Source organism: Asaia bogorensis NBRC 16594 (genome assembly GCF_001547995.1).
GTDB lineage: Bacteria > Pseudomonadota > Alphaproteobacteria > Acetobacterales > Acetobacteraceae > Asaia > Asaia bogorensis.
In genome coordinates this window covers 2,902,501-2,959,625 of the sequence record NZ_AP014690.1, presented here as the reverse complement: position 1 = coordinate 2,959,625, position 57,125 = coordinate 2,902,501, and the positions used below count along the sequence as shown (strand labels likewise).

Genomic DNA, 57,125 nt, shown 5'->3' with positions numbered 1-57,125 from the left:
AAGGTTTCGCTGCGCTTCAAGGGTCGCGAAATGGCCCATCAGGAACTCGGCATCAAGATGCTTGAGCGCATTCGCACCGAAATGGAAGACAAGGCCAAGGTTGAGCAGATGCCCAAGCTTGAGAACCGTCAGATGATCATGGTGCTCGCACCACGCTGACACTCGCCCTGTCGGTCATCGCCTATGGAAAAGCCCCGGTTCTCACCGGGGCTTTTTTTTGTCTCGCATACGGAGTCGCCATGACTGGTGCTGCCATTACAGGTCATGGCTGACGGGGAGACTCTCTGAATGCAGAGGGCGCGCGGTATTCCTGTGGGCAGGCGTCGTGTCTAGTCGGGCAGATCATGCCATGATCCTTGCGGCGGGGGCGATGACGCCGGCACCCTGAGCGCCCTCGCAAGGCCGTCCTTGCCATTTGACGGTGCCAAACGATCCGGAGACCATCAGAGGATCGCTGGTCATAGTGGAAAATGGGCCGTTTCAGTCACTCAAATCAGTACAGAAATCGGTGAGTGTAGCATTACGGTCGGAAGGGATACTCCGGTGGATGCTCATATATTGGGTGTATTGATCACCGATAACGTCTGTAGAGACGGCCCTTAACGAAGTTTGACATCTGTTACAGCTTTATGTCAGCGATTATGGCGATCTTCATATTTTTTAGGCTGGTTCCATCGAACTATATCGATGATTATGATTTTCTACAAAGTAAATCCCAAGAACAGATCGGTATCATTCTATGTTCGTGATGTATTTTAAGATCACGTTTGAGTGAGAATTTTGTCTGGAAATTAAGACAATTTAAATGCTCAGGGTGCAGACTAGTCAACATACAGAGCATAAAGTCTCTTTTAACGAAGAAAGAGGGTCGGATTAACGATGAATACGAATAGCACTGGCTCATTGACCAATATCTACACCGACCCTAGTGTGAGTGGGCCCAACCTGCCCATGAATACCCAGCAGGTTGTGAACGGGCAGATCGTCTATAACGCGTCGTCGTCCCAGCTCGGTGGTGGCCAGTCACCTGACTGGGCCATCATCCAGTGGAATCAGGCGACAGCGTTCGATCCGACCACTGGCGACGATACCCGCGTATGGGACCCCAATTTCGGCTATTCCGTCGGGCACTGGACGCAGGGCTCCGCAACATCGGCAGCGGGAAAAACAAGCTATAATGTATTCAAGGACCCGGATAATGGCCATTACATCTACCAGATGGCCGCGCAGGGCGGGAACCTGCTCGACGTACAGCTTGCCGCCGTCAAGGCAGTAGACGGGCAATATTCATTTAATCATCAGATCACAGCGTCGTTCAATCAGGGAATCAGCAATTATTCCGGAACGACCGGCGTATATCAGGCCGGCATCAACTTCACGATCAATTTCCACAGCCCGACCATGAGTTTTGGTCTGTTCTTGCAGTTTGAGACCGTCGACTACAAGGGCGTGCCAGAGACCTATATTTCCCTACCGAAATCTCTCGGTGGATCCATTTATAACTTCACCGGTATTCAGGCGGATTACATCAACCCCAAAGTCGCTTCGAATAACGGGGTCATGTATCAGACCACGGTTGATGTGAATCAGGGGCTGATGGCCGCGATCAAGGCCATTGTCGGGCTTTACCCCAACCTCGCCAGCGAGGTCGAGAATCTGAGCAACTGGTATCTGAGCGGTTGCTATATCGGTGTCGAGACGATCGGTACGGGTCAGGCGACCGACGTGACCGGTAATTACAATGTCGAAGACCCGACCATTACCTACGACACCAGCAAGACCCTGAGTTATGCCGACCGTTCGACTACGGCCAAGGTCGTGTCCATGACACCTGAAAACAGCGTAACAACAACGACAACCAGCGAGGTTTCCATGCCCAATCTTATCGTCAAGGGTGTCAACAACACCGTCAATGTGGCGTATACCTCCGGCGATACGGCCGGCATGATGGCGAAGTCCTATGCTTCGAGCATTCAGACGCTGCTGGCTGCAGGAACACTCGATAACAGCATTCTCTCGACTGGCTCGAACACCTTCGTGTCTTCCCAGAAGGCATCCCAGGCCATTGTGGATACCGCCGGCACGTATGGCGTATCAGGTAATTACACCAATATCGTCGTCGCCTCGACCGATACCAGCACGCTCAATGGCGCCACCACGCTTGATACCACACAGAATACTGCCAATTACCTGAATATCGTCTCGAGCAACCAGTATGGCTCGACGGTCAAGGTCGGGAATAATTCCGGCAGTTTCGCTGCCACCCAGGGCAATAACGTGTTCAACGCTGCTGGCTCAACCGGCAAATGGAATATTGCAACGGGCGCAGGCAATGACACCATTTACGGTGCCCAGGGTACGAACACCATCACCGGTGGCACGGGGAACAACCTTATCTATCTCGGGGGGTCGAACAACTTCGTGAATTCGGTCGGGCAGGACACGATTTATGGCGCTGCTGGAGCCATCGATACTGTGTCATTGCAGGGTGGCAATACAACGGCCTCGCTCAAGACCAATGCGGCCGTAATGGATTTCTCCAGCAACAACACGATTACCGTAGGGGACAACAGCACGGTGTACGGAGGCACGTCCTCGGTGGTCAATGTGAGCTCGGGCTCCGCCACGGTGACCGGCACCCAGGGCGATACGATTTCGGCAACGGGAAATCTTCAGGTCGTGCACGGCAGCAATCAGTCGATCAGTGTGAGCGGTGCCCTGAATTTCATCTCCGGCACCGGCAATACGGCCATCTCTGCCGGAAGCGGTACGATCTTCGGTGCTGACGGACTGACTGCGACGCTGAGCTCCTCCTCTCGCCTTCTGTTTACGGCCAACCAGCCCTACACCACAGGGGCACAGACCATTGACGGCCGCAACGTTGCGGGCGGTCTGTCGGCCTGGACCGGTGCTGGCCAGCAGACGGTTATTGGCGGCACGGCCTCCGACCAGTTCTACTTTGGCACGGCTTTTACCGGTACGTCTGACAGTGCGGCATCGGCAACGGTGACGGGCGGCTCCGGCGCAGGCAATCTGTTCGGTATGCTGAGCAACCACACCGCAGGCAGCTTTACGATCACCGATTTCCGGGCGGCCGATAACAAGTTCTTCCTTTATAACTACAAGCCGACCTCCTCGGATGCCGCAGCTCAAACCATCCTAAGCACCGCAACGGTGTCGGGCGGCAATACTTCCGTCATGATCGACGGGAATGCCAAGATCACGTTCATTGGCGTCACTGACCTCAAGACAAGCGATTTTACCATCAGCTGATGACCCATTCCCGCAATGTCCGCCTTCCTCCCGACACTACGGGATAAGGGCAGGCAGGGCTTCAACCGGCCACACGAGGGGATCGCCTGATTCTCCCGTGTGGCCGTATTCACGCCGGGCAACTGAATAAGTGTCCGAGAGCGCCAGTTCTGTGCAAGCGCCGAATACAGGACACGACCCATCCGTATGGGGCCATAATGTCATGTGTCCGGAGAGCTGGTTTTTCTGATGGGGGGTGGCGGAGAGAGTGGGATTCGAACCCACGGTACGCTATTAACGTACACACGCTTTCCAAGCGTGCGCCTTAAGCCGCTCGGCCATCTCTCCAGCGCGGGCGGACCATATCAGTTTTTATGGGGTGCGCAAGGGCTGCGATACGGAGTGCGGGCGTTTTTGACGAAGTTTCGTATCAGCGAGGCTGATTTCTGGCCGGGCGCGGTCTCGACGCCGGATGAGACATCCACGAAGCGTGCGCCACTCTCGGCAATTGCCTGGCCGACATTGTCAGGAGTAAGGCCGCCAGCCAGCATCCACGGGGAAGGCGCGAGCCAGTCACGAAAAACGTTCCAGTCCAGACGCAATCCATTCCCGCCAGGATTGGCTGCCGAGGCTGGGGCGCGTGGTTCGATCACGAGCGCGTCCACGTCATTGGCACGAGGAAGATCATCCTTCGTCGTAACCGGGCATGAAAGCCAGACCGGCCGTCCGAATTTCTCTCTTATGGCAGAGGCACGCTCTGGCGTGTCGTAAATTTGCAGGACATCGAGCGCGCACGCATCAAGGGCCGCCTCGATAGCTCTGTCATCCGGTTTGACGAATAATCCGACAAGATCGGGCGTGGCACCCTGATGTCGCGCCAGGAGGTTTTGTGCCGATGCGGGCGTGATATGGCGTGGTGAGCGGTCATAAAATACGAGGCCAATCCAGTCAGCCTGCGTCGCGCAGGCGGCCTGAAGGGCGAGTTCGGTTGTGATCCCGCAGATCTTCACGCCCACTGGCGCCTTACCGTCAGGAGCGCCCTGTTCAGCCCGACCGGGCTTCATGCCGTGGCCAGCTCGGCCTGGATCGCAGCCGCAGCAGCTGCGGGATCGGCTGCCTGGGTAATGGGGCGGCCAACAACAATCCAGTCTGCCCCTGCCTGCGCGGCCTGACGGGGTGTCATGATGCGTTTCTGGTCATTGGCCTCTGTCCCCGCAGGGCGGATGCCGGGCACGACCAGAACGGGCGCGTCACCCAGCGCATCACGCAGGGGGGCAATTTCCTCGGCCGAGCACACGAGGCCGTCCGCCCCTGCCGTCATGGCCAGACGCCCAAGACGTACTACCTGCTCACGGGGTGTGGCGGGCACGCCGATTTCCCGCAGGGCGGCCTCATCGATGCTGGTCAGTACGGTCACGGCAAGCAGTACCGGCCGGTGGAGCGGTGGGTAACTCGCATCGATTGCCTGCCGCGCTGCCGCGATCATGGCGGTGCCACCGCTGGCATGGATTGTCAGCAGCGACGCCCCGATCGGGGCGAGGCTGCTCAGGCCCTTGGCAACTGTATTCGGGATGTCATGCAGTTTGAGATCGAGGAAAAGCGGATTGCGGCCTGCGACCTCACGCAGGGCGGAAAAGCCCTGGGCATAGGTGAATTCCATACCAAGCTTGATCGCATCGACATGACCATCGAGCGCGCTCGCCCAGTGACGCGCCTGGTCCAGGCTCTGGGTGTCGAGGGCGGCGATCAGGCGGGTACGTTTCATGAAACTGTCTCGATACAGGGGCTTGGAACGGGGCAGGCCGCCCGGATGGGGAGGCCTGGTCAAATCAGGGGGCAGGCGGAACGGTGCTGGTCTGGGTTTCGTAGGGCGCGCGGCTTGGGTCAGTTGCGATTGTCAGGCGGTCAATACGCTGATGAAGGTCAAGCACCTGCGTTTCAAGGGCACGCACCTGTTGTTCGGCCTTGCGGGCTCGTGAGCGCTGCTTGATCTCGCCGATGAACATCACGAAACCGCCAATAAGGAAGCTGGCAACGCCTACGCCCAGAACCAGCATCCCGACCGAGAATTGCCAGCCATAGGAAACAATCCATAGAGGCTGTGCATCGGGGTTGCTCAAAGCAAAAGTGATGAGAATGACAAGAAAAACGACGATAACGAGCAGGCGAACCATCACAAAGACCCCTTATTTCCGGGTTATCGGCGCAAGAATTTCGTGCCGCGCATTCATCGTATCGCCTTAGCCCGGGTTCCTGTCAGCGGCAAGGTTTGTTGCTTTTTCTTGACCCCAAGGCAGATGGCGTGGTGGCGTGGCAGGCCGCTCATGGTCCTGAGGGAGGCTTAACCCCATCATGTCCCAGCTTATCATGTTCCGACCGCCTCTGCCGAATACGGATCGGTTATGGGCCGTCATGGCCTGGCAGGGGCGGCGCAGTCGTATCGCCAATGTGCATGCCACGCGTGAGGCCGCCCAGGCCGATTGTGAGTGGCGCAGCCGTCAGGTCCACGAATACCGGCATTTTCTGGCTTCTGAGCAAAAGGCACCGCTGCGTTACGATGTCAGGCAAATTGGTCGTGCTGAACTGCCTCGAAGCTGGTCGCCGCTGCCGGCTCTTGGCTTCCTGCGCAATCAGTCCTTTTGACAAGAGCGGATCAGCCTGTTCGTGGGCGGGAGCGTGCAGGGGCGTTAGCCGGATCTGTTTTAAAATATGAACAGAGCCGTGGTTTGGTCTGGTTCATCTGGTCTTGATCGCCAAGTCATGACAGAAGCACTGGCGCGCTATGCTTGTTATTGGCAAGCATAGTCATAGAAAGACATCAAAGGAACGAGACGTCATGTCAAAAAGTGAGAACAAGGAGCAGTCTGGACGTGCAGATCAGGCTGCCTTGGAGACATTGCTCGTCTCTGGAATGCAGTATCTGAAATCTTCCACGATTGCTTCTGTCGGGGCCCCCGAAGTATTTTTCAATCTGCCTGCCAGACCGCATATTGGCCTGCGCATTGATGTGAATGCCCGCCAGCTTGCCGAAGATCAGCCGAATTTCGAAGTCAGCCTGGCACTCCAGGGGCTTGGCTATCGCACGGCCCCCACGCCCGAAACGCCTGAGCCCGAGACGCTGTACAAGATCGAACTGGTGTATTCTGGTATTTTCACCGTGCAGAATGCCAGCCCCGACATGCTGGAGGAACTGCTTCTGGTCGAAGCGCCGCGTCGGCTTTTCCCCTCTGCACGCCATGTGCTGCTGAGCCTGATCCGTGAGGCGGGTTTCCCGGTGGCCAATATCCAGCCTGTCGATTTTCATGCTCTCATGCTGAGCCGCCGCGCCCAGTCCTGAGAAACGTGCGCCCTGATAAGCCCGGACCGGAACGATGACACAGACCCCCGATATCCTCTCTGCGTACGGCCCTGGCGACGAGCCGCGCGCCCATGTCCCGCTCTGGGCCGTTTTCGATCCTGACTGGTATCGGGAGCGCTACCGGGATGCAGTGATCGGCATGGTGGGCAACATGCCGGATGACCGGGGACTTTATGAATTCTGGCTACGTGACGGGGCTCGTTATGCTCATTCGCCCAACCGGTATTTCGATGAAATCTGGTATCGCAGGGCGCATTTCGATGTTGAGAACGGCATCAGGATGGGGGTGTTTGACTCCGGGTTCCAGCATTATTGCGAGACGGGTCATCGCGGCCGCTCCTGCCACTGGCTGTTTTCAGAAGGGGGATATTTCAGCCTCAACCCCGATCTGACCCCGTCGCTGGTGCGTGAATTGGGCTTTGCCAATGGCTATGACCATTATCTGGCGATCGGGCAGGTGGAGCGGCGTGCCAGTTCCGCGTTCTTTGTCCCCGATCTGCTGCGTGCAGGGATCTTCCAGTATCGCTTGCCGTTCGATCCGGCTGCGGGTGAATTCTCCCGTCTGCTGACAAGCACAGATCTCGGGGCTCTGCGTACGTCCTGGTATTTCGATCCGGTCTGGTATCTCGACCAGTACCCCGAGGTCTCGGCGCAGATCGCAAGCGGGGAATATGCTTCGCCCCTGCATCATTATCTCTCCAACGAGACGCCTACGGCCTACTCCCCCACCCCGTATTTCGATGAGACTTTCTATCTCGCGCGCTACGAGGATGTGGGCAGGCAGGTCGCCGCGCGTGCGCTTCGGAACGGCTATGAGCATTTCGTGCGTTTTGGTGTGTTCGAGGGACGTCATGCGACCGAGGAGATCGCTTTCCCTCCCTTCTCCTGTGACGGTGACATGCCGGACTGGAAGGCGATCTGCGACAACCCGTACACGGCCTTTGTAAAGCGCGACGGCGAAGCAGACGAAGCGGACATTCCGGAGCTTCCCTCACTGCGCGCGCTGGCATCCCTGCAGGCCTTGCGCGGTGAGAGTCTGTTGCCGCTTCTCGCCCGGACACCGCTCGATTTTCGCTATGTAGGCCAGCCTGCCCTTAGCGTGATCATCAATGCCCCTGAAACATTCCTCGATCTGATCCAGACGCTTGCGTCGCTGCACGATGTCAGTTGCGGGGCAATGCAGGTCATTCTGCTCAGTGGTCATGCGCGGGATGAAACAGCTAATGTCGCGCGCTACGCCTATGGTCTTGAGGTGATTTCCTCCGAACAGGGCAATCTGCAGGGGGGCTGGCGACGGGCTGGCGCTGCAATCGCAGCACCTCAGGTTCTTCTGATCGACCCGGGTACCACGCTATTTGCCGGGGCGCTGAACACCGCTATCGCCCGTCTCGCGCAGCCGGGCGTCATTGCTGTCGCACCGCAGATACTGGGACTGGATCTGCGGGTCGTCGAGGCCGGTGTGAGTGTTGCACGTGATGGAAGCTGCACGGCTCATGGTGCGGGTGAGGACGCTTTTGCTCCGATCGTGAACTTCGTGCGTACTTGTGACGGTGTCGGGGGCGGCGCCCTGCTGTGTCGTACCACTATACTACGTGCCATACCCGCAATCGATGATGGGCTTGGCGCGCTGCGTATCGCCGCGCACTCATGGGCTGGCCTGTGCCTGACCCTGCGCCAGATCATGCGTTCCGGTCGTATAGTTTACGATCCTAATTTTCTGATTCGTGTGCCTGAACGCGAGATAGCTGGCGAGGCGCTTGTGGCGCAGGAGGCGTTGATACTGCGTCGCCATTTTGCAGAAGTGCTTCGTGGCAATCAGCCGCATCGCCCTGGCAGTGCGATCATGTTGCACAAGCCGGTTCGCTGGGGGCAGCGCATCCTTCTTGTCAAAAGGGCAATTTCAAGCGCTCAGCCTATGCAGCGCGAGCGCCTGCAATCCCTGTGCCGCGCTTTCGTGGCGCTCGGTCTGCAGTCTACGGTTTTTGCCCTGGATGAGCAGCGCCCGCATACAGAGGCGATAAGCGCCGCTCTGCCTGACGAAATTGAACACCTGCAAGGGGGTATTGAGTGTCTGGGGCAACTGATCGAGCAGCGCCCGCGCGGCTTCGATCAGATATGGATCATGGGCGGCCATACGCTCAATGCCGTGTTCCAGCTCTTCAATGACAAGGCGGCCCTTCTGCCTGAGGAGGGTGTGATTCTGGATTTGCGGTCGCTGGATGCTGTCCAGGCCCGGTTTGACGCCCGCAAGGTGCAGGCGGTTCGCGACAGGATTGACGAGGCCGATTTCGATCAGGCACTGGCGGATGAAGTGGCCAATGCCTGGTTCTGCCAGGATATCGTGGTTGCCGATGTGGCTCAGGAGCAGGTGCTTGGCAAGGTTGGTGTCACCGGCGTGACAATTCTCGGGGATGATCTGCCCCTGCATGACAGTCCGGACTTCGATAAAAGACACGGCTTGCTTTTTGCCGCTCAGCCCGCGACGGCGCCGGGTTACAGCGCGACCTTTCTCAAATGGTTCGTGCGCAACGTCATGATGCGCCTCAACGGGCGTCTGGCCGAACCGGTCAGACTGGTTCTGGTCTGCGAAACCACCCAGTCGCATGATCTCTCAATGATCACGCATCATCAGAATGTCGCGCCATTGCGTGATGGTCAGGCAGATTTCGCGACACTCGCTGCGCAATGCCGCCTGTTGATTACACCCGATCAGGTTGAGGGCCATGTGGCATTCGACCGTCTTGCCGCCGGAGCTTGCGGACTGCCTGCCGTCACGGGCGGCGAGGCAGCATTGCAAGGCGCCGTGTCAGCGCCGCTCGATCCGACAGCGTTTGCAGAGGCGATCATCACCCTTTATCAGGATCGGGAGACGTGGCAGCGTCTGTCCGATGAGGCGAGGCAGCAGGCACGAGCGATGACGACCGTCTATCGCGACACGCTTGCCTCCTTGTTGCGACAGAGCTTGGTAAAGGAAGAGATGCGTGACTGACAGCACGGCAGCGGTATTGCAGCAGGTCGACCGGGATCTGGAAAAAAGTCTGGATCGTCTTTTTGCCTTCCTGCGCATACCGAGTGTTTCGGCTCAGCCGAAACATGCTGCCGATTGCAGGGCCGCCGCCGAATGGCTGCGTGAGGAGCTCTCAGCCCTCGGGTTTGATGCCAGCGTGCGTGAAACAGCCGGGCACCCGATGGTTGTGGGTCATGAGCAGACAGCGTCATCCGGCCTGCATGTGCTGTTTTATGGCCATTATGACGTTCAGCCCACGGACCCGCTCAATCTGTGGAAGAGCGATCCCTTCGACCCCGCGATTGTGACGGAGGCCGATGGCCGAAAGATCATCGTGGCGCGTGGTGCATCGGACGATAAGGGACAGTTGCTCACCTTCATCGAAGCCTGCCGTGCCTGGAAAGCGATCAAGGGCGATCTGCCGTTGAAGATCTCGATCCTGATCGAGGGTGAGGAAGAAAGCGGCGGGGCCAATCTGATGCCGTTCCTCAAGGCCAATGCCGCAGAGCTCAAGGCCGATGTGGCGCTGATTTGCGACACCGGTATGCCCGATCGGCGCACACCGGCGATCACGACGGGGCTGCGTGGGCTGGTTGGTGAGGAGGTGGTGATCGACTGTGCCACGCATGACCTTCATTCAGGCATGTTCGGTAATGCAGCGCGCAACCCCATCGAACTGCTCTGCAAGGCGCTTGGCAGTGTGCGTGACGACAAGGGCCGTGTGACGCTTCCCGGGTTCTATGATGGGGTGGTTGCACCATCCGACACGGTTCGCGCTCAGTGGCGGGCCATCTTCCCGGATGATGCAGCGACACTTGGCCCGGTGGGGCTGTCGAGCGCTGCCGGTGAGGATGGCTTTACGGCCATCGAGCAGATCTGGGCCCGGCCAAGCTACGAGATCAACGGGATTTCAGGTGGGTATGAGGGCGATGGTTTCAAGACCGTGCTCCCTGCCCGTGCAATGGCCAAGGTTTCGTTCCGCCTGGTACCGGGGCAGAACCCGGAACGCGTGCGTGAGGCGTTCCGCGCCCATATCCGATCGGTCCTGCCGGTGGATGCCAAGGTCAGCTTTGCCGAGCATGGTGCATCGAGCGGCTTTGCCGTGCCGGAAGAAGGGCCGTTTCTGAAAACGGCTCTGGCCGCGCTGGGCGAGGAATGGGGCGTTCCTGCCGTATCGATCGGTTGCGGTGGATCCATTCCTGTCGTTGCCGAGGTCAAGGAAGCCCTCGACATGGACTCGCTTCTTGTCGGGTTCGCTCAGGATGACGATCGTATCCACTCGCCCAACGAGCAATATGGCGTCGAATCCTTTCATAAGGGAATTCGCTCCTGGGTTCGTATTCTGGATGCCTTTTCCACCAAGTGACCCTTGAGGGGGCATGATGCTGCCTGCACTCACGATGGGCGATCCCGCCGGGATTGGCCCTGAACTGACCGTCAAGGCCTGGGAGCAGCTCAGGACCCAGGGCGAAGGGTTTGTGTGGATCGGTGATCCGGCTCTGATCGAGGGGATCCCCACGCAGATCGTGAACGAACCCGAGCAGGCAGGAGCGGTATTCGCCCATGCCCTGCCTGTTCTGCCCGTGTACCTTCCCGGCCCTGTTGTGCCGGGTCAGCCCGATTCCGCAATGGCAGGTCAGGTGATCGCCTCGATCGAGCGCGCGACCCGGCTGGCGCTTGAGGGGCGTGTCAGTGCCGTCGTGACCAACCCGATCAGCAAGGCGGTGCTGAAAGCTGCCGGTTTTGGCTTTCCGGGGCATACCGAATTCCTGGCCTCGCTCTGCGGCGTGCCGGGTGAGGAAATCATGATGCTGGCCTCGCCACAGCTGCGTGTGGTGCCGGTAACGGTGCATGTCAGCCTGCGCGAGGCGCTGGACAGTCTGACGACGGATAAAATCGTGCAGGTTGGCAAGGCACTTGCCCAGGCTTTGCGCCGTGACTTCGGGTTTGAGGCGCCACGTATTGCCGTGGCTGGCCTGAACCCTCATGCGGGCGAGGGCGGGGTGATGGGCCTGGAAGAACAGGTCATGATCGAGCCGGCCATCAGGATTCTGCGCGAAGCTGGCATTGATGCGAGCGGCCCGTATCCGCCCGATACGCTTTTCACGGATCTTGCGCGGCCACTCTATGACGCGGCTTTGTGCATGTATCACGATCAGGCGCTGATACCGCTCAAGACGCTCGACATGGCCAGCGGTGTGAATGTGACACTGGGCTTGCCCATTGTCAGGACATCGCCCGACCACGGGACAGCCTTTGCAATTGCAGGTAAAAACAGGGCCGATCCGACGAGCCTGCTTTCAGCCTTGCGTCTTGCGCGCGACCTTGGCGTGAGACGTGCCTCAGGCAAGGAAAAAAGACCATGATCCGACTTGGCGTGAATATCGATCACGTGGCGACCGTCCGTAATGCACGCGGTGGCACGCATCCCGATCCGGTCGGGGCAGCCCTGCTGGCAGCCATGCATGGCGCTGACGGTATTACGGCCCATCTGCGCGAGGACCGGCGCCACATACGTGATGAAGATATGCAGAGGCTACGTCGTGAACTGACTGTGCCGCTCAATTTCGAGATGGGCGCGACGGAAGAAATGGTTGGTATGGCCTGCGCCTTGCGCCCTCATGCCTGTTGTCTTGTGCCCGAGCGACGCGAGGAAGTGACGACCGAAGGCGGGCTCGACGTGGCAGGCCAGATGAATGATCTACGCGGCAAGGTGGCGAGGCTCAAAGACGCCGGTATCCGTGTCTCGCTTTTCGTGGACCCTGACCCTGCCCAGATCGAGGCTGCCGCCGCAATTGGTGGACAGGTGGTGGAACTCCATACCGGCGCTTATGCCCATGACGACGGCGAGGCGGAGTTCCGGAGGCTTTTTGCAGGTGCGCAGGCCGCCACGGCAAACGGGCTGGAGCTTCATGCCGGTCATGGGCTCACTTACGCCAATGTGGGACGGGTAGCGGGTCTGCCCGGGCTGAAGGAGCTCAACATCGGACATTTCCTGATTGGCGAGGCAATCTTCAGCGGCTTGCCCGCCGCAATTGCCCGCATGAAGCAGGAAATCGCGACAGGAGCGCTGTTCAGGGCCGTGGTACGATAACCGGCTTTGATTTGTCGGTGTAGTTCGGCACGGTCTCGCCGGACTGCTTGTTGTAGGTCGCAGTCGTGCTCTGATTAGGCGCCGCAGGGGAGTGGAAGGCGGAAACCGGCCCGAATGGACCACCGCTGACCTTGCGCATGCTGGCCTCGGGCTGTCTGGCGCACCCACGGGTGATGATCGAACAGATACCGTCGGATCCGATGATCTCGTCATCATCACCCGCGTAATGGACCTCGGAGACCCGGTCATGGTCGAGGCGGATGATCGCCTTGCAGGTCGTGCCTGCCCCGCCGAGGGTGACCTGGGTCATGTTCAAGAGTTGTTGAACCGGGATGATGGTTGAATCGCTTGCCGTGGGCAGGTTCATGGTCGCAGTATACTGATAGATCTGCGTGGTGTCGTTCAGGGTCTTGGTTGATGCCGGAATGCCGGCACAGGCCTGAAGGTCGTTCGATGTCATGCCAATCATGGCAAGCTGTGCCCTGTGGGCTTCGCGAGAGTCGAAATAGCCGCAGCCAGTGAGGCCCACGAGCGGTAGAACGCCGAGGGCGAGACGCAGGGTGGAAGTCAAAGATTTTCCTCGATGCGAAAAGGGAGCAGGGAACCCGGAAGGGTTTCGTTATGACAACAGAACTTGAGGGAAGAAGTTCTGTGTGCCTGCTCACGCCACGCGATTCAACGCCTGGAATGTAACCTTAACGCATTTAAACATGCCTCGCGTTGCAACGCATAGACAATGTCGTGCGTCGCCATGACCATGGGCGCAACCTGATGCTTCCAGCGTGCTTCGCCGGCACCGCATATGGCGCGGCCTGAGTAAGGGCTGCGCGAAACCGGCGACAGCACTGCAAGCCCTGACAGCGCATCATTCTGGAGTCTTGCCCGCAGGGCGTGCTGCATGGCGGATCGCTCGAACCGGGGGGTATAATCGAGCAATGCGCGCAGCGTGGCCGAGCTCAGCGCCGGGTCATTTGCTGCGATATTCTGTTCCACCTTGGCCCAGTCATGACTGAGCGTAAGCGACCATGCCACGGCACGGGGGCCGTCGCTTGAAATCTGTTGCGAGAGCGCTGATCCGAAATGGGGCGGCACGGCAGCAGCGAGGCTCGACCCGGTCGAGGCAAGCGCGAGAAGCGCAAAGGCAAAGAGGATGCGGCGCATGGTTCTCCCTGTCTTGAAAGTGCCGGTTCAATGACGAAGGCGTGAACCGTGCCGATCAATCATGGCAGCATCGTGGCCCAATCCGGAATTTTCGACATGCGTTAAAGGTGGTTTCACAGGGGGGCGGGATGTTCTACAGATCGCACAACCTGCCAAATTCCAGGAGTTATCATGGCTGCTATTTCTGCTTCGGAGCTGTCCCGTCTGCAAACGACCCTGCGTCGTCTGCTCGGTTCCCAGCAACTGACGATCAATGCCCCGGCACGCGCTGGCCACACGGTTGAGCTGGCCGTCAATGGCGAAGTGATTGGCACAGTGCACAGGGATGATGATGAAGGCGAGGTCTCCTATGCCATCCACATCACCGTTCTCGAAGAAGACCTTCCTCCGGCCTGATTGGGGGCGTTATCGGGGACGTGATGCCGGGCATCGGCTTTTCTTTCCGCAAGGTCGCGCAAGAAAGGCAGGCCGTGCCCGTCCTCAACGAGTCCTGACCTCACAGGCAGGCGCGGGGTCACTCCCTTTCCGACAGATACCGGATTACCCCGGAGCGTATGAGGGCGATGCCGAGAGGGCGGTGACGGCCGGCATTTCCCTGCCTCAGTTTGGCCTCTGTCCCCACTCACATTATGCGCAATGTCTGAATCATCAGGGCAGGGTTCCCGGCAAGGGCGGCGCCTGCGCGGTCTGTACGTATGAAAAAGGCAGGTCGGGATAGCGCATGTGCAAGCAGGGTGCGAAGCCGGGTACTATGCCGCCATGTGCTTGCGTAGCAATGCACGGGCCTGGAAAGTAAGGATTGTTTGTCCATGGCCGATGCAAGGCTGAATTCTGTCGCCGTTATCATCCCTTTCTACAATGGCTCGAAATATATCGAGCGGGCGATACAAAGCGTCCTGTCGCAGACTGTTCCCGCCGACGAGTTCCTGATCATTGATGATGGATCGAGCGAGGCGGAGCGCACCGCCCTGGCTGAAATCGCTGCGAGATCCGGTGTCACGGTGCATCGCAAGGAGAATGGCGGGCAGGGAAGCGCACGCAATCTAGGCGTATCGCTTACTCAATCGGCCTATATCTGTTTTCTCGATCAGGACGACTTCTTCCTGAAGAACCATATCGAATTGCTGCTCGAACAGGTCAGGACGAAAGACCCCCATTTCGGCTGGGCCTATGGTGAATTGATGGAGGCCGATGAGGAGGGGCATATTGTCGCTACCTCCATCGCTGCGCGTTACAGCAAGCACCCCAAGATCTCGATAGAGGATCTGCTTGAGCGTGACATGCATGTCCTGCCTTCAGCCTCGATCATCAGCCGGACAGCGTTCGAGGCCGTGGGCGGCTTTGATCCTCAGTTCATGGGTTATGAGGATGACGATCTTTTCCTGCGGATTTTCCGCAAGGGCTATACAAACTACTTCTTCCCGCAAGCTGTAACCGTCTGGTGCATCAACAAGAACAGCACCTCGTACAGCATCCGCATGAGCCGCAGCCGTATGCGCTATATCAGCAAGCTTTGCGGCATGTTCGACTCGGATCCTGAGCGACGTAGCGTGTATGTGCGTGATCTGATCTTTCCGCGCTTTTGCAATCTGATTGCCGGGGAGGCTTTCAAGTCGATCTATTTTTCGCGCTACGAGCACGAAAAACGCATGGCGCAGCATAGCGACGAACTGGTGGGGATGCTTGATACCTTCGCATCTCTGGTGGCGGCTAATACGCGGTTACGCCTTGAGGACCGTCTCAAGCTGCGGCTCTATCAGCTGTGCCTGAGACAAAGGTCACGCCGTATGCTGGTCGTGCCCTATACGATTGCCCGTATTCTGCGCCGTCTCGGTTTGGGTTTTCGCGCCAGGCGGTGATCCCGCCGACGTATGGGAAGTCACCGTCTTGGGTTTGGTGGCGTGCCGAGCGCGATAAGACGGTCAGTTGGAGGTGTTAGGCACAGCGCACCCTTACCTGCCGCCGGTAAAACCGCGGCAGCGCAGAGGACGTCAGGCTGCCTTGGGTAGATCGAGCTGGGTGATCTTCCAGTGCCACTGCTCGAATTTCATATGCACGATGGCTGGTTTCTGACCAGGTGTCGTGATGAGCCCGGCCTCGAAGCGCAGCGGCGAGACGAAATGAGCCGAGAGCCTGCTGTAGAGTTGGCTCATGCTCAGGGAAGCCGCAGGCTGGTGTCCTGTGACCATCTGGGAGGCGAAGGTCATCAGCAGCTCAGGCGTCAGGCGGGTATCGATCGCATGTGAGACGGCGCTGGTCGCGAAGGATGAGCCGAAATCCGGCAGATCGTCAGAAGCTGGCGGTGGTCCGATCAGGGCGTCGATCGCCTCGGTCTTCAGGCTGGTCGTCAGCGCACTCCAGTCGATATGCTGGGCAAGGGTCGTCGTGTCATGCGTGCGCAGGGCAGAGGAAAGCGACCAAAGCGCCAGATAAGGCGAGAGCGCATAGATGCAGACAAGGGCAACCATCAGGGCGCCAGCAATATGAGGCAGCTTCCTGCTGGATGGCCATGACAGCCTGTCCGGGAACGTTGCGAGTTCTACGGGCATTCCTGCCGGGGGCAATCCTGCGGGGTCTCTCATTTCTTTTCTCTGCAACTGGCGAAAGGGACGTGAACACGCAGCCTATGCGTGCCTTTATCGATCAAGCCGGTAACAAGCCTGGTTCCGAATGGCAGATGCCTCTGTTTTCTTCACTGAACATCACTATGCTATGGGATCACGCAGGCTTTTGTCATCTAAATCCTGAAAGCCGATGAAGTTTTCTTTCCAGCCTGGATTCCCTCTTCGCAATGTCGTCCATCTTGTCTGATCTGACCTTCACCGACGAGGAACTGCACCGCTATTCACGCCATATCCTGCTGCCCGAAGTGGGCGCATCGGGGCAGGCAAAGCTGCGCGACTCGTCAGTGCTCGTGATCGGTGCAGGAGGGCTTGGCAGCCCGTTGTCTCTTTATCTCGCCGCGGCGGGTGTCGGTCGCATTGGGCTGGTGGATGATGACAGGGTGGAGCTGAGCAATCTGCAACGGCAGATCCTGTTTTCCACGCAGGATATCGGGGGCGGGAAGGCCGAGCAGGCAGCTGGAAGGCTCGGCGGACTCAATCCGGGTATTGAGGTCGTACCGCATGGCCTGCGCGTGGATGCCGATAATCTGCCCTCACTTGTCAGCCAGTACGACCTTGTTTGTGACGGCAGTGACAACTTCACAACCCGATACGCGGTGGCTGATTGCTGTCATGCCTTGGGCAAAACGCTCGTTTCGGGCGCTGTGCAGCGCTTTGAGGGGAGCCTCTCCACCTTTGCTCCCCATCGTGGTGGCCCCTGCTATCGCTGCCTTTATCCCGATGCCGATGAAAACGCGGCGCTGAGCTGCGGTCAGGCGGGCATTTTCGGCGCGGTTACGGGGGTGATTGGTACGCTGATGGCGACTGAGGCCCTGAAGGAAATCCTGAGTCTTGGGCGCAGCATGAGCGGTCGTGTTCTCATCTGGCAGGCGCTGGAGGCGAGTTTCCGCAGTTTCGATCTCCCAGCCGACCCCGACTGTCCGTGCTGTGGCCGAGGGGCAGGGTCCGGGAGCGGGAGTGAGGGCGTATGATGCGTGTCATGGGCATTACGCTTGCGGATCGCTCGTTCGAACGGGCCCATCACGCTTTTGTGCTCGCAGCTGGGGCTCTGGCTCTGGGGCGTGAAGTTGTCCTCTTTAGTGGGGGGCTGAGTGTTGCGGCGGTGTGCCGGGACTGGTCCTCGCTCGACGACGTGGGGCTCGATCAGATGTTTCAGTCGCGCGGGGTTGCTGGCTTCGAAACGCTGCGTTCCGCCATTTTCGAGCTGGGTGGTGAGGTGCTGGCCTGCGAGGCCGGTATGAAAGCGTCAGGTCTGACGCAGGCCGATCTGTGCCCCGGTGTGCGTATCTGTGGGGTGACGACGTTTCTGGAACGCACGGTCGATGCCCAGATTCTGAGCCTGTGAAGCGGCCCCCCTCTTGCCCCGAACGCCACAACTTGGCACCCATGCACCCATGAAGACATTCCGCATCGTCTACGGCATCGGGCTGGCGATTCTGCTGCCGCTTGGCGCACAGGCAGAAGCCGCGCCCCAGACGACCAAACACGCGACTCACCATCACAAACATGGCGCGGCGCCAGCTTCCGCCAGTGGCAAGAGCTCAGCACACGGTGCTTCTGCCCATCACGGTAAAACGAAAGCGACCGCGGCAAAGGCGACAGACGGAACGACCGCGGGTAGCCGCAAAAAGCGCAAGGCCGCACGTGCGGCGGAGGAAGCCCGGGCGGCTCATGCGCATCATGCGGGCAAGCATCATGTGCGCACGGCCGCAGGTGTCGCTGCCGGTGCCGCTGTAGCGGGTGCGGCGACAGCTGCCGCCCAGCCTGCCACGCCACCTGCCAGTGACGATGCGGCCGCAGCGGCTGCCGCCGCACCTGATGCACCGCCGCAGGACAAGGGAACCAATACGGGTCTGCCCTTGCCGCGCTTCGCCGCAATGCGTGCGGACAAGGTGTTCATGCGCAAGGGGCCAGGTCAGCGCTATCCGATCGAATGGGTCTATCATCGCCGTGGTCTGCCGGTTGAGGTCGAGCGTGAGTTCGACGTCTGGCGTCTGATCGAGGATTCGGACGGTATGAAGGGCTGGGTCCATCAGGCGACGCTCGTCGGACAGCGCACTTTCGTGATTCCGGGGCAACCACCCGAGGGTCATGCCGCTGCGGTGGGTGAGGCCTCGGCCAAATCAGGCGACGTGATTGGCAAGGCCGATGCCCGCGTGCTGGGCTATGTGCCGAACGAGACTGAGGCACGCCAGCGTCAGGGCGATACGCTACTCTACAGCCAGTCGGATGAAAACAGCGCTGTCGTGGCGGTGTTGCAACCCGGGACAGTGGGCACGCTCAAGCTGTGCCCCCAGGGGTCGACATGGTGCAAGGTGGTGGTCAAGGGCTATACGGGATGGCTTCCCAGACGTGTGTTCTGGGGGCTGTTGCCAGGAGAGACGCTTCAGCCTAGCTGAAGCTATGATATGCAACGTGCAGCAAATGGATCGGAGATCAGTATGACGTCCTCACCTCAAGCAGCTTCGGCTCAGGGTACGGGAGTGAAGAAAGAGGCCGAACAGCGCCGCACGAAGATCGTTGCGACCCTCGGCCCGGCCTCCTCCACGCATGAGATGATCCGTACCCTGGCGCTGGCCGGGGCTGACGTGTTTCGCCTGAACTTCTCGCATGGTTCGCATGAAGACCATGCCAAGCGTCACGCCACCATCCGTGATGTTGAAGCCGAACTTGGTCGCCCGCTGGCCATTCTGGCCGACATGCAGGGCCCCAAGCTGCGCGTTGGCACCTTCGCCGATGGCAAGGTGGAACTGATTGAAGGCGCACGCTTCCGTCTGGATCTGGATCGTACGCCGGGTGATGCCCGTCGCGCCTGTCTGCCGCACCCCGAGATCATGCGCGCCGCCGAGCCCGGCAGCCGCCTGCTGCTCGATGACGGCAAGATGCGTCTGCGTGTGATCTCCTGCGATGAAACGCATATGGAGACCGAAGTCGAAGTCGGTGGCTGGCTGTCAGAGCGCAAAGGCGTGAACGTGCCTGACGTTGTGCTGCCCATCCCGGCCCTGACCGAGAAGGACCACAAGGACTTCACCTTCGCGCTCGACCTTGGTGTCGAATACGTGGCCCTTTCTTTCGTGCAGCGCCCCGAGGACGTGCAGGAAGCCAAGGATATTGCCAAGGGTCGCGCCTGGATCATGACCAAGCTCGAAAAGCCGCAGGCCATGGAGCGTCTGAGCGACATCATCGCGCTTTCTGACGCTGTGATGGTGGCGCGTGGCGACCTTGGTGTCGAACTCCCTGCCGAGGAAGTGCCGATTGAGCAGAAGCGTGCCATTCGTGAAGCGCGCTTCCAGGGCAAGCCGGTGATCGTGGCCACACAGATGCTGGAAAGCATGATCACCTCGCCCACCCCGACGCGCGCTGAGGTATCTGACGTCTCGAACGCCGTGTTCGACGGCACCGATGCCGTGATGCTTTCGGCCGAGAGCGCTGCGGGCAAGTATCCTCGCGAAGCCGTCGAGGTGATGGCCCGGGTGACGCGTCGCGTCGAGAATGATCTCGAATGGCGCATGCAGGAAGAGGCCCTTCGCCCTGACAGCGACGGCACGACCGGCGGTGCTATTGCTGAAGCCGCCTGGCATGTTGCCCAGTCGGTCTCGGCTGCTGTGATCGTGGTTTATACGCAGAGCGGCCGTGGCGCCCTGCAGATTGCCCGTGAGCGCGCCGATTGCCCGGTTCTGGCGCTGACGCCGGATGATGAAACCGCACGTCGTCTGAACATGGTCTGGGGCGTACGCGCCATGTCCGTGGGTCAGGAAACGCCGGTTTACGGTGTTGAAGGCGTGGTCGATCAGGCGGTCGGTCTGGCCGTTTCCGAGGGCTATGCCGAGAAGGGTGACAAGCTGGTTCTGCTCGTCGGCCTTCCCTTCGGACAGCAGGGTTCGACCAACACCCTGCGTGTTGTCACGATCTGATCAGGGTCAGGTGCGGGGCTCTGCCCCGCGCCCGGGACAGGGCGCAATCCCTGTATCCCGATTGGTACAGGTAGCCTCCCGAAGGATGAGTGTCCTTCCGTGGCGTGTGGGGCAAAGCCCCACGACTGCCAAATGTACGAGCTCAACATTCCTGCAGTGGCATCGCCCCACATTCCAATGAGCGACGCTTCCCTCAGGACCTGATCCATTCAGACAGGTTTCCAAAGGACGACTGTCCTTTGGTGGGGTATGGGGCAACGCCCCATGACTACGAGCCACCATTTCCTACAGTTGCCAGCAGGCAGAGGCTCAGGCCTGACGATTTTCGAGCAGGGAACGGCGGATGCGTCGACCGCGCGAAATCGTATCGACAATGGTTTTCTCGTCGCCCTCGCGAATGGCCTTGGCCATGGCGGCGGCGTCCTGGCTGAAACGGTCCAGAACGCTCAGCAGGGCGTCGCTGTTGTTCAGGAAGATGTCACGCCACATGGTCGGGTCTGAGGCGGCGATACGGGTGAAATCGCGAAAGCCTGAGGCGGCGAAGTCCAGCACTTCGGCACGCATGTCTTCTGCAAGCGTATCGGCAGTGCCGCAGATGGTGAAGGCGATCAGATGAGGCAGGTGGCTGACCATCGCGCAGATCGTGTCGTGATGATCGACATCCATGATCCGGATACGGGCCCCCATTTCACGCCAGAAAGCCGCAAGACGGTCGATGTCGGTCTGCGGGGCGTGAGGGTCCGGCGTCAGGAGGCACCAACGATCCTCGAACAGGCTGGCAAAGCCGGCATCCGGGCCTGAATGTTCGGTACCGGCCATGGGGTGGGCCGGGATATAGGCAATATCGTCGCGCAGATGGGGTGTGAGGGCGTCAACCACGCTGCGGCGCGTCGAGCCGACATCGGTCAGGATCGCGCCCGCCTTGAAGTGGGGCATGATGGCCTCGGCCACCGGGGCGATAGCCCCGACGGGTACGCAGAGCATGACGCAATCGGCATCGGCGACAGCCTTGGCGAGATCGGCTGTGATCTCGTCGCCCAGATCGAGGGCGCGCACCCGATCGAGCACTGCGGGGTCACGATCGGCGACGACGAGGCGGTTGACCAGACCGGGACGCTCGCGTAGCCGGCGCAGGACGGAGGAGCCGATCAGACCGGGACCAATGACGCAGAGCGTCTCGAACAAGGGCGTGGTCATGAGGCTTCGCTCCGTGAGGATGTGTCAGCGTAATCAAGGGTCGCGTCGGCGGATGTCGGGCGCTTGGGCTGACGCAGGCGGCGCATTTCGGAAAGCTGCCACAGGGCCATGACGGGGATACCGATGGCGATGTCACGGCCACGACGCAGCAGCGACAGACCCAGCGAGATTTCAGCGTCCACGCCGAAAAAATAGCCGAGTGCGACATAAGCGGCTTCCTGAACGCCCAGAGCGGCTGGCACAAGGAACGAGGCGGACATGAGGCCGCAAACGACACCCTCAATGGCGATGGCGCCGACAATACCGATATGGGCGCCCAGCAATTCGAGTGAGAGCCAGGTGATGGCAGCCCCGCCGAGCCAGCAAAGAAGGTGGATGGTGGCACCCAGAGCGATGCGACCGGGGCGTGACCAGAGCTGATCGAGTTCAGCCTGGAAATTGTCCATGTTGTCGATCAGCGAGGTGCGCCAGCCATCTGCAATATGGCGGCCCAGAAAACGGGCGGCATAATGGATGGCAGCCCCGCCACGCTGCTGTGTCCAGATGAAACCGGCGATGCCGAGCGCCAGAAGCGCCATGCCACCCAGAACAGGCCAGGTGAACTTATTGGTACCCGCATGGTCGAACAGGCAGGCGAGGGCGATGATGACGAACACGATCTGACCCAGCACTTCGGTCGTGATATCCACAATATTGGTGGCGACAGCGGCAGGCCATTGGAGCGGGCCGAGTTTGCGGGTGAGGGTAGGGATGCTGCATGTGGCGCGTATGCCAATCACCATGCCGCCAAGCTGGGAGAAGGGCAGGCAGTTCCCGGCAGCGTCACGCACGGCGCGTGAGGCAATGGCCCGAAAGAGCCCAAGTTCGGGACAGGCACTGAACCAGGCAATGCCGAGACCGATATCAACCAGCGCCTGACCACCGACGATGGACGCAAAGCCCCCGATGCCGATACGCTGCATGGCGCTGAAAACATGACCGATGCCAAGCCAGGCCATGATTCCCGTAAGAAGGGCAAGGCCCATGAGGGCGAGAACAAGGGTGAGTGTTTTCAAGGCCAGTCGGTTCCGAACGTCGCAGGGTTGCGGAGGCGCATTGTCTGGCCAGGAACAGGCCCGGCAATGCGGGAGGTTGGACAAAGCTCCTGCGGCAATTTGCGAGTATGTGCGCTGTCGAGTGCTCGCGGCTGTCTACACCAGACAGTCAGTTTTCGCTACTGCGCGGCTCAATATGACGAAAAAGCCATCAGGCGCAGGTTGCTTGTCCTTGCGCGAGCGGTATGGTGCGGTATCGATTTGCAATAAATGAGAGCATCAGGGCCTATCATGGGTGAATACACGCTGATTACCGGCGCGACCGGCTTTGTTGGCTCGGCAGTGGCGCGTATTCTCAAGCAACGGGGCCATCGCATCAGATTGATGGTCCGTGCCGGGGCCGATCTTTCCAACCTTGAGGGGCTCGATGCCGATCTGGTGATTGGCGACCTGACGGCCCCCGAGAGCTTCGGACCGGCGCTGGAAAACTGCCGCTATCTCTTTCATGTAGCGGCGGATTATCGCCTTTGGGTACCGGATCCGGCTGTGATGATGCGGGCCAATGTCGAGGGCACAAGGCGGCTCATGATGGCGGCACTCGATGCCGGGATCGAGCGGGTGGTCTATTGCTCATCCGTGGCGGCGCTGGGGCTGACGAAAGATGGCAGCCCGGCCAATGAGCTGACGCCGGTGACCGAGCACGATGTGATTGGCGTGTACAAGCTCTCCAAATATCGCGCCGAGCAGGAAGTGCTGAAGCTTGTGCGCGAGCGCGGTCTGCCTGCCGTGATCGTGAACCCTTCCACCCCGGTTGGACCGCGTGACATCAAGCCCACGCCCACCGGACAGATGATCGTGGATGTCGCTTCGGGCAACATGCCGGCCTATGTCGATAGTGGCCTGAATATCGTGCACGTGGATGACGTGGCGGAGGGTCATGCGCTGGCGCTCGAAAAGGGCGTGATCGGCGAGAAATATATCCTCGGCGGCGAAAACTACATGCTGGGCGATCTTTTCGCTCTGATTGGCGAGGTCGCCTGTGTCAAACCGCCCCGGATCAAGCTCAAGCAGTCATGGCTGCAGCCGGTTGCTGTCGTATCCGAATGGATGGCGCGAGGTTTCGGTATCGAACCCCGTGTGACGCGAGAGACCCTGGCCATGTCAAGGAAGATGATGTTCTTCACCTCGCTCAAGGCCCAGGAAACCCTTGGCTATGCGCCACGTCCGGCACGTGAGGCGGTGGCTGACGCAGTCACCTGGTTTCGTGAACACGGACGGATTGCCACGAAATGATCAGACATTTCATGGCAGCCTCGGCTCTGGCGGCATGGGGTAAACTGCTTTTCGGGCATGGGCGTTTCTGGCGTACCGGCGAGCGTCTTGCGCCGGGGACCGGAACGACGGGACTGAAATCCGGTGAGAAAATCTGGCCGGATGTGGCCATTGTCGTGCCTGCCCGAGATGAGGCTGAGTCGATCCAGGCCTGTGTGGCGACGCTGGTGCAGCAGGATTACCGCGGCAAGCTGAGCGTGATTGTCGTGGATGACGGCAGTACCGATGGCACGGGCGATCTGGCGCATCGGGTCGCTGATCCTCATGAACGTCTTACCGTACTTACAGGCAAGGCACGTCCTGAGGGATGGAGCGGCAAGCTTTGGGCCGTGCATCAGGGGGAATGTCTGGCGCGAGAAAAACTCGATGCCAATGGGTTCGTGCTGCTGACCGACGCCGATATCCTTCATTCTGCCCTTCATCTTGAGACGCTGGTGGAAAAGGCAGAGCGTGACGGCCTCGACATGGTGTCTGAAATGGTCGTGCTGAACTGTGAAAGCGCAGCAGAACGCCTGCTTGTGCCAGCCTTCGTCTATTTCTTTGCGATGCTCTACCCTTTCGAGAAGGTGAACGACCCGGCCTCGCCGGTGGCGGGAGCTGCAGGCGGGACGATACTCGTCCGTCGGTCCATGCTTGAGCGCATTGGAGGAGTCGAGTCGGTGCGGGGCGCACTGATCGATGACTGCTCACTGGCTGCCGATATCAAGAAGGCGGGTGGCAAGCTGTATCTGGGTCACAGCATGCTGGCATGGTCGATCCGCCCCTATCGGGGGGCTGGTGACATCTGGCGCATGATTGCGCGCACGGCCTATGTGCAGCTGCGCTATTCCCCGATCATTCTGCTTTGCACTGTGCTGGGGATGACGCTGGTCTGGCTGGCGCCTGTTTATTTTGCCCTGTTTGGTCGCGGGCGAGTCAGGGTCATGGGGGGCGCGTCGCTGTTGCTGGCCGTGATCTCCTTCCTGCCCACATTGTCGCGCTTCAAGCTCTCGCCGGTCCGTGCACTGGCCTTGCCGGTCGTTGCTGCCTTTTACATGGCCGCGACCCTTGGATCGGCCGTCGACCATCACCGTGGTCGGGGCGTGCAATGGAAAAGTCGTTTCTATACCGAGGAGACACATGCCTGATGAATGCGATCGGCAAACAGGTTGATCCCGTCTGGGGTGAAGCCGATGTGACTTCGGCCAAGGGCGCGGCTGACGAGAATTTTCCTGTCGGGTCGTTGCTGTTTGCCAAGGGCAACAGGGCGCATGTCACGGCCTACTATAATTTCGCACGGGTTATCGACGATATGGTCGATAACGAGCAGCTCTCTTCCGAAGCCAAGATCGCCCGTTTGCGTGGCATGGAAGAGGTGGTCCGTGGTGAGCGTGAGGCGCCCCAGCGGGCAGATGCCCAGACGGCCGTTATTCTGCGCCGTCATCTGCTTCAGACAGATGTGCCGCTGGAGACAGCCACAGACCTGATCACGGCATTCTGTCAGGATGCTGTGAAGAACCGCTATCAGAGCTGGGACGAGCTGCTCGGTTACTGCCGGTTCTCGGCCAATCCGGTGGGGCGCTTTCTGTTGCTGCTGCATGGTGAGCGCGCAGAAACGCTACCTTTGTCCGATGCGCTGTGCAGCGCCCTTCAGGTGATCAATCATCTGCAGGATGTCACGGCGGATCTGAAGACGCTTGATCGCTCCTATCTGCCGCAGGACATGCTGACGGCGGAGGGCGCCAAGGTGGAGGATGTTCTGCTGGCGCGCAGCAAGCCTGGGCTGCGTCGTGTGTTCGATCATCTGCTGGACGAGGTCGATCATCTCAATCGACAGGCAGCGGCTCTGCCGGGTCTGGTGCGCGATCGTCGCATGCGAGCTTATTGCGCTGTAGTGGTCACGCTCTCGCATCGTCTCGCCGCACGTCTGCGCCGGGAAGATCCGGTCGCAGGGCGCGTCAAGCTGGGCCGTATTGATGCTCTGCAGGCGCTTTTGCGTGGGGTGCTGGGCCTGATTCGTTAGACGGTATCCTGCCGGTCCGGCTTGTTGGAAAGTAAGTCGTTCTGGCCTTGCCAGGCAGCGTTGCACATGACGCCTGTCCTTCAAAGGGGACAGGGGTGCAGCTTATGAGGAGGAAGCCTCTTCTGCGGTGAGGCGGGGCTTTGCCCCGCTTCCCGGAAGGGGACTTGCCCCTGTATCCCGGTCTTTCGACCGGGCGCTTCTGGGGCATAATTCCCTAAACGCTTATGGGGCAAGGCCCGATGAGGAAACGGGTCAGGCCAGAATCTGGTCGAGCGCGGCGCAGAACGCTTCCATGTCCTTCATGGAACCGACACTGACGCGCGACATGGTGGGCCAGATGTCCCAGTTACGGCCGATTTCGACCTTCCTGGCGGCGAAGGCCGTCTTCATCTGCGAAGCGGGCTTCTTCCAGTCCACGAGGAACATGTTGGCCTGGCTGCCGGGCACGATACGGATATTGCGCTTGGCCAGATGATCGAAGGTCATGCTGCGGGCAGCGATCATTTCATCGCGTCGTGCCTTGATTGCGTCGGCCTGGGTCAGGCTGACAGCGCCAGCGGCAAGGGCCACGATGTTCAACATGGAGATCATGTTCGGGCCGTCATAGCGCATCATGCGCTTGTGCAGGTCCGGACGGGCGAAGGAGAGACCCAGACGCAGGCCAGCCATGGCGAACATCTTGGAGAAGGTGCGCAGAACGATCACGTCCTTGCCCTGCTTCACCAGAGAAATCGCGCTCGGCGCACCCGAGAAATGGATATAGGCCTCGTCGACAATGATAACGGAGCCAGCAGGCTTGTTATCGGCCAGCCAGGCAATGTCTTCCAGCGGGGTGACAGTGCCGGTCGGGTTGTTGGGCGAGCAGATGTAATAGGCGCCCGCATTGGGGTCAGCCTTGAGCATGGCGCGGACATCGGTGGCGTAGCCGTTATGGGCCGAGAGCGGCACGCGCGTCAGCTTGATCTTCATCCAATCGGCGGTACGCCAGGCTGCTTCATAGGTCGGGTTGGCCGTGACCAGTCCGCGTTCGGGTGAGCAGAAGGTCACGACCGATCGACAGAGCGGATCGCTTGACCCGGGCCAGGGCAGGATGTGCTCTTCGGAAATGTTCTCCACGGAGGAGGCGGTACGCAGCAGGGTTGAGCGCAGGTGATCGGGCTCATAGCGGTTGCCGAAAGGCACCTGGGCCTGACCGGCGGTGACGGCGCTCGGGAACGGGCCGGTCCAGCACTCATTGCTGCCGATGCGGATCATGTCAGGGTGGCCCACGAACGGGTCATCACCCGGTGCCTTGATGGCGGCGAAGGCGGATGAGCCGAACTGGGTCAGGGCGGCGCTCATGCCGAGCAGGCTTGTCAGGCGGCCAAAATGACGACGTGAATATCCACGTTCGAGCAAATCTTCCTTGGCTTCCTGGGTGAGGGGCGCGGTCATGAGCGTGTCTCCGGTGGCTTTGATACCGGCAAGGTGACGGCTATTCGTTTCGCTTGTCAAATCATTTTCGACACGGAATTGCGACCTGCCGGTCAGTATTCGTTCTTTTCCCCCTTCAGGGGGATGGAAGTCGGAAGATTATTGCCGCCTGCGTAGGTAAGGATCAAGATTGTTGTTGTGTCGCCCGAGACTCCGCGATGGGCATCGTTCACGCTTTCTGCAAAAGCCTCGCCCTGATGGAACACATGGCTGGTGCCACTGGCCTTGTCCTGAATCGTGAGCTGACCTTGCAACACATAGCCTGCATTGGGCACCGGATGGGTGTGCCAGGGCAGAGCCGTGTGGGGCGGTATGGTCAGGCGTATCATGCTCAGCGTCGGCGCACCGGGGGGATAGGCCGTATAGGGCTTGCCGTTCCATGAGCGGTCGGCCTTGAGCAGGTGATCGGCGTGGGCCGAGGCTGTTTCCTGTGCATGGGACTGTCCTGTCACGAACAGCAAGGTCGAGATGACAAGGGTGAACCCGAGCAGGGCGCGTGCACGTCGGCGGATGGGTGGTCTGGCGATGGAGAAGGACATGGGGCAGGGCTCCGGAGGATGGGATAAGGGATGCGAACTGAACGTCTCCCGGGCCGCACGGATTTTGCTGTTTGACCTTTTGCAGGTAAAAGGCGCTGTACTTGGATGATACAGGGATGAAGCGGTGAGCGGGTTTCAACAGGAAGCGGTGCTGGGCTGTTCCACGGCCGATCTTGAGCACGTCCGTGCCATTGTAACCCGGGCTGGCACATCTTTTGCCAAGGGCATGAAGATCCTGCCTGCCGAGAGGCGTTTTGGCATGTTCACGGTCTATGCCTTCTGCCGCGAGGTTGATGACATTGCCGATGGCGATGTGCAGGTGCCCGATCGCGCGCTGGCCCTGAAGGAATGGCATGCCCGTATCGATCGCCTTTATGAGGGCGAGACTCGCGATGCCCTGGACAGGGCCATGGTTGCGACAATCACCCGCTTTGGTCTGCGCAAGGAAGATTTTGCTGCGGTAATCGATGGCATGGCCATGGATGCTTCAGGCCCGATCGTCGCCCCCGATGAGGCAACGCTTGATCTTTACTGCGATCGAGTTGCCTCTGCCGTCGGGCGCTTGTCCGTTCGGGTCTTTGGTGATTCATCGCCTGAGGCGGATCGCGTGGCGCATCATCTGGGGCGTGCCCTGCAGCTGACGAATATCCTGCGTGATATTCAGGAAGATGCCGATCGCGGCCGCCTTTACCTGCCGCGCGAACTGCTCGTGCGTTACAACGTGCCGACCGACCCGCAGGAAGCGGTGTATGCCGTCGGGCTCGACCCGCTGGCCCGTATCCTGGCCGTGCGCGCCAAGGATCATTTCCGCGAAGCAACACGCGCGATGAAGCGATGTGATGGTGTCGCCATGCGCCCCGCGCGCATCATGGCAGCCTCCTATCGCCCCATTCTGACAGCCCTGCTGCGTCGCGGGTGGCGTCATCCGGACCAGCCCGTGAAAATCAGCAAGGCAGCCCGTATCCTGCGCTCCCTCATTGCCTATTATCGCTGACCCATGACGCATGTGCATATCATCGGAGGCGGGCTTGCCGGTCTCTCTGCCGCAGTCGATGTGATCGGTCGTGCCGGCGTGACGGTATACGAGGGGGGGCCAGCCTGTGGCGGGCGGGCGCGTTCTTATTTTGACAAGGCCCTCGATGCGCGGATCGACAATGGCAATCATCTGCTGCTGTCCGCCAACAAGGCGAGTTTCCGTTATCTCGGGCTGATCGGGGCGGAAAAGACCCTTACCGGACCCGGATCCCCGATATTCCCGTGGTTCGATCTCGAGGCGGGTCTTGGCTGGACGCTGCGCCTGTCGCGTGGCCGGTTTCCGTTCTGGGCGCTGTCCAGGGCGCGTCGGGTGCCGGGCATGAAGCTTAGCGAACTGTCCATGCTGGCCCGTATTCTCAAGGCGGGTCCGGATGAGACGGTCAGTGCCTTCATGGGCACGGGTATGCTGACCCATCGGCTTGTCGAGCCCTTCGCCATTTCGGCCCTGAACACACCTCTGGAGACCGCCAGCGCATCGCTGCTGGCCGCGATCGTGCGCGAAACGCTCGCTCTTGGTGGCGAGGCCTGTTGCCCCTGGTATCCGGCCGAGGGGCTTTCGGAGAGTTTTGTTGATCCTGCCATCGCCCATCTGACCCGCCTGCAGGGCGAGGTTCGGTGTGGTACGCGTGTTTCTGGCCTCGACGTGGCACAGGGCCGTGTCACCGCGCTGCGTATTGGTAGCGAGACGGTAGCACTCGGGCCGGAAGACAAGGTGGTCTTTGCGGCCCCTTCACCCGTCGCACGCACCCTGCTCGGGCCGCATCTGCCCGGTTTCGCAGCGCCCGATGCCTATGAAAGCATCATCAACGTGCATTACCGTCTGCCCGCGCCTGTTCAGGCACGAGGGATGCTGGGCAAGGTCGGTTTCGTCGGGCTGGTGGGTGGTGTTGCGGAGTGGATCTATCTCAAGGGCGAGATACTTTCCGTCACCGTAAGTGCTGCGAATCGCTATGCGACCCATGATAATGAGGCGCTGATTGCGACAATCTGGTCGGAGATCCGCCAGTCTGTCGGGCCGGTTGTGGCGGGTGGACTCCCCGAGGCCGTGCCGCCTGTGCGGCTGGTCTGTGAGAAGCGGGCGACCTTTGCCGCAACACCGGCGCAGGACCGCATGCGGCCAGTTGCTCGTACTGCACTGGACAATCTGGCTCTGGCCGGAGACTGGACACAGACAGGGTTCCCTTCGACCATTGAAGGGGCGATCCGTTCAGGCGTCGAGGCAATCAGGGTTCTGGATCTCTGATAACCTGTATGCAGACAATGCTGTCTGTTGCGCGGAAAACTGTGATACGGGCATCTGTCATATCAACGACACATTCAAGCTGGGAAAAGGACAAGGGCGGACAATGTTGATCTATTCCGACGTTCTGGAGCGTCACGAAGCCGAAATTCCGGCCGAGGCGGATATGGGCCAGGTGCGTCAGGCTATCGATTCAGCCCATGCCGCCCTGTCGAACCGGCAGAATGATGATGGCCACTGGGTGTTCGAGCTGGAAGCCGATGCCACAATCCCGGCTGAATATGTGCTGCTCGAGCATTATCTCGATCGTATCGATGATGTGAAGCAGGCCCGTATCGGCAATTATCTACGGCGCACCCAGGGCTCACATGGTGGCTGGGCGCTTTATCACGATGGCGGATTTGACCTCTCTGCTTCCGTGAAAGCCTATTTTGCCCTAAAGGCGGTTGGTGATGATATCGAGGCGCCGCACATGACGCGCGCCCGCGAAGCCATTCTCGACCGGGGAGGCGCTGCGCGCGCCAACGTGTTTACCCGTATCCAGATGGCGCTGTTCGGTGAAGTGCCCTGGCGCGCCACGCCGGTCATGCCGGTCGAGCTGATGCTGATGCCCAAGGCGGCACTCTTCTCGATGTGGAACATGTCGTACTGGTCACGCAGCGTGGTGGCGCCCATGCTCGTTCTGCGCACGCTCGAGCCGCGTGCGATCAACCCGCGCAATATCCACATCCAGGAGCTTTTCATCACCCCGCCCGAAGAGGTGAAGGACTGGATCCGTGGGCCTTACCGCTCGATCTGGGGGCATGTGTTCAAGAAAGTGGACACCATGCTTCGACCGATCGAGCCCCGTTTTCCTGCGGCCTTGCGCAAGAAGGCCATCAAGGTTGCACTCGACTTTATCGAGCCCCGCCTCGGTGAGGGTGGTCTGGGCGCGATCTACCCGGCCATGGCCAATGTGGTGATGATGTATCGCGGCATGGGCGTGCCCGATAACGATCCGCGCGTGGAACTGGCCTGGAAGGGTATCCAGGAATTGCTGGTCAGTAATGGTGATGAGACCTATTGCCAGCCCTGCGTCTCTCCTGTGTGGGATACAGGGCTTTCGGGTCTTGCGCTGGCCGAAGCATCATCAGGTCCCGATGCGACACGCCCCAAGGAAACGCGTGAAGCGCTCAGGCGCAGCATGGACTGGCTTCGCAAGCGCCAGATTCTGAACGTCAAGGGTGACTGGGCCATCAACTGCCCGGATGTGCGCCCCGGCGGCTGGGCGTTTCAGTACGAAAACGACTATTATCCCGATGTGGATGACACAGCCGTTGTCGGCATGCTGCTGAACCGCGAGGACCCCGAGGGAAACCAGGAGGCCATCGCACGCGCCCGCGAGTGGATCGTGGGTATGCAGAGCACCAATGGGGGATGGGGTGCATTCGATATCGACAATGATCTCGATGCGCTCAACCATATTCCCTTCGCCGATCACGGGGCTCTGCTCGACCCCCCGACAGCGGATGTCTCGGCACGATGCGTTTCATTCCTCTGTGAACTGGGTTTCCCGGAAGACCGGCCCGTGATCGAGCGGGGTCTGGCCTATCTGCGTCGCGAGCAGGAACCGGAGGGTTGCTGGTTTGGCCGCTGGGGCACGAATTACATCTACGGCACATGGTCGACCCTGTGTGCGTTCAATATTGCAGGCGTGCCGCATGACGACCCTGCGGTCGAACGTGCTGTAGCGTGGCTTGAGAGCGTGCAGCGTGAGGATGGCGGCTGGGGTGAGGATTGCGCCTCATACGAGGGTGCGACACCGGGAGAGTATGACAAGAGCCTGCCGACCCAGACAGCCTGGGCCATTCTGGGGCTCATGGCCGTCGGACGTCGTGAGACACCGGCGGTAAAGCGCGGGATTTCCTATCTTGTTGCCCAGCAGAACGGTCAGGGTGAGTGGGAAGAGCAGCCCTATAATGCGGTTGGTTTCCCCAAGGTGTTCTATCTGCGTTACCACGGGTACAAGCAGTTCTTCCCGCTCATGGCGCTTTCGCGTTTCCGTAATCTCGGTCTGAGCAATTCAGGCCGCGTCGAGCACGGTTTCTGAAATGCTGGGTGTGTTGGCCGGGCTGGAGGCTGAAGCACGCCTGATCAGGCCCCATGTGCCGCAGTCACCCGTTGCGCTCAGCGGGGCAACGCGTGACGGCGCTCTGCGCGGGATCGAGCGGCTGCTGGCCGCAGGGGCGACGGAACTGCTATCTTTCGGTTGCGCGGCGGGTTTGGCGCCCGATCTGATGCCGGGAGCGATTATCATCCCGCAATGGGTGATGGTCGACGGGCAGCGCCTCAAGACCGATTCCGGGCTTTCACGGCAATTTGGCGTAGGGCGAGACGGGGTGCTGCATGGCGGTATCCTGCACAGCGACACGATTGTTGCGATGGCGACCGAGAAAAACAGCTACCATGCCCAGACAGGCTGCCTGGCTGTCGACATGGAGAGTGGCCTCGTGGCGCGCACCGGCTTGCCTTTTGCCGTGCTGCGCGTGATCTGCGATGACTCCCGGCGTGATCTGCCGCCTGCAGCGCTGGATGTGCTTGATAAAGGGCGTATCTCTCCCTTGCGACTGCTTGCCAGTCTGGGCCGACAGCCCGGGCAGATACCGGCCTTGATGGCGCTTGGACGTGATGCGGCCAAAGCGCGGCGGGCCATGGCAGGATTTCTATCCGGCCTGTCCTGAGCAGATCTCGTCGCCAGACAGTGCGATCTGCATGGAACATTGGATCACTCGCTATGAGTTATCAGGGCCCAAGGTATGGGATCCGTCCACACAGTAAATAATTGTATAGTTTCCGAGTGTGAAATAATTGGAAACAAACGTTAAGGGTGGCGATACCGGGGAAGTTTTGCATCACGCTCCCGGTATCGCCACCCTTATGAACGATAATACTATGGCCGAAAATAGGCACTGATTTGTAAAGGTATCTTTTTCCAGGTTTTTTGGTGCCGTTTCATTGGCGCGCTTTATCTTGGAGAAATTCAGGATGTGATAATGTCGGTCAGAAAACAGCGCTCAAAGTATCGCTGCCTCTGTATCGTCTCTTCCTGCTGCTTAGGGGAAGCTCGAAGGCGCTTCTTGCGCGCTAGCGTTAGCAAGCCACACTGATGGTGTCTCTCGGTTCACTTGCTGCATTCTCGACGTCCACCAGGTCTCGTTATGAGAGGGGATGTTATAGATAACAAAACTATGAGATATGGCTGTTTCTTCTGGCCCCTTGTTTGTTACCTGTGTCACGGTCCTCTCGTGAAGGGATGATCCGGCGTTCGTTCTGGACGTGATCGGATTACCCCACGGCTGATGTAACGTCACAGGCCATCCGGGTCTTTGACCGAACATGCCGATGAAAGTTGGGCAATGTCATGTCCCTGTATGTCGGGTAAGGCCGATTGCTTCTCGGGAGGGCTGTAAAGCTCGTCATGCAGAACAGTCGGGACAGTTCAGGGCCGCTTTCAAAAAGGGAGAGATTCCTGATGAATATGCCTGCATTCTGCTTTCAAACCGTACCGACAATCAGGATGGAATGGGGAGGGATCTCTGGCCTCGGGCAGGATCTCAAAGGCAGGTTTTCTGTGGCCTCTGTGCTTCTGGTGACGGATCGCGGTCTGGCCCGTTCAGGCTTGCTGGAGCCTGTTGTCGCGTCTCTGTCTGCCGCCGGTCTGAAGATCACGCTGTTTGATGGCGTCGTTGCTGATCCTCCCGAGGCCGTATTGCTGGAATGTGTGGCCGTCGGTCGGGAGGCTGCAGTGGAACTGGTGCTGGGGTTGGGCGGCGGGTCATCGCTCGACGTTGCCAAAATGGCGGCGGTGCTGCTTGGCACGACGCATCAGCCTCTTGCAGACATGTACGGTGTGGATCGTGTCGAGGGCAGGCGGCTGCCTCTCGTCCAGGTGCCCACCACTTCCGGGACGGGGTCAGAGGTGACGAACGTGGCAGTCATCACCCTTGATGGAACGAGAAAGAGCGGTGTGGTCGCCTCGCAGCTTTTTGCCGATTATGTGCTGCTCGATGCGGAACTGACACGCGGTCTACCGCCTCTCCAGACGGCGGCGACCGGACTGGATGCGATGGTCCATGCCATAGAGGCCTATACAGGCAAACGACGCAAGAATCCTGTGTCGGACCATCTCGCCCGATCGGCCCTGCGCTTGCTGGGCAGGAATCTGGTTACAGCATGCCGGGAACCCGAGAATCGCCCTGCGCGCGAGGCGATGTTGCTCGGCGCCATGCTGGCCGGGCAGGCCTTTTCCAATTCACCGGTTGGTCTCGTTCACGGCATGGCTTATCCGCTTGGCGGGTATTTCCATGTGCCGCATGGTTTGTCCAACGCACTGATGCTTGCTCATGTGCTCCGGTTCAACATGCGTGAAGCGGCCGGGCTCTACGCTGAACTTGGCGATGATCTCGGCGTGACGCAGGGCGGTACGCCCGCCGAAAAGGCAGAGACATTCATTCGCTTCATGGAAAATCTGATGGACGAAAGTGGTCTGCCGCGTCGTCTGCGCGATGTCGGGGTCACCGAGGACTCGCTGCCCTCTCTGGTAGCGGATGCGATAACCCAGACCCGTGTTCTCGTGAACAACCCTGTCCTGATCACCGAGAATGAGATGATCGGGCTGTATCGTCAGGCGTTCTGAAAACCGCAGAAATCTCGCTTTGTGCCTCAGGCGGCCGGAGCGAGATAACGTTCCACGAGGCCGATGAAAAGTGCTGCGCCGGGGAGGATGTTGTCGTCGTTGAAATCGAACCCGCCATTATGGAGCGGGGTGCCGTTGCAGCCCTCGGTACCATTGCCGATGAACCAGTAGCAGCCATTGGGATGCGCCTGCAGCATGAAGGCAAAATCCTCGCTCCCCATGAAGGGCGGGCTGTCATGGCAATGATCTGCTCCGAACAACGCGGCGGCGGTGCTGCGGGCAAAGTCGATGGCCTTGCCGTCATTGACCAGCACAGGGCTGCCATTCAGATGCTCGACCACGGCCGCGCAGTCATGGGCGGCTGCCGTGTTGGTGGCAATGTCGCTGACGCGTTTGAGAACCAGCTGGCGGATTTCATCGGTCATGGTGCGGATGCTCAGAAGCAGCTCGGCCTTGTCAGGGATGACATTGGCCGCACTGCCGGAATTGAGCGCACCAATCGTCACCACGGCAGGCGCAAAGGGATCGACATTGCGCGAGACGATGCTTTGCAGGGCCAGCACCAGCTGGGCAGAAGCGACGACCGGATCATGTGACTTCTGGGGGAAGGCACCATGACCGCCCGTACCCTTGAGCGTGATGCGCACGGTATCCGACGACGCCATGCTCGCATTTTTGTGGAAATAGAAATTACCGCTGGGGAAGCCGGGCATGTTGTGCTGGGCAAACAGGATATCGCAGGGGTATTTCTTGAACAGCCCGTCATCGATCATGCGGCTTCCGCCACACAGGAGTTCCTCGGCAGGCTGGAATATCAGATGCAGAATACCATCGAAGGGCTTTTTCTCGGCAAGATAGCGTGCGGCGCAAAGCAGCATCGTGGTGTGGCCATCATGGCCGCACATATGGGAAACGCCTGACTGGGCGCTCTGCCAGGGCAGACCGGTCTTTTCGAGAATGGGAAGCGCATCCATCTCGGCACGCAGCCCGATAACCTTGTTGCTGGTTCCATTGCGCAGCGTGGCGACAAGACCGGTACCGGCAAAGCCGCGTTCGATCGTGTAGCCCCATGACTGGAGCTTTTCAGCGACCATATCGCTGGTGCGTTTTTCATCAAAACCGAGCTCGGGATGAGTATGCAGATCATGCCTCAGGGCAACGAACTCATCCTTGAACGACGCAAGATCCTTGAGAAGGGTAGACACTGTGGCAGCCTCTTTCATTCATGCGGGCCTCTGGCAATGGGGCCCTGCTTGACTGAGTCAACGATTATCGAGGCGGAGTGGTTGGCGCTGACGGGGTATCACAAGATGACGATCCGCAAGTCTGCGCCGGTTTGCCGTGGCGACGGGGAGGCGAGGGCAAGGCAAACACAGCACATCCTGTGGATGGGCTGTGTGATGGCTGAAGGCCAATGGCTTATCGGGTCTGGTTATTCAGCCCTGACCGAGCCCCGTTCGGCTGATCAGGATGAGATAGAACAGGAATACGGCATCGAGCCCGAGCACCATTGGGGTGAGGCGGACAAACTGCCGCGTGACGACGAGCATGAGGGAGTAGAACAGCAGCCCGAGCGCAAGGCTGATCATGAAATTACCGGTGAGCACGGCAATGAGCAGCATGAAGGCCGGTGTCAGCAAGGCCTCTTGCGAATGGTTGGCGGCCTGCCCCAGAGCAGAAAGCATCGAGAGGCCGACGAGGATGAGCACCGGTGCGGTTGCCTCGGGGGGAATCATGACGATGAGCGGCCAAAGCACAGAAGAGGCAGCAAAAAGCAGCGCCACGACCAGCGCTGTCAGCCCCGTCCGACCGCCAGCCTCGACCCCCACAAGGCTTTCCACATAGGCCGAGACCGTGCTGGTGCCGAGCGCTGAACCGATGATGCTGGCAGACCCGTCAGCCGCAAAAGCGGCGCGCCCGAGCAGGGTGGTGCCATCAGGTTTTGTCAGGCGTGCCCTGTTGGCGACACTGTACATGGTGCCTGTCGCATCGAAGAAATCGCTGATCAGAAAATAGAGCGTGATGGGCAGCAGCAATTCGAGATGGGAGAAGAAATCTCCGAAGTTGAACGGGAAAAGCAGGTGGGTGGGATAATGCGGCCATTCGACCACCTGGCTTGGCAGGCTTGCCATAGGATGGCCGTTCTTGTGCACGAACAGGCTGACAAGTGTGACGGCCAGAATGGTGATGAGCATCCCGGCGGGGACGCGCATTACCATGAAGACACCGGCCAGAAACACGCCGAACAGCGTCAGCAGCACTGAAGGGTCGCTGAGGGCGCCAAAATGGAATCCATCGCCTGCCGGGACAGCAAGGCCACCTGTCACCATGCCGATACGGGCAATGAAGATCCCGATAGCGACCTGAATGCCGAGCACGATCGGTTCGGGAAAAGCCTGGATGATGCGATGCCGGAGTTTCGTGACGGATAGCGCGGTAAAGGCCACGCCTCCGAGCAGCACGATGGTGAACGCTGTGCGCACATCGACATGCATCTGCCTGACCACGATCTGGGCAAAGATCGCGTTGCTGCTCATGGCGGGGGCCAGCGCAATGGGCATATTGGCAAACAGCGCCATGAGCAGCGTGCCGCAGATGGCTGCGGCAATGGTGGTCATGATCATGTCATGCTGGGCGAGCCCGGCATTGGCCATGATGGCAGGGTTGACCGCCATGATATAGGCCATGGCACCGAATGTCGTGAGACCAGCCAGCACTTCGCGCTGAATGGTCGAGCCGCGCTGACCGATACTGAAGCGACGTTCCAGCCAGGAGGAAAAGGGAGAGGCAGACACGTAGGGCGGGCTCCGGGCAGGAAAGGGGCGTCGCGTTCTTCTAGGTGGGCAGGGGGCGTGACGACAAGGGGTATGAGGCGTCTCCCGCCTGTTCCAGCACCATAACCGGCGCCTCCTGTTTCATCTCACGGCCGGGATGCCATTCAGACAGGCAGACCGTCGGGCCGGTAGCCCGCTAGCAGGGCGGTTTGATGGGCGGCGTTATTGAATGGCGCGATAACTGTCCCGCAGGCCACTCTGCAGGGGGGTGAGCGTACCGTCGTTGTTTTCGGGCAGCAGGCCAAGAAGCATCATGACCAGCGGATAGACATCGACATTGTTGATGGTAGGCAGGGTCTTGTGCGGAACGAAGGCCGGGCCTGCTGCGATGAAAGTGGCCAGCATGTCCGGGGCCTGGTTGTCGTAGCCGTGCCCGCCTTTCGAGATGTGATCATGGGCATCGCGGGCAAGCGTCCAGCCATTTTCAGCCAGGCAGAGCCAGGCAGGTACGCGTGGATTGGTGCCGTAATGCAGCCGGGGCGGGATCTGGGCCTTGGGCCAGCAGGTTACGTGCTCATGAGGCGCGGACAGGGCGCGGGCAAGCTCGCGTTCATGCCCCGGAACAGGATTGATGCCAGCATAAGGGCCTGCTGTGACTACGTTCATGGCCTGTGCCGGCGCAAGAGCGGCAAGGGAAATGACGCGTTGGGGGCTGAGCGCCGTCATGCCGTGATCGGAAACGATGATGAGATTGGCCTGGACGTGACGTTGTTTCAGGCCAGCGATCAGTACTCCGAGCGCGTCATCGACTTCATGAATGGCCTGTCTGGTTTCGGGCGCAAAGGGGCCATCCACATGGCCGTGATGATCGACCCCGTCGAAATAGAGCAAAGACAAGGCCGGGCGCTTTTCAGCCGGGCGGTCGAACCATGAAAGGACTGTCCCGACGCGCTCTGCCGGCGTGATCTTATGGTCGAAATGGTACCAGATTTCGGGGCGCGTGTTGAGAATGGGGACATCCGAACCCGGCCAGAAAACAGAGGCACTCATCAGACCATGCATCTGGGCGGTGACCCAGGCCGGTGTGCCGTTATTCCACCATCGTGGATCGTCGACGCCGGTATGATGCCCTACACTGAAGGTCTCGCCGGGGATATCCGGGTCCGTCATGGTGTTGCCAACCACGCCATGATGGTCCGGGCGCAATCCAGTGACCAGCGTATAGTGATTGGGGAAGGTGATGGACGGGAAGGAAGGGCGCATGGGCGCGAACACCCCCTCATCCGTCAGACTGTCCAGCACCGGCGTGTCGCCATGATGGAGATAATCGGGCCTGAAGCCGTCGATTGAGACCAGGATAACAGGTGGCAGGCCGCTCTGGGTGTCTGTCTTGGCAGGTGTGGCGGGAGCCTCGCAGCCAGCCAGACATAACAGAGCGGTGAGGAACAGGGATTTGCGCGCCATCCATGCAGACTGGCAGGATGGCGCTTGTTGATCAATCGTGATGATGCGGGCGACGCCCGATATCACGCTCCCGTCTCAGTTCTGCTTCAGGCGTTCCTTCCAGACAGAATGAATCTGCTTGCGGCTCAGCTTCTTGCCCTGGGGCTGTGACGCAGGGGAATTGGGCTGGACGGTTGCAGCGCCAGCGCCGGTCGTGCTCCCCGGCTTGATCCCGGCAGCCGGGTTGGCATTGGCCTGACCCAGTGCATCCTCACATGCGCTGCCCTTGCCGACACCGAACTGGATGGTGGGCAGGAGGGCAGCTGGTGGGAAGGCGATGGCCAGCCCAGCCGTGGCAGCAGCACGACCGATGATTTCAGCCCCCGGCATGATGGTCGGGCTCTTGATCGGGCCGCTGATATTCACGCGCCCGGGGAACGAGAGGATGTTGAACGAGGTCGAGCGGGTTGTGACGTGATAGTCTAGCGTCTCGTTGCGCAGATTGACGGTTCCGCCACCCAGCGTGCGGGTATTATTTGTCATGAGCAGCAGGGAGTTGGTGCTCAGGATACCCTGACGCAGCGGCATGTCCGCAATGAAGCATTTCAGGTCGGAGCGCTGGGGGATGCCGAGTGCCGAAAGAATAGCACTGCCCACCTTGAGCCCCATCAGGTCGGGCAGAAGCGCAGAGACATCACCACCATGATCGACCACCAGCGTGACGCCACCATCACCATGGCCGAGGAGGGAGGCAATGGAGTTGCCGGTTGCGGCGAGGGTAATATGGCCACCAAGCGTGCCCTCACCCTTGAAGGTTTCTGTAGCCTTCATCAAACGCTGGATCGACAGGCGTGATACGTCGACCTTGAAATGGGTCTTGAACTGGCCATTCGCGGCGGGATCGAGCGCACCGGACAGGCCCAATGTACCGTTGCCCACGGCGAAATTGAGCTTGTTGATCGTGATTGCACCGTCCTGCACGACGATATCGGCCAGGATGTTGTCGAGCGGCATATCCTTGTTTTCGATATGGTCGCCCTTATAGACGAGATGCGCATTGACCGAGTTCAGCTTCGGGACGTTGATGGGCGTCGAGGGAAGGATACGGTTGCTTGTCGCGGCCTTCTTGCTCTCTTCATGACCGGGCTTGGCTCCAATGAACCCGCCGAGATCCTTCAGATCCACATTATGCGAATGCAGGTTGGCATCGACCGTGATGGGCTTGGTCTGAGGATCAACAGCAATCGTGCCGCCGATATCCGATGAACCCATCTTGCCCGCGAAGTTGGTGAAGCGGATATGGGCTGCCGTGTAATCGAGATTACCCGAGATGCTGTAGGACGGCGTCTGTGGGATGGGAATTCCCGTCAGGGCGTAAAGCAGCGACATGTCAGGACCTGCGAAATGCAGGACGAGTTTCGTGCCCTTGAAATGCAGGGGGTCATCAACCGAGCCACGAAGCGTGACATAGGTGGGTCCGTTTTCCAGCCGGGCATCGATAGGATAGGGACGGGTGGAATTGGTGAGCGTCAGGAGCGAGCCACCCACAATATGGCCGGAGATCGGTGCCTGCGCATAGCGCCCCTTCAGATCGACGACGATGGTACCATCCTGATCGCCCTTGGCCGGCGTCGTATGAAGCAGGACATGCATATCCGTCTTCAGCTTGGCCATGGCGACGCGGATATCGCCATCGGTGATCGTCACCGTGCCGATTTTGGGCAAAGGGGTGGATTGCTGCGGCGATGCAGGCTGGGGCTTGGCGTTCGGATCGGTGAACGTATAGTTGTTGCGCCCGTTGGCCAGAGCGACGATATCGCCCTTGGGCGTGTCAAGCGCGATCAGAGGCACCTCGAGCCCTTTATGGGTAATGTAATGCCAGACATTGACGGCCACCGTCGCTTTTTTGGCGCTGGCGAACAGCTCTTGCTCTGATTCGAAACCTTCGGGCTGATGGATCTGAAGGTCATCGACCGCAACTGTTGTCGTCAGGCCAAGTCGGACATGCAGGTGGGCAATGGTGACGGGGCGGTGCAGGGCCGCACTGGCACGTCGGTTGACCAGGGGTACGAACCAGTCCCAGTTCCACAACAGAATGAGCAGCACGAGGATGACTGCAAGCGCGCCCGATATGATGGCAAGCGCTCTGCGCACAGGGCGTCGCCGTGGCGGGTTCGGGGGGTTTCCGGTTTCTGCCACGGTCTGTGCCTTTCTGCTGCCTCTGGACGCCAATGGGGACAGAGGAGAGCAAGGCGTATTGCAGGGGCCGTCTTTTCGGCACCCGCAATGAAACAACCCGTACGTCGCCCCTGTCCGGGGTGATCCGTTGATTACGAGATTGGCAGAAAGGAGTTCCTGAGAAGCCTTATGGCTGCTTTGTCAGGTAGCTGAAAAAACCGGCTGGTCGGTCGCCCGGGATTCGCGTTTCGGTCTCAGGCCTGGGCTAGCCACGGCGGAATCAGGCCGGGATAACGGGTCTGGAGCAGCCCCCGCTTGGAGGTGGGCAGGTGGGCAATGGCACAGGCTATGGCATCGGCCTGAGGCGCCCGCAGCAGATCGAGCCCGAGGCAGAAATCATGCAGCGTGTCGCCATAACTGCGCAGGGCAAGGAAGGGGCGGATGCGCGACAGGACGGATTGCGCGGGTGTCACGGGCTGGGGGGTGAGCCTGAGCGATGCCGTCGGCTCGAGCGCTATGGCGCCGGTTTCGTCACGCGAGAGCCATTGTGCACTGGCAGGGAGGAAGAGGGTCAGTGCCTGTGCGTCATCATCGCATGCGTCTGAATGGACGGGCACCCAGTGGGTGAGGAACGCACCCGGCGCGGTAGGGGCTGCGTCGATGGCGAAGGGCAGAAGAAGGAAGCCATTCGGCTGAGACAGATCGTCATCCTGACGAGCCTCGACATGCTCCATGACGAGCAGGACCTGCTGCCCTTCACTCGTGACATCACCAGCCGGAAGGAAGGTCAGGCGATGCGAGAGGGGATCATAGGCCAGTGTCTCACCGGCCGATGTGACGAGTGAGGCAAAACGCAAGGGACGTGGCGAGGTCATGCTCTTATGGCTGCGTATGCTCAGCGAGGTATCAGCCATGAAGCTCAGGCTGTTCTCCTGAATATCCTTGCGCATGCGCCAATAGAACGTATCGAGCATGACCCGCCCGAGACGGGCCGCGTATTCGCAGGTAGCCGCCAGGAAACGCCGGGGTTCGAGATCCTCGACCTCGTTGCGGTTGAAATGCGACCACAAATCGGGTGTTGCCTGACCTGAAGCGGGGAGTCGAGCAAGGCGGCTGGTGTAGTGTGTCAGATTGCGCGTCAGGTAATGCAGGATACGCGCACCCTGCCAGTTTACCGGGGCCTCGGGGTCGAACAGGGTGCCATCGGCTTGGTAATAACGCTCTGACGCAATAGCCCAGTGACAACCATCGATGAACTGCCCGGTGAAGCAGGCCGGGCGAATGAATGTCTTGCCTGGACGATGATCTGCGAATTCCAGCGGCGCACGTCGCGTATAGGCAGAGGTCGGCGACTCGGTCGGGCGGGTAATATGGCCGTTGGAGCCGAAAATGGACCAGTTGAGAAAGATGCCGTCGGCCTGATCGAAGCGGGACAGAAAGCTGCTCATATCGGGAGCGGATTCAGGATAGACGTATTCGTCGCTCTCGAGGCAGATCACCCAGTCGAACCGGTTCCGGCAGGACTCGATGGCAAGGCCGTAAGCATCGGATCGACGCTCGGCGTAAGAGGATTTGTCGTCAGGGCGAGTGCGCTGCGGCTCGACGGGCAAGATAGACGCTGCGCTCTGAATGACATCCCATGTGCCATCGGTGGAATGATCGTCAATCACGATCAGCGCATCGAAGCCGACGGCCAGATGATGGGCCATCCACCAGCCGATATCGTCAACATCATTCTTGACGAAAACGATCGCAGCAGTGGAGGCCATCGGGGAAATCCTTCTTTTCTTGTTATTCCTGCGGCAACCCTGGGAAGGGTCAGGGAAGTCTCAATCCATTTTCAGCGCGGCGAGGAAGGCGCTCTGCGGAATTTCCACCTTGCCGAACTGACGCATGCGCTTCTTGCCTTCCTTCTGCTTCTCCAGAAGCTTGCGCTTGCGCGAGATATCGCCGCCATAGCACTTGGCCGTCACGTCCTTGGACAAGGCACCCAGTGTCTCACGCGCGATGATGCGTGAGCCGATGGAGGCCTGAATGGCGATCTTGAAGAGCTGGCGGGGGATCAGATCCTTGAGCTTGCCGCAGATGGCGCGGCCACGCGTTTCAGCGACGCTGCGATGGGCAACGAAGGCGAGGGCATCGACGGGTTCCTGATTGACCAGAATGGAGATGCGCACAAGATCGCTCTCCTCATAGCCATCGATCTGATAGTCGAAGCTGGCATAGCCGCGCGTCAGTGACTTGAGGCGGTCATAGAAATCGAACACCACTTCGTTGAGCGGCAGGCGATAGACAGCCATGGCGCGGTTGCCGACATAGGTCAGATCCATCTGGATGCCGCGACGTTCGCTGCAGAGTGTGAGCACGCTGCCGAGATATTCGTCCTGCACCAGAATGGTGGCCTTGATCCACGGCTCCTCGATTTTCTCGATCTTGCCGGGGTCGGGCATGTCTGCCGGGTTGTGCAGATCTTCCTGCGTGCCGTTGGTCAGGTGCATCTTGTAGACGACGGACGGCGCGGTTGCGATCAGGTCCAGATTGAACTCGCGCGACAGGCGCTCCTGGATGATCTCCAGATGCAGCAGGCCGAGGAAGCCACAGCGGAAGCCGAAGCCAAGGGCCGCCGAAGTCTCTGCCTCGAAATGGAACGAGGCGTCGTTCAGGCGCAGCTTGGCGAGCGAATCGCGGAGCTTTTCGAAATCATCGGCGTCGATGGGGAAGAGACCGCACCACACCACAGGGATAGAGGGCTTGAACCCGGCCAGAGGCTTGTCGGCAGGGGTACGATCGAGGGTGACGGTATCACCCACCGCCACATCGGCCACCGTCTTGATGGCAGCATTGATATAGCCCATCTCGCCCGGGCCAAGGGTTTCGACTGCGGTCATCTTGGGCAGGAACACGCCTACCTGATCGACGTGATAGGTCGAGCCAGCCTGCATCATGCGGATCTTGTCGCCCCGCTTGAGCGTGCCTTCCATGATGCGCACGAGAATGATGACGCCGAGATACGGGTCATACCAGCTATCGACCAGCAGGGCCTGGAGCGGCTTGCTGGCATCGCCCTTCGGTGGGGGCAGACGTGTCACGAGGGCCTCAAGCACGCCTTCGATGTTGAGGCCGGTCTTGGCCGACACCTCGACAGCGTCATCGGCGGGGATGCCGACCACTTCCTCGATCTGGGCGCGCACGCGCTCGACATCGGCGGCAGGCAGATCGACCTTGTTCAGAACAGGGACGATCTCGTGATTGGCGTCGATCGCCTGATAGACATTGGCCAGTGTCTGGGCCTCGACGCCCTGCGAGGCATCGACCACCAGAATGGAGCCCTCGCAGGCGGCAAGGGAGCGGCTGACCTCATAGGCAAAATCGACATGGCCCGGCGTGTCCATGAGGTTCAGGATGTAGGTCTTGCCATCCTTGGCCGGGTAGGTCAGGCGCACGGTCTGCGCCTTGATGGTGATGCCGCGCTCTTGCTCGAGCTCCATATTGTCGAGCACCTGCTCCTTCATTTCTCGTGCCGTAAGCGCACCGCAGGCCTGGATCAGACGGTCAGCCAGCGTGGACTTGCCGTGATCGATATGGGCGATGATCGAGAAATTGCGGATCTGGGAGAGGGGCGTGCCGGTCATGGCGCGATACATAAGCGATTGCGCCGTTCTTGTCATTGGGGAGAAACCGCCGCCATACGATTTCTCCCTGACGTTTCATTGCCTGTTCAGGGCTGCTTTGAGGGCTTCAGCGATCGGTCAGACGGAATTCGATGCGGCGGTTACGGGTATAGGCGGCTGCCGTATTGCCTTGGTCGAGCGGCTGGTAATCCGAAAAGCCGGTCGCTGCGAGATGATGCGGGTCCACGCCCTCGCGGATGAGTACCTTGACCACGGTAATCGCACGTGCGCTCGACAGCTCCCAGTTGCTGGGGAAGGCGGTATGAATGGGCTGCTTGTCGGCATGGCCATCCACGCGCAGAATCCAGGGAATATCGGCCGGGATCTGGCTTGAGACCTGCTTGAAGGTATGGGCCAGCGCCGCAATTTCCTTTTCACCCTCTGGCGTCAGATCGGCGCTACCCTGAGGAAAGAGAATGGAGCTCTGGAAAACAAAGCGGTCACCAACAATCTCGACGCCTTTCTGGTTTTTCAGGATATCCTGAAGGCGACCGAAGAACTCCGAGCGGTAGCGCTTGAGCTGATTGACCTTGTCGGCCAGCGCCACGTTGAGCTTGTTGCCCAGATCCGTGATCTGCTGGTCGCGTGCCGTGACATCTTTTTTCGCGATATCGAGCGCCTGGCCGATGGCGAGTAATTGTTGGTTGAGCTGTTCGAGCTGTGATTTGAGTTCGGCAATAGTGGCCTGATCGGATTGCGTGGCCTGACCGGCAGCGGCGAGCGCCTGCTCCTTTTCAGCAATGGTGCCATTCAGCGTGGCAAGCTGCTGTGTGAGCACATCAGCCTGACGCTTGGCACTGTCGCGATCGGTCGTGAGGCTCGCCACCATCGAGCTGAGCTGCGTGTTCTTGGCCTCTGTCATCGACAATGTCTGCTGCAGGGCAGCGAGTTGCTGGCGCAGGGCATCGAGCGAGTGGGTGCGTTTGCTCAGGGCCACGGACAGGAATTGCTGGCCCAGCACAAAAACCAGCAAGACGAAGGTGACCACCATGAGCAGCGTGGAGAGGGCGTCCACATAGCCGGGCCAGGCATTGAGTTCTCCGCCGTGGGAGCTGCGTCTTGAGCGTCGTGCCATGAGTACCGCCTCGCCTTATTGCGCCGAAGGGGGAACGACCGTTGACCCGCCGGGGCTGGTGGCGGCGATGGTGCGCGCCAGAACGCGCAGATCATTGCGGATCTCGCCAGCCATCTGGGCACGGCCGCTGTGAAGCTCGTCGATCAGCCGTACGATATGGCCCTCGATTCGGCTGAACTGTTCGCGACTGTCCTTGGCGTCGTTGAAGGCGGCCGTGCCGGGTGTCGCGGCCTCGCCGACATGCTTGAGGAACGGTCCGAGGAGGGCCTGCCCCTCCGCCACACGGTTCATCATCTTCTGGTTCGACTGGAGCAGGTCCGTCATGGCCTTGAGGCGCTCCTGCAGCCCGTCCATGACCTGAAGTTGCTGCATGCGGCTCTCTTCGCTGCGCGAGACAACATTCTGCAGGGTTTCGAGATTCTCGGCGGTCTGTTCCAGCAGGGCCTGCACATAGGCGGGCACGGAGGCATCGCCCCCTTCGATCAGGGTGCCGCCCTGCTTGGTGATACCAACCAGCCATTCCTCGACTTCATTGAAAAACCGGTTCTGGGCCTGACCGGCATTGAGATCGAGGAAGCCCAGGATGAGCGCTCCGGCAAGACCGAACATCGAGCCCGAGAAGGCGGTGGACATGCCTTTGAGCGGTTCGGCGAGGCCGGTTTTGAGTTGGCCGAACATGGCGTCGAGATTGCCATCACCCACGCTCATGCTGCCAATCACCCCGGCAATGGAGCTGACCGTGAGCAGCAGGCCGTAAAACGTGCCGAGCAGGCCTAGATAGATGAGGAGGCTCGTCATGTAGCGCGAGATATCGCGGGATTCGTCAAGGCGGCCCGAAAGACTGTCGAGCGTGGCCTGAGCCGACTGGTGCGACAGGCTCAGCCGACCTGTCGCCGTGCGGGCCGCGAGATTACGTGCCAGCGCCCCAAGCAGGCGAGGGGGCTGGGGCTGGGCGAGGCCGGTGCGGTTCACACGCAGCTGATCGACCCACTTCACCTCGGGCATCAGACGCAGCACCGTGCGCAGATTCCACAGGATGCCAATGACCAGCACACCGAGAATCAGCCCATCCAGCGCCGGATTGGCAAAGAAGGCGGCATAGAGCGTCTTGCTGAGCAGGGCGGCTACGGCTGCGACGAGGACCAGAAAGATCCCCATGCGCAGGAGGTAAAGGGTGGGGCGGGTCATGGCGTGGGGGTCCTCGATGCGGTTCCGAACTGGGCTTCAGAAATCGGGGCCGGTACGGCACCCTCGGCGATGATGTCGAGACGGTCTGCCGGCGCCGTGCCGGGCTTAGCCAGACCGGTGGCACGCGGATAGATGCGCGTAGTAGCCACGCCTTCGCGTATCAGAATGGAGCGCACGACCAGTGCGCGGGCAAGCGCAATACGGCGCGGGGTGGAAAGATCCTCATTTGTGCCGCTGGCCGAGGCCCAGAGCGTGACACGCAGGCTGGGCTTGCCTGCCAGCACCCTGGCTTCATCGCGCACGGCATCGATCATGGCCTGACTCATGCCGCTGCTATTGGCATCGAACAGCACACGCAGGCCATTTGCCTGCTTCTCGACCTTGCCCTTCGATGCCGGGTCGGGCTTGACCTCTTCCGGCGGGACAGGGGGGTGGGTCGGTACGGTCACGCCGGGCGGCGGAATGACAACGGGGCGCGGGGGCTGGGCGGGAACGTCCGGTGGTGCGCCGACGCGCTGTGCTGCAGGGGCGCGGGGTGTCGCGGCCGGTGCACTCTTGCCGGGCAGATTGCTGTTGGGTGCCGGGCTGGTCGCAGAGGACGTGGCCGGATGGGACGGGGCAGATTTGCCTTTGGTGGCGGAGCTTGTATCCGCTTTATGCCCGCTCTTGTGGCCTGCCTTCTCGGTCTTGCCTGTGGAGGCTTTCTGAGGGTTCTTCTGCGATGCTGATTTCGCCGCAGGCCTGGCTGCGGGGATGGCATCATCATTGGAGGTGACCTGCGCCTGTACAGGCATCGCGGTCAGCAGGGCAGCCGGAAGACCGGCCGAAAACAGGAGGGAGAGGAGGATCGGCCGTTTCATGACCGGGTGATCCTAATCGCGCTCCCCCCGCGCTAGCAATGGGGAATGAGATCTCGTTGTCCCGATGGTTCCCACGCTATCCGGATTTATTTGCGGAATGACCGGTTTTCGTATCCTGCCCGCGCCGGAGCACGGGCAGGTTGGGATCTCAGGCCTTGCGGGTCAGGGCGTCGAGCACGATCTTGCGGATCGGTCCATGCAGGTGGCCGTTACCGGCGACCAGCGTCACGTCATTGTCGAGATCGGTGATTTCCAGACCCTCCGGATCGGTCACGTAGCCGCCAGCCTCGCGCACGATCAGCAGACCGGCCGCGCAATCCCAGGGCTTGAGGCCAATTTCCCAGAAGGCTTCATAACGACCGGCAGCAACCCAGGCGAGGTCGAGCGCTGCGGCGCCGAAGCGACGGAAACCTGCAACATGGGGCATAAGTGCCGCCAGTGTGCGACCGAACGGCAGACGGCGATCGGCCGGGGTCTTGGCGAAGGGGATGCCGGTAGCAATGAGCGATTCGGACAGGTCACGACGTGCCGAGACGCGAATACGGCGCTCGTTCAGGAAGGCGCCAATGCCCTTCTCTGCCCAGAACATCTCATTGGCGGCAGGATTATAGACCATGGCAGCGGCAATTTCAGTCGAGCCATCGGGGTGGCGACGCTGCAGGGCGATGGAAATGGCCCATTGCGGAATGCCATGCAGGAAGTTCGATGTGCCATCGAGCGGATCGACGATCCAGCGCCATGTCCAGTTCTCGCCGCCCGAATTGCCGCTCTCTTCCATCAGGAAGGCGTAGCCGGGGCGAGCGCGGGCGAGTTCCTCACGGATTGTCTGCTCGGCACGCAGATCGGCCTGCGAGACGAAGTCACCGGGGCCCTTGATGCTGACCTGAAGCTGCTCGACTTCGGCGAAATCGCGAAGGAGACGCTTGGCTGCTTTTTGCGCAGCATTCTGCATAACGGTCATATGCGGCGAGAGACGCATGGCAATAATCCTGATGAGAAACTGTGAAAGAGCAGGGTAGTCGTATTGAGGCCAAGCCGGCAGGCGGACTTGGCCTTGCGGGGGTGCAGCGTGGCTGCGCCCCCGTTTCAGAAGGTGATCAGGCCTTGGCGCGTTCGACGTAGGAGGCGTCGTCCGTGCGGACAACCACGCGCTCGCCGGCTTCGATGAAGGGCGGCACCATGGTCTTGACGCCATTGGACAGCATGGCGGGCTTGTAGGACGAGCTGGCCGTCTGGCCCTTGACCACAGGATCGGCCTCGGTGATTTCAAGCGTGACGTGCGGCGGCAGGGAAACGCCAACCGGGTCGCCTTCAACCAGCTTCACGTTCAGCTCCATGTTGTCCTGCAGGAAGGGCAGCTGGTCGCCGAAGATGTCCTTGTGCAGCATCACCTGCTCGAAGGTTTCCGGGTCCATCAGGACGATGTTGTCACCATCCGTGTAGGAATAGGTGTAGTCCTTGTCTTCCGTCATCAGGCGCTCGACGGTGTCGGCGGTGCGCCAGCGCTCATTGGTCTTGTTGCCTGTGTTCAGGTCGCGCATTTCGACCTGGATGAAGGCGCCACCCTTGCCCGGCGTGATGATCTGCTGCTTGAGAACCGTCCAGCGACGACCGTCATGCTCAATAACCTGTCCGGCGCGAATCAGGTTTGCCTGCTGCTTCATGGAAGAAAGATCCCGGGAATCGTGATGTGGATACGACGGGTCTGTGCCGCCGTGAAAGGCGGGGTTCTAACGAAGCGGGCGCTCAAGAGCAAGCAAGATGCATGGTCTGCCCTCCGGGATGCCACTCTGGAGGCGATGTGTGTGATCTGGTTGTGCATTTGCAAAGTGACAGCTAGAGCGCAGCCATGCGGTTTCGATCTTCTTGCGTGTTTGCCCTCTCCGGGCTGGGTCTTGTTTTCTGGGGCGGCTCCGGCGCCCCGGGCTTTGCGGGCCTGTCGCGCGCCTACGCCGAGGCTTCGATTTCGGCTGAACAGATGCCCGGCACGGTTGCGTGTGCGGCGGATTTCTCCGGTGGAATTGCGCCGACCCTGACGGCACCCGCACCCACAACGCGCAATACGTTTCTGTGCAATACGGATTTCGCTGTTCTCCTGTCCGGGGTCACGCATGAGCCTGTCTGGGTGGCAGAGCATCTTACGCGTGATGAGATACGCCACGCCCAGCATCAATTGCGCGAGGGCAAGTTCCACGAGGAAACACGCCAGCCGGAGGCGGACAGGGCCCGTCTGGTCGATTACCAGCGGTCCGGGTTCGACCGCGGGCACATGATGCCGAGCGGTGATGCCCCCAGCCGGGCGTCACAGCAGGAGACATTCTCGCTTGCGAACATGGTGCCGCAGACACCTGACCTCAATCGCGGCCTCTGGGCCGGGGTCGAGAAGAAGGTGCGCGAGCTCGTGCTTTCAGAGGGCGAGGCCTATGTCGTGACGGGGCCAGCCTATCGTACGCAGACCCCTGCCCATATCGGACCCGGTGAACTGCCTGTTCCAACCTCGACATGGAAGGCGGTCTATCTGCCGTCCCGTCAGGCGGTGACGGTTTATGTGTGCAAGAACACTCTCTCGCCATCCTGCACGCAGGTTCCTGTTGCGACGCTGGTCAGGGTGACAGGGGTTGACCCGTTTCCGACCCTGCCAGCCTCGATGCGTGAAACGATCACCCGCATGGCCGATCCCGAGACGCAGCCCTATCGTGTCTCTCCTGCACTTCGCCGTTTGACGATGCGGGTGCTCAAGGGGCTGATAGGCGAGATGTTCTCCGGTTCATCCCCGCTCTGACGGGATGGCGGGCAGAGTGTGCGTGTTGCCCGCCGGGTCCTGCACGGCGCCGGGCTGCGTCTTGGGGTGATAGTAATCCGGCCCCAGCGGCACCTTGCCCGCACCGCCCGGGATATCGAGCACGTAGGTTGGCCAGGCAAGGCCTGTCACACGGCCGCGCAGGCGGGCCAGCAGGGCACGTCCCTCATTAATCGGCACATGAAAATGCGATGTGCCGGGGGCGGGGTCGAGCTGATGCAGGTAATAGGGCTTGATGCGGGCGGTAACGAACGCACGAAGCAGGGCCTCCAGCGCTTCCTCGGTGTCATTGACACCGCGTAGCAGGACCGACTGGCTGAGCACCGGTATGGCGCGACTCTGGATCTGCCTTATGGCGGCGCGAGCCTGACCCGTCATTTCGCTTGCATGGTTGGCATGGAGCACGATCCACAGGGCGCGGTCGGTTTCGAGAGCATCCAGCATGGCCGATGTAATTCGTGCGGGGTCGGCCACAGGCACACGGCTATGAATGCGGATGGTCTGGATATGGGGCATGGCCGACAGCGCCTCGATGATATGGCGCAGTCGACGTGGGCTCAGCATGAGCGGGTCTCCACCCGTCAGGATGATCTCGCTGATGGCGGGGTGATCGGCAATCCAGTCCAGTGCCGTGTTCAGGGCCTCGTCTGAGAGGAGTCCACCGTCCGGCCCCACATGCTCGCGCCTGAAGCAGAACCGGCAATAAAGCGGGCAGACCAGCAAAGGCTTGAGCAGCGCGCGATCGGCATAGCGATGAACGATACCTGGTACGGGAGAAAGGGCGTCATCGCCAATCGGGTCATGCAATTCCCACGGGGCGGTCTGAAGTTCGGCAGGGGTCGGGACAACCTGCCGCCCGATCGGATCGTCCGGATGGTTGATCAGGTCCAGAAAGGCCGGCGGGATGGCTGTGGCGAACTGGCTGGAGAGAGCCTCGAGCGCCGAAGCTTGATCCGGCGGAACGAGTCCAACCGCAATCAGCTGCGATGGCGTGCGCACGACAGGGCGTGGCCCAGCGTGGCGCGGTTCGGCGGGGGGATTGACCTTTTCTGGCATCAGGGGGCTGTACTTCAGGCACAACTGTTTTCGCAACCGGAGAGCGCATATCATGGCGGGACGAAACGCAATTTCAGACAGGCTGCCGCTCTTGCAGCGTCGTGCCCTGCTGCAACGTGGCGTGCGTGCCTTTTTCGACGCCCGCAATTATCTGGAGGTGGAGACGCCATGCGCGGTGTCTGTACCGGGTGAGGAGGTACATCTGCGCTGCTTCCGGACCGAGCTCGAGCGACCCGATGGCACGAGAGAGCCGCGCTACCTGCACACCAGTCCCGAATTTGCGATGAAGCGCATTGTGGCGGCTACCGGGCTCGCGGTTTTTCAGCTCGCGCGTGTCTGGCGCAATGGCGAGCAAAGTGCCTTGCATGCGCCTGAATTCACCATGCTGGAATGGTATAGGCCCGGGGCGGGGCTCAGCGCCCTGATGGATGAAACTGAGGCGCTGTTGCAGCATTTATTGCCGCCCACCCTGACCTGCGGCGATACCACGCTCAAGATTGACGCGCCTTTCGAACGACTGACGATGGCCGAGGCGTTCAGGCGCTATGTCGGTGTCGATCTGCTGGGTATTGGCAACGACGCCGCCCGTCTGGCGCAGGAGGCCGGCACGGTTTTGCGCGTCGGCGAGACATGGGAGGATCTTTTCTTCCGGTTGCTGCTGGAGCGTATAGAGCCGTATATCGGGCGTGATCGCCCGACTTTCCTGACGCATTGGCCTGCGGCGCAGGCAGCGCTTTCGCGACGTGACCCCGAGGATCCGCGCGTGGCGCTGCGTTTTGAGCTATACGCCGCAGGAATCGAGTTGGCCAATGCCTTCGAGGAACTGACCGATCCGGTGGAACAGCGAGCGCGCTTTGTGGCGGATAGGGAGCGGCGGATTGCTCTGACGCCGGATCAGGACTGGCCGCTCGACGAGGCTTTTCTGGCTGATCTGGCGGATCTTCCGCCGTGCAGTGGGATTGCGTTGGGGTTTGACCGGCTTGTGATGCTGGCAACCGGCGCGCCGCGCTTGTGTGACATTGTGTGGTTTTCTTAAACCTTATGATAGCAATGCACCTTTTTGAGGGGCAAAATCGTTCTCATGGCCTACAGTGGCGCCAGCTTCGAACTGATCCGGCAGGCGGCTTCAGCTTCGGAAAGGGTATCAGGATGATGAAGAAAACAGTTTTTCTGTCGTTTGCTGCGCTGCTGACCCTGTCGGCATGCGATGTTCCGACCGTTCAGCAACGCAAGGTGCTGGATTCCATGATCGGCAAGAGCGATGTGGATGTGTTGCGGACTTTCGGCGTGCCCACGCGCACCTATCAGGCCAGCGGTCATGACTTCCTCGCCTATATCGACAACGAGACCAACTACTCACCGGGCACTGGTGGCTGGGGTTGGGGCTGGCGGCCCGTGGGGCGGCTATGGCGGCTGGGGCGGCGGCTGGGGTGGTTATGGCGGCTTTGGCGGTGGCTTTGGCGGCTTCCCGCCCAGCTATTACAATACGACCTGTCAGACGACTTTCGAGCTAACCAATAGTCGTGTGGTCGGCTGGACCATGCGTGGAGATGGATGCTGAACCTTATGTTGCCGACTAGAACAAGAACAATAAGAACACGAGTGTTAGGCGGGGCAGTGGTGGCTCTTGCTCTGGCCGGGTGCGAGAGCAGGGCTGCCCAGGACCCTCTGTATATCAAGGGTTCACTCTCCGCTGTGCAGATGCCGGCTGTGAGCAGCAGTCACATGTACCACGCCTCGACCAAGAGCGAGACGTCGAGCCCGGTTGCCTATCAGGAACCCCCGACTTTCTCGTTCAGCGACAGGCCGCTGCTGGACAACATATCGGCGTCTCTGGAACTGGGTGATTATCGCAAGGCCCTGCGTCAATCGGCCATGTTCGCCCGATTGGGCCGGAACGGTCCCTTTACGGTGTTCGCCATCCCCAACGAGCCCTTTGAACGTTATGCAGCGCAGGTGCCGGGTGGGTTGATGAACCCGCAAAACGCGACGACCCTGCGACAGATACTTGGTTACACGATCGTACGGGGCAACTGGTCACCAGCCAAACTGAATGCCACGATGACACGTCTGAAGAGTGACCGCATCGCGCTGAAGACACTTGGCGGAGATGCGCTCACCGTGCAGCGCGACGTGTCGAGCGGGCAATTCACGCTGGTGAATATGACCGGTCGTGTCGCTAGAATCTGGCTTAATGGCGCCCCGCAATCCAACGGGACGCTTTATATCACCCAGGATATTCTTCCGCCGCGCGGCTGACGATATCGCTCAGTCTTGCCCCGGCTTCGTCGGCATCGACGAAGCTGAGGGGGACGGCGAGAAAATCGACATTGGCCTTGAACATGGCGATTGCCTGTTCCTTTGTCTCAATGTCCTCGGCGATGACCGGCAATTCCATCATCTGTGACCACCATGCGGCCAGATCAGGCGCATTGGGGGCTATGGCGATATAGTCAGCGCCCAGTTCGCCTGCGCTCATGGCCTCGTCACGGCTTGTGCCACAATAGACGCCAAGTTGCAGGTCGCGCCCCAGCTCTTCACGGGCAGTCAGGCATTGGGCCGGGCTGCTGGTGAGGTGCACGCCGTCGCAACCCAGCTCATGCGCCAGAGCCGGAAGGTCGGTCAGGATCAGGGCCGTGCCGCTGGCCTGCACGGTCTCGCGAATGGCATGCACACAGCTTCTGGCACGGGTCTCATCGGTTGTGGAAAGACGCAGGGCAGCGGGGGTCCAGCGTTCGAGCACTTTCGCTAGATCGGCCAGCTCACGTGACGGGTCGAAATCCGGCATTGTGACCAGATAGAGTTCGCAAGGCAGCATGGTGGCAATCCGTCCGATAGGGCGCTCAGGACTCTGGCGCGAGATATTGGTGAAGCTGTCCAATCCGGTAAGCGTTATAAGGCGGCCTGCCAAGAGCGAGTGCAGCGGGGCGTGTTGTCAAAAGATGGCCACCGCACTGCCGTGCAATATCGCGCACGGTCTCGATAGAGGGGGCATCTGCCGTGCATATCACCCATTTCTGACCCTCCCGCAGGGCGCAGGCTGCGAGTGAGGCGGCGTAACCAGCATCGAAAATCGTGGGTACGGTAAGGCCTTCGGTCAGGGCGCACCACCACGGAAACCCCATGATGGGCCCAAGCCCCTCACCGGATATGACTGCATAGGGAACGCTGAAACCCGACTGGCTAAGCAGCGGGAGGAGCGAGTCATCCGAGAGAGCGACAATCCTACGGGGAAGGTGTTGCACCGGCTTCATGCTTGACCTTGTGACATTATGAGAGCTTCTCTAGCACAAGCGGAAACCCGGTGTGGATGATGAGGCCATTTTGACGGATCAGACCGATAGCGCCACAGGACAGGCTAGACCTGAGGACCGGATCGAGCAGGCGCTTGATCGCATCGCCTATGCTCTGCATCATCCGCAGGCGAACGCGCCCGAGCCCATGGACTGGCAGCCTCTTGCGGCCAATATCGAAGCGCTTCGGCTGCGGGTGCGGGACATGATCGAGTATCTGGCTGATGAGGAGGCTGTCTGATCATGGCGCAGGTTTCCATTCGACTTAACGGCTATTCCTATACAATTGGCTGCAAGGATGGCGAGGAGCGCTATCTTCAGGATCTGGCCCGGCAGGTTGAGCGGCGTATCGATCGTGTGCGCGGGCTTGGCACGCAGGGTGGCGAGTCATGGACGCTTGTCATGGCGGCGTTGTTCATGGCGGATGAACTGCATGACTTGGCCAAGGAAATTCTGCCAACCACCACGAATGAGCGCGTCCAGCGCGCCGAGCGCATCATCGCCGAGAATGAATCGCGCGAGCAGAAGCTTAATTTGCTGGCGGAGCGGGCTGAAGGCATTGCAGCCGAGCTGGAGAGTACCTAGTTAGTGTCGGGTGGGACTGCCCGGTACGTCAGGCAACTCAACCCCTGGGCCGATAAGCACTTCCTTAGGGAGCTGGCTCTGTCGTGATCGTGGTCATGATATCTGGCGCCCACCTGCGTGAGCAGGTCCGGGAGGGCTGAAAGACCGACGGCCATGGTGGTTCCACACATGAATATCGATTGGGAAAAGCAGGATCTGCGCCGCATCATGCGGCAGCGCCGGATCGAACGCCCCATCTCCCCCGCTGAAAACACGGCCCTTAACGAGCATCTCGCCATGCAGATTCTGGCTGAGCCAGATCTGGGCCAGATCGGTTGCGTCTGGCCCCTCCCTGGTGAGGCGGACCTGCGCGCTTTGTGTCATCTGCTCTTCAACGCCGGGCGGCATGTGCTGCTGCCTGAGACAACGCCCAAGGGAGAGCCTCTGCTGTTTCGACGGTGGAGGCCGGATTGCGAGATGGTGGCGGGGCGCTTTGGAACACACCATCCCGATGGCGATTACGATCGCCCTGATCTCGTGCTGGTGCCGCTGCTGGCGTTTGATCGGACATTCAATCGGCTTGGTTATGGAGGCGGATATTACGACCGTACTCTCGACGCGCTGAAATGCAGGGCGTTCGGCTTTGCGCTTTCATGGCAGGAAGTGGCTTCGGTGCCCGTGGGTGTGCATGACGAGCCCCTCGACCGGATCGTGACGGAGCGGGAAATTATCAGACAACAGGCCGGGGAAGGCAGAGCAGGGTGAGACTACTTTTTCTTGGGGATATTGTGGGGCGTTCGGGCCGTGAGGCGGTCATGGCGTGTCTGCCGGCGTGGCGTGAAACCCTGAAGCTCGACGTCGTGGTGGTGAATGGCGAAAACGCTTCACATGGCTTTGGGCTCTCCTCTGCCATAGCCACCGATCTGTTCAAGGCCGGGGTCGATGTGATCACGCTGGGAAACCATGCCTGGGACAAGAAGGAGCTGCTGCGCGAGATCGACTCGGAGCCGCGTATTATTCGGCCGCTGAACTTTCCGCCGGGCACCCCGGGGCAGGGGTCCTTCGTGATAGTGCTCCCCAACGGGCGTAAGGTGCTCGTGATCAATGTCATGGGGCGTCTTTTCATGGACCCCCTCGATGATCCCTTCCGGGCCGTCACGGAGTGCCTGTCGCGTCACAAGCTTGGCATGACCGCCCATGCCATCATCGTGGATCTGCATGCCGAGACAGGAAGCGAGAAAATGGCATTTGGTCATTATCTCGATGGCAAGGTCTCGCTTGTGGTG

The 57,125-nt window shown here is 60.2% G+C and carries 53 protein-coding genes, 1 tRNA gene, 1 other RNA gene and 1 pseudogene (2 of these 56 only partly in view); 31 read left to right on the top strand and 25 right to left on the bottom strand.

The annotated features are described in order from the left end of the window. Positions 1-159 carry the final stretch of a translation initiation factor IF-3 gene (gene infC / locus Asbog_RS13005; protein ID WP_023979861.1) on the top strand. 363 nt of this gene lie to the left of the window's left edge, so only the last 159 of its 522 coding nucleotides appear in the window; its start codon lies off the left edge, out of view; it ends in the stop codon at positions 157-159. A gap of 720 nt (positions 160-879) precedes the next feature. Beyond that, positions 880-3,273 carry a beta strand repeat-containing protein gene (locus Asbog_RS13000; protein ID WP_062165450.1) on the top strand — a complete coding sequence of 798 codons (2,394 nt, stop codon included), beginning with the start codon at positions 880-882 and terminating at the stop codon, positions 3,271-3,273. A 236-nt stretch (positions 3,274-3,509) separates the two neighbouring features. On the opposite strand, the gene Asbog_RS12995 is transcribed toward Asbog_RS13000, so the two are convergent. The 4 genes from Asbog_RS12995 to Asbog_RS12980 all read right to left on the bottom strand — a co-directional run bounded on the left by Asbog_RS12995 (position 3,510) and on the right by Asbog_RS12980 (position 5,426). Continuing rightward, positions 3,510-3,600, bottom strand: a tRNA-Ser gene (locus Asbog_RS12995). A gap of 17 nt (positions 3,601-3,617) precedes the next feature. Beyond that, complete coding sequence (locus Asbog_RS12990; RefSeq protein ID WP_062165449.1) at positions 3,618-4,316, bottom strand: phosphoribosylanthranilate isomerase; 699 nt, start codon at positions 4,314-4,316, stop codon at positions 3,618-3,620. Beyond that, positions 4,313-5,017: an orotidine-5'-phosphate decarboxylase gene (gene pyrF / locus Asbog_RS12985; protein ID WP_062165448.1), complete on the bottom strand. Its 705-nt coding sequence runs from the start codon at positions 5,015-5,017 to the stop codon at positions 4,313-4,315. The genes Asbog_RS12990 and pyrF overlap by 4 nt, the downstream gene beginning before the upstream one ends. Before the next feature lie 64 nt (positions 5,018-5,081). Next, complete coding sequence (locus Asbog_RS12980; RefSeq protein ID WP_062165447.1) at positions 5,082-5,426, bottom strand: LapA family protein; 345 nt, start codon at positions 5,424-5,426, stop codon at positions 5,082-5,084. Between the two features lie 178 nt (positions 5,427-5,604). Here Asbog_RS12980 and Asbog_RS12975 point away from each other — a divergent pair, with 178 nt between their 5' ends. From Asbog_RS12975 to Asbog_RS12950, 6 genes are all read left to right on the top strand, one after another. Then, a complete protein-coding gene (locus Asbog_RS12975) occupies positions 5,605-5,895 on the top strand; it encodes a hypothetical protein (RefSeq protein WP_023979856.1) in 291 nt (96 codons plus the stop codon). 193 nt (positions 5,896-6,088) lie between these two features. Beyond that, positions 6,089-6,589: a protein-export chaperone SecB gene (locus Asbog_RS12970; RefSeq protein WP_023979855.1), complete on the top strand. Its 501-nt coding sequence runs from the start codon at positions 6,089-6,091 to the stop codon at positions 6,587-6,589. Between the two features lie 34 nt (positions 6,590-6,623). Then, positions 6,624-9,599, top strand: coding sequence for a glycosyltransferase family protein (locus tag Asbog_RS12965; protein ID WP_062165446.1), 2,976 nt, complete (start codon positions 6,624-6,626; stop codon positions 9,597-9,599). Further along, positions 9,592-10,983: a M20/M25/M40 family metallo-hydrolase gene (locus Asbog_RS12960; protein ID WP_062165445.1), complete on the top strand. Its 1,392-nt coding sequence runs from the start codon at positions 9,592-9,594 to the stop codon at positions 10,981-10,983. The genes Asbog_RS12965 and Asbog_RS12960 overlap by 8 nt, the downstream gene beginning before the upstream one ends. A gap of 13 nt (positions 10,984-10,996) precedes the next feature. Then, the gene (gene pdxA, locus Asbog_RS12955; RefSeq protein WP_062165444.1) at positions 10,997-11,983 is read left to right on the top strand and encodes a 4-hydroxythreonine-4-phosphate dehydrogenase PdxA; all 987 of its coding nucleotides are present in this window, start codon (positions 10,997-10,999) and stop codon (positions 11,981-11,983) included. Further along, complete coding sequence (locus tag Asbog_RS12950; RefSeq protein ID WP_062165443.1) at positions 11,980-12,711, top strand: pyridoxine 5'-phosphate synthase; 732 nt, start codon at positions 11,980-11,982, stop codon at positions 12,709-12,711. The genes pdxA and Asbog_RS12950 overlap by 4 nt, the downstream gene beginning before the upstream one ends. Here the strand turns inward: Asbog_RS12950 and Asbog_RS12945 are convergent. Next, positions 12,692-13,282 carry a hypothetical protein gene (locus tag Asbog_RS12945; protein WP_062165442.1) on the bottom strand — a complete coding sequence of 197 codons (591 nt, stop codon included), beginning with the start codon at positions 13,280-13,282 and terminating at the stop codon, positions 12,692-12,694. The two genes, Asbog_RS12950 and Asbog_RS12945, sit on opposite strands and share 20 nt — an antisense overlap. A 104-nt stretch (positions 13,283-13,386) precedes the next feature. Beyond that, a complete protein-coding gene (locus tag Asbog_RS12940) occupies positions 13,387-13,872 on the bottom strand; it encodes a hypothetical protein (protein WP_023979849.1) in 486 nt (161 codons plus the stop codon). Between the two features lie 171 nt (positions 13,873-14,043). Here Asbog_RS12940 and Asbog_RS12935 point away from each other — a divergent pair, with 171 nt between their 5' ends. Both Asbog_RS12935 and Asbog_RS12930 read left to right on the top strand, forming a co-directional pair. Then, positions 14,044-14,268, top strand: coding sequence for a DUF3126 family protein (locus Asbog_RS12935; protein WP_023979848.1), 225 nt, complete (start codon positions 14,044-14,046; stop codon positions 14,266-14,268). A gap of 413 nt (positions 14,269-14,681) precedes the next feature. Continuing rightward, positions 14,682-15,731, top strand: a complete 1,050-nt coding sequence (locus Asbog_RS12930) for a glycosyltransferase family 2 protein (RefSeq protein ID WP_083510881.1) — start codon at positions 14,682-14,684, stop codon at positions 15,729-15,731. Between the two features lie 132 nt (positions 15,732-15,863). On the opposite strand, the gene Asbog_RS12925 is transcribed toward Asbog_RS12930, so the two are convergent. Continuing rightward, positions 15,864-16,421, bottom strand: a complete 558-nt coding sequence (locus Asbog_RS12925; protein WP_171840706.1) for a DUF2939 domain-containing protein — start codon at positions 16,419-16,421, stop codon at positions 15,864-15,866. Between the two features lie 242 nt (positions 16,422-16,663). Here Asbog_RS12925 and Asbog_RS12920 point away from each other — a divergent pair, with 242 nt between their 5' ends. Genes Asbog_RS12920 through pyk form a run of 4 tightly spaced genes read left to right on the top strand, consistent with a single transcriptional unit; the run spans position 16,664 to position 20,410 of the window. Further along, a complete protein-coding gene (locus Asbog_RS12920; protein WP_371861691.1) occupies positions 16,664-17,467 on the top strand; it encodes a HesA/MoeB/ThiF family protein in 804 nt (267 codons plus the stop codon). Further along, on the top strand, positions 17,464-17,841 hold the full coding sequence (locus Asbog_RS12915; protein ID WP_062165440.1) for a DsrE/DsrF/DrsH-like family protein: 378 nt from the start codon (positions 17,464-17,466) through the stop codon (positions 17,839-17,841). Before Asbog_RS12920 ends, Asbog_RS12915 begins: the two co-directional genes overlap by 4 nt. A 49-nt stretch (positions 17,842-17,890) precedes the next feature. Beyond that, complete coding sequence (locus tag Asbog_RS12910) at positions 17,891-18,895, top strand: SH3 domain-containing protein (protein WP_062165439.1); 1,005 nt, start codon at positions 17,891-17,893, stop codon at positions 18,893-18,895. A gap of 42 nt (positions 18,896-18,937) precedes the next feature. Further along, positions 18,938-20,410, top strand: coding sequence for a pyruvate kinase (gene pyk / locus Asbog_RS12905; protein ID WP_083511014.1), 1,473 nt, complete (start codon positions 18,938-18,940; stop codon positions 20,408-20,410). 309 nt (positions 20,411-20,719) lie between these two features. Here the strand turns inward: pyk and Asbog_RS12900 are convergent, their stop codons facing one another. Then, complete coding sequence (locus tag Asbog_RS12900; RefSeq protein WP_062165437.1) at positions 20,720-21,607, bottom strand: prephenate dehydrogenase/arogenate dehydrogenase family protein; 888 nt, start codon at positions 21,605-21,607, stop codon at positions 20,720-20,722. Continuing rightward, positions 21,604-22,662: a lysylphosphatidylglycerol synthase domain-containing protein gene (locus Asbog_RS12895; RefSeq protein WP_062165436.1), complete on the bottom strand. Its 1,059-nt coding sequence runs from the start codon at positions 22,660-22,662 to the stop codon at positions 21,604-21,606. Before Asbog_RS12895 ends, Asbog_RS12900 begins: the two co-directional genes overlap by 4 nt. A 270-nt stretch (positions 22,663-22,932) precedes the next feature. Here Asbog_RS12895 and hpnA point away from each other — a divergent pair, with 270 nt between their 5' ends. The 3 genes from hpnA to hpnC are packed head-to-tail and all read left to right on the top strand — an operon-like array spanning position 22,933 to position 25,975. After that, positions 22,933-23,934, top strand: a complete 1,002-nt coding sequence (gene hpnA, locus Asbog_RS12890; RefSeq protein ID WP_062165435.1) for a hopanoid-associated sugar epimerase — start codon at positions 22,933-22,935, stop codon at positions 23,932-23,934. After that, on the top strand, positions 23,931-25,100 hold the full coding sequence (locus Asbog_RS12885) for a glycosyltransferase (RefSeq protein ID WP_062165434.1): 1,170 nt from the start codon (positions 23,931-23,933) through the stop codon (positions 25,098-25,100). The genes hpnA and Asbog_RS12885 overlap by 4 nt, the downstream gene beginning before the upstream one ends. Then, positions 25,100-25,975, top strand: a complete 876-nt coding sequence (gene hpnC / locus Asbog_RS12880) for a squalene synthase HpnC (RefSeq protein ID WP_062165433.1) — start codon at positions 25,100-25,102, stop codon at positions 25,973-25,975. The genes Asbog_RS12885 and hpnC overlap by 1 nt, the downstream gene beginning before the upstream one ends. Before the next feature lie 252 nt (positions 25,976-26,227). Here the strand turns inward: hpnC and Asbog_RS12875 are convergent, their stop codons facing one another. Together Asbog_RS12875 and Asbog_RS12870 are read right to left on the bottom strand one after the other, a co-directional pair. Then, positions 26,228-27,409 (bottom strand): pyridoxal phosphate-dependent aminotransferase, encoded by a 1,182-nt coding sequence (locus Asbog_RS12875; RefSeq protein ID WP_062166009.1) that lies wholly within the window; start codon positions 27,407-27,409, stop codon positions 26,228-26,230. Between the two features lie 92 nt (positions 27,410-27,501). Further along, a complete protein-coding gene (locus tag Asbog_RS12870) occupies positions 27,502-27,987 on the bottom strand; it encodes a cupin domain-containing protein (RefSeq protein WP_062165432.1) in 486 nt (161 codons plus the stop codon). A gap of 124 nt (positions 27,988-28,111) precedes the next feature. Between Asbog_RS12870 and hpnD the strand changes: the two genes are divergently transcribed. The 5 genes from hpnD to Asbog_RS12845 all read left to right on the top strand — a co-directional run bounded on the left by hpnD (position 28,112) and on the right by Asbog_RS12845 (position 34,937). After that, complete coding sequence (gene hpnD, locus Asbog_RS12865) at positions 28,112-28,981, top strand: presqualene diphosphate synthase HpnD (RefSeq protein WP_062165431.1); 870 nt, start codon at positions 28,112-28,114, stop codon at positions 28,979-28,981. Positions 28,982-28,984: 3 nt separating this feature from the next. After that, complete coding sequence (gene hpnE / locus Asbog_RS12860; RefSeq protein WP_062165430.1) at positions 28,985-30,265, top strand: hydroxysqualene dehydroxylase HpnE; 1,281 nt, start codon at positions 28,985-28,987, stop codon at positions 30,263-30,265. A 163-nt stretch (positions 30,266-30,428) separates the two neighbouring features. Next, entirely contained in the window at positions 30,429-32,351 is a 1,923-nt protein-coding gene (shc, locus tag Asbog_RS12855) for a squalene--hopene cyclase (protein ID WP_231944720.1), read from the top strand. Between the two features lies 1 nt (position 32,352). After that, positions 32,353-32,982, top strand: coding sequence for a nucleoside phosphorylase-I family protein (locus Asbog_RS12850; protein ID WP_062165428.1), 630 nt, complete (start codon positions 32,353-32,355; stop codon positions 32,980-32,982). 791 nt (positions 32,983-33,773) lie between these two features. Beyond that, positions 33,774-34,937: an iron-containing alcohol dehydrogenase gene (locus tag Asbog_RS12845; protein ID WP_062165427.1), complete on the top strand. Its 1,164-nt coding sequence runs from the start codon at positions 33,774-33,776 to the stop codon at positions 34,935-34,937. 26 nt (positions 34,938-34,963) lie between these two features. Here Asbog_RS12845 and Asbog_RS12840 read toward each other — a convergent pair whose 3' ends face one another. The 11 genes from Asbog_RS12840 to efp all read right to left on the bottom strand — a co-directional run bounded on the left by Asbog_RS12840 (position 34,964) and on the right by efp (position 49,790). After that, positions 34,964-36,142, bottom strand: coding sequence for a M20 aminoacylase family protein (locus tag Asbog_RS12840; protein WP_197669047.1), 1,179 nt, complete (start codon positions 36,140-36,142; stop codon positions 34,964-34,966). A gap of 231 nt (positions 36,143-36,373) precedes the next feature. Beyond that, positions 36,374-37,732, bottom strand: coding sequence for an NCS2 family permease (locus tag Asbog_RS12835; protein WP_062165425.1), 1,359 nt, complete (start codon positions 37,730-37,732; stop codon positions 36,374-36,376). A 201-nt stretch (positions 37,733-37,933) separates the two neighbouring features. Beyond that, entirely contained in the window at positions 37,934-39,175 is a 1,242-nt protein-coding gene (locus Asbog_RS12830) for an alkaline phosphatase family protein (RefSeq protein ID WP_062166007.1), read from the bottom strand. A gap of 75 nt (positions 39,176-39,250) precedes the next feature. Next, the gene (locus Asbog_RS12825; RefSeq protein ID WP_231944586.1) at positions 39,251-41,308 is read right to left on the bottom strand and encodes an AsmA family protein; all 2,058 of its coding nucleotides are present in this window, start codon (positions 41,306-41,308) and stop codon (positions 39,251-39,253) included. 278 nt (positions 41,309-41,586) lie between these two features. Further along, a complete protein-coding gene (locus tag Asbog_RS12820; protein WP_062165423.1) occupies positions 41,587-43,101 on the bottom strand; it encodes a glycosyltransferase family 2 protein in 1,515 nt (504 codons plus the stop codon). Between the two features lie 60 nt (positions 43,102-43,161). Then, positions 43,162-44,964 (bottom strand): translation elongation factor 4, encoded by a 1,803-nt coding sequence (gene lepA, locus Asbog_RS12815; RefSeq protein ID WP_023979824.1) that lies wholly within the window; start codon positions 44,962-44,964, stop codon positions 43,162-43,164. 106 nt (positions 44,965-45,070) lie between these two features. Continuing rightward, positions 45,071-46,078 (bottom strand): peptidoglycan -binding protein, encoded by a 1,008-nt coding sequence (locus tag Asbog_RS12810; protein WP_062165422.1) that lies wholly within the window; start codon positions 46,076-46,078, stop codon positions 45,071-45,073. Positions 46,079-46,093: 15 nt separating this feature from the next. Next, positions 46,094-47,266 carry a DNA recombination RmuC family protein gene (locus tag Asbog_RS12805; RefSeq protein WP_062165421.1) on the bottom strand — a complete coding sequence of 391 codons (1,173 nt, stop codon included), beginning with the start codon at positions 47,264-47,266 and terminating at the stop codon, positions 46,094-46,096. Beyond that, a complete protein-coding gene (locus Asbog_RS12800) occupies positions 47,263-48,126 on the bottom strand; it encodes an OmpA family protein (protein ID WP_062165420.1) in 864 nt (287 codons plus the stop codon). The genes Asbog_RS12805 and Asbog_RS12800 overlap by 4 nt, the downstream gene beginning before the upstream one ends. A 148-nt stretch (positions 48,127-48,274) precedes the next feature. Beyond that, entirely contained in the window at positions 48,275-49,105 is an 831-nt protein-coding gene (locus tag Asbog_RS12795) for an inositol monophosphatase family protein (RefSeq protein WP_023979274.1), read from the bottom strand. A 118-nt stretch (positions 49,106-49,223) separates the two neighbouring features. After that, entirely contained in the window at positions 49,224-49,790 is a 567-nt protein-coding gene (efp, locus tag Asbog_RS12790; protein ID WP_023979275.1) for an elongation factor P, read from the bottom strand. Positions 49,791-49,975: 185 nt separating this feature from the next. Here efp and Asbog_RS12785 point away from each other — a divergent pair, with 185 nt between their 5' ends. Further along, on the top strand, positions 49,976-50,908 hold the full coding sequence (locus Asbog_RS12785; protein ID WP_083510879.1) for a DNA/RNA non-specific endonuclease: 933 nt from the start codon (positions 49,976-49,978) through the stop codon (positions 50,906-50,908). Here Asbog_RS12785 and Asbog_RS12780 read toward each other — a convergent pair. After that, entirely contained in the window at positions 50,894-51,982 is a 1,089-nt protein-coding gene (locus Asbog_RS12780; protein ID WP_062165418.1) for a lysine-2,3-aminomutase-like protein, read from the bottom strand. The genes Asbog_RS12785 and Asbog_RS12780 overlap by 15 nt on opposite strands. 52 nt (positions 51,983-52,034) lie before the next feature. Here Asbog_RS12780 and epmA point away from each other — a divergent pair, with 52 nt between their 5' ends. From epmA to Asbog_RS12765, 3 genes and pseudogenes are all read left to right on the top strand, one after another. Beyond that, positions 52,035-53,018, top strand: a complete 984-nt coding sequence (gene epmA / locus Asbog_RS12775) for an EF-P lysine aminoacylase EpmA (protein WP_062165417.1) — start codon at positions 52,035-52,037, stop codon at positions 53,016-53,018. Between the two features lie 113 nt (positions 53,019-53,131). Continuing rightward, a pseudogene (locus Asbog_RS12770) lies at positions 53,132-53,543 on the top strand (hypothetical protein). Between the two features lie 149 nt (positions 53,544-53,692). Continuing rightward, entirely contained in the window at positions 53,693-54,241 is a 549-nt protein-coding gene (locus Asbog_RS12765; protein WP_171840705.1) for a fasciclin domain-containing protein, read from the top strand. Here the strand turns inward: Asbog_RS12765 and Asbog_RS12760 are convergent. After that, positions 54,210-54,800 carry a thiamine phosphate synthase gene (locus Asbog_RS12760; protein ID WP_023979297.1) on the bottom strand — a complete coding sequence of 197 codons (591 nt, stop codon included), beginning with the start codon at positions 54,798-54,800 and terminating at the stop codon, positions 54,210-54,212. The two genes, Asbog_RS12765 and Asbog_RS12760, sit on opposite strands and share 32 nt — an antisense overlap. A 25-nt stretch (positions 54,801-54,825) precedes the next feature. Continuing rightward, complete coding sequence (locus tag Asbog_RS12755) at positions 54,826-55,227, bottom strand: hypothetical protein (RefSeq protein WP_146926693.1); 402 nt, start codon at positions 55,225-55,227, stop codon at positions 54,826-54,828. A 79-nt stretch (positions 55,228-55,306) separates the two neighbouring features. On the opposite strand from Asbog_RS12755, the gene Asbog_RS12750 reads away from it, so the two are divergent. The 5 genes from Asbog_RS12750 to Asbog_RS12730 form a co-directional block, all read left to right on the top strand. Continuing rightward, on the top strand, positions 55,307-55,516 hold the full coding sequence (locus Asbog_RS12750; RefSeq protein WP_231944585.1) for a hypothetical protein: 210 nt from the start codon (positions 55,307-55,309) through the stop codon (positions 55,514-55,516). A 2-nt stretch (positions 55,517-55,518) separates the two neighbouring features. After that, positions 55,519-55,860, top strand: a complete 342-nt coding sequence (locus Asbog_RS12745; protein WP_062165413.1) for a cell division protein ZapA — start codon at positions 55,519-55,521, stop codon at positions 55,858-55,860. Between the two features lie 10 nt (positions 55,861-55,870). Beyond that, a non-coding RNA gene (ssrS, locus tag Asbog_RS12740) (6S RNA) lies at positions 55,871-56,027 on the top strand. Then, positions 56,014-56,604 carry a 5-formyltetrahydrofolate cyclo-ligase gene (locus Asbog_RS12735; RefSeq protein WP_062165412.1) on the top strand — a complete coding sequence of 197 codons (591 nt, stop codon included), beginning with the start codon at positions 56,014-56,016 and terminating at the stop codon, positions 56,602-56,604. The genes ssrS and Asbog_RS12735 overlap by 14 nt, the downstream gene beginning before the upstream one ends. Next, positions 56,601-57,125 carry the 5' portion of a TIGR00282 family metallophosphoesterase gene (locus tag Asbog_RS12730; RefSeq protein ID WP_062165411.1) on the top strand. Its footprint extends 291 nt past the window's final position, so 525 of the gene's 816 nt are visible here — the first part of the coding sequence; it begins with the start codon at positions 56,601-56,603; its stop codon lies off the right edge, out of view. Before Asbog_RS12735 ends, Asbog_RS12730 begins: the two co-directional genes overlap by 4 nt.

Excerpts from the sequence above, each read along its gene's own strand:
- Asbog_RS13000 (WP_062165450.1), top strand. The coding sequence starts at position 880 with ATGAATACGAATAGCACTGGCTCATTGACCAATATCTACACCGACCCT.
- Asbog_RS12925 (WP_171840706.1), bottom strand. The coding sequence starts at position 16,421 with ATGCCCGTAGAACTCGCAACGTTCCCGGACAGGCTGTCATGGCCATCC.
- Asbog_RS12970 (WP_023979855.1), top strand. The coding sequence starts at position 6,089 with ATGTCAAAAAGTGAGAACAAGGAGCAGTCTGGACGTGCAGATCAGGCT.
- epmA (WP_062165417.1), top strand. The coding sequence starts at position 52,035 with ATGGCGGGACGAAACGCAATTTCAGACAGGCTGCCGCTCTTGCAGCGT.
- hpnC (WP_062165433.1), top strand. The coding sequence starts at position 25,100 with ATGAATGCGATCGGCAAACAGGTTGATCCCGTCTGGGGTGAAGCCGAT.
- pyk (WP_083511014.1), top strand. The coding sequence starts at position 18,938 with ATGACGTCCTCACCTCAAGCAGCTTCGGCTCAGGGTACGGGAGTGAAG.
- Asbog_RS12885 (WP_062165434.1), top strand. The coding sequence starts at position 23,931 with ATGATCAGACATTTCATGGCAGCCTCGGCTCTGGCGGCATGGGGTAAA.
- Asbog_RS12975 (WP_023979856.1), top strand. The coding sequence starts at position 5,605 with ATGTCCCAGCTTATCATGTTCCGACCGCCTCTGCCGAATACGGATCGG.
- Asbog_RS12780 (WP_062165418.1), bottom strand. The coding sequence starts at position 51,982 with ATGCCAGAAAAGGTCAATCCCCCCGCCGAACCGCGCCACGCTGGGCCA.
- pdxA (WP_062165444.1), top strand. The coding sequence starts at position 10,997 with ATGATGCTGCCTGCACTCACGATGGGCGATCCCGCCGGGATTGGCCCT.
- Asbog_RS12735 (WP_062165412.1), top strand. The coding sequence starts at position 56,014 with ATGGTGGTTCCACACATGAATATCGATTGGGAAAAGCAGGATCTGCGC.
- Asbog_RS12875 (WP_062166009.1), bottom strand. The coding sequence starts at position 27,409 with ATGACCGCGCCCCTCACCCAGGAAGCCAAGGAAGATTTGCTCGAACGT.
- hpnA (WP_062165435.1), top strand. The coding sequence starts at position 22,933 with ATGGGTGAATACACGCTGATTACCGGCGCGACCGGCTTTGTTGGCTCG.
- Asbog_RS12940 (WP_023979849.1), bottom strand. The coding sequence starts at position 13,872 with ATGCGCCGCATCCTCTTTGCCTTTGCGCTTCTCGCGCTTGCCTCGACC.
- shc (WP_231944720.1), top strand. The coding sequence starts at position 30,429 with ATGGGCCAGGTGCGTCAGGCTATCGATTCAGCCCATGCCGCCCTGTCG.
- pyrF (WP_062165448.1), bottom strand. The coding sequence starts at position 5,017 with ATGAAACGTACCCGCCTGATCGCCGCCCTCGACACCCAGAGCCTGGAC.
- Asbog_RS12805 (WP_062165421.1), bottom strand. The coding sequence starts at position 47,266 with ATGACCCGCCCCACCCTTTACCTCCTGCGCATGGGGATCTTTCTGGTC.
- Asbog_RS12870 (WP_062165432.1), bottom strand. The coding sequence starts at position 27,987 with ATGTCCTTCTCCATCGCCAGACCACCCATCCGCCGACGTGCACGCGCC.
- Asbog_RS12990 (WP_062165449.1), bottom strand. The coding sequence starts at position 4,316 with ATGAAGCCCGGTCGGGCTGAACAGGGCGCTCCTGACGGTAAGGCGCCA.
- Asbog_RS12820 (WP_062165423.1), bottom strand. The coding sequence starts at position 43,101 with ATGGCCTCCACTGCTGCGATCGTTTTCGTCAAGAATGATGTTGACGAT.
- Asbog_RS12965 (WP_062165446.1), top strand. The coding sequence starts at position 6,624 with ATGACACAGACCCCCGATATCCTCTCTGCGTACGGCCCTGGCGACGAG.
- Asbog_RS12920 (WP_371861691.1), top strand. The coding sequence starts at position 16,664 with ATGTCGTCCATCTTGTCTGATCTGACCTTCACCGACGAGGAACTGCAC.
- Asbog_RS12745 (WP_062165413.1), top strand. The coding sequence starts at position 55,519 with ATGGCGCAGGTTTCCATTCGACTTAACGGCTATTCCTATACAATTGGC.
- Asbog_RS12800 (WP_062165420.1), bottom strand. The coding sequence starts at position 48,126 with ATGAAACGGCCGATCCTCCTCTCCCTCCTGTTTTCGGCCGGTCTTCCG.
- Asbog_RS12930 (WP_083510881.1), top strand. The coding sequence starts at position 14,682 with ATGGCCGATGCAAGGCTGAATTCTGTCGCCGTTATCATCCCTTTCTAC.
- Asbog_RS12795 (WP_023979274.1), bottom strand. The coding sequence starts at position 49,105 with ATGCGTCTCTCGCCGCATATGACCGTTATGCAGAATGCTGCGCAAAAA.
- Asbog_RS12900 (WP_062165437.1), bottom strand. The coding sequence starts at position 21,607 with ATGACCACGCCCTTGTTCGAGACGCTCTGCGTCATTGGTCCCGGTCTG.
- Asbog_RS12785 (WP_083510879.1), top strand. The coding sequence starts at position 49,976 with ATGCGGTTTCGATCTTCTTGCGTGTTTGCCCTCTCCGGGCTGGGTCTT.
- Asbog_RS12760 (WP_023979297.1), bottom strand. The coding sequence starts at position 54,800 with ATGCTGCCTTGCGAACTCTATCTGGTCACAATGCCGGATTTCGACCCG.
- Asbog_RS12850 (WP_062165428.1), top strand. The coding sequence starts at position 32,353 with ATGCTGGGTGTGTTGGCCGGGCTGGAGGCTGAAGCACGCCTGATCAGG.
- Asbog_RS12980 (WP_062165447.1), bottom strand. The coding sequence starts at position 5,426 with ATGGTTCGCCTGCTCGTTATCGTCGTTTTTCTTGTCATTCTCATCACT.
- hpnE (WP_062165430.1), top strand. The coding sequence starts at position 28,985 with ATGACGCATGTGCATATCATCGGAGGCGGGCTTGCCGGTCTCTCTGCC.
- lepA (WP_023979824.1), bottom strand. The coding sequence starts at position 44,964 with ATGACCGGCACGCCCCTCTCCCAGATCCGCAATTTCTCGATCATCGCC.
- Asbog_RS12935 (WP_023979848.1), top strand. The coding sequence starts at position 14,044 with ATGGCTGCTATTTCTGCTTCGGAGCTGTCCCGTCTGCAAACGACCCTG.
- Asbog_RS12845 (WP_062165427.1), top strand. The coding sequence starts at position 33,774 with ATGAATATGCCTGCATTCTGCTTTCAAACCGTACCGACAATCAGGATG.
- Asbog_RS12810 (WP_062165422.1), bottom strand. The coding sequence starts at position 46,078 with ATGGCACGACGCTCAAGACGCAGCTCCCACGGCGGAGAACTCAATGCC.
- efp (WP_023979275.1), bottom strand. The coding sequence starts at position 49,790 with ATGAAGCAGCAGGCAAACCTGATTCGCGCCGGACAGGTTATTGAGCAT.
- Asbog_RS12830 (WP_062166007.1), bottom strand. The coding sequence starts at position 39,175 with ATGGCGCGCAAATCCCTGTTCCTCACCGCTCTGTTATGTCTGGCTGGC.
- Asbog_RS12915 (WP_062165440.1), top strand. The coding sequence starts at position 17,464 with ATGATGCGTGTCATGGGCATTACGCTTGCGGATCGCTCGTTCGAACGG.
- Asbog_RS12910 (WP_062165439.1), top strand. The coding sequence starts at position 17,891 with ATGAAGACATTCCGCATCGTCTACGGCATCGGGCTGGCGATTCTGCTG.
- Asbog_RS12950 (WP_062165443.1), top strand. The coding sequence starts at position 11,980 with ATGATCCGACTTGGCGTGAATATCGATCACGTGGCGACCGTCCGTAAT.